General features: G+C 67.2%; 56 protein-coding genes and 1 riboswitch (2 of these 57 running past the window's edge). Of the genes, 19 read left to right on the plus strand and 37 right to left on the minus strand.

Annotation, left to right across the window (positions count from 1 at the left end; all coding sequences use genetic code 11):
• On the minus strand, window positions 1–920 hold the 5' portion of the coding sequence (gene rluC, locus PotMrB4_RS20335; RefSeq protein WP_172435128.1) for a 23S rRNA pseudouridine(955/2504/2580) synthase RluC. 34 nt of this gene lie to the left of the window's left edge; the window shows 920 of its 954 coding nt (coding positions 1–920); the start codon lies at window positions 918–920; the stop codon falls past the left edge of the window.
• A gap of 565 nt (window positions 921–1,485) precedes the next feature.
• On the opposite strand from rluC, the gene rne reads away from it, so the two are divergent.
• A complete protein-coding gene (gene rne, locus PotMrB4_RS20340; protein WP_172434326.1) occupies window positions 1,486–4,572 on the plus strand; it encodes a ribonuclease E in 3,087 nt (1,028 codons plus the stop codon).
• 127 nt (window positions 4,573–4,699) lie between these two features.
• On the opposite strand, the gene PotMrB4_RS20345 is transcribed toward rne, so the two are convergent.
• Complete coding sequence (locus PotMrB4_RS20345; RefSeq protein ID WP_172434327.1) at window positions 4,700–5,494, minus strand: lysophospholipid acyltransferase family protein; 795 nt, start codon at window positions 5,492–5,494, stop codon at window positions 4,700–4,702.
• 93 nt (window positions 5,495–5,587) lie between these two features.
• Here PotMrB4_RS20345 and PotMrB4_RS20350 point away from each other — a divergent pair, with 93 nt between their 5' ends.
• The 3 genes from PotMrB4_RS20350 to PotMrB4_RS20360 all read left to right on the plus strand — a co-directional run bounded on the left by PotMrB4_RS20350 (window position 5,588) and on the right by PotMrB4_RS20360 (window position 8,607).
• A complete protein-coding gene (locus PotMrB4_RS20350) occupies window positions 5,588–6,442 on the plus strand; it encodes a sulfurtransferase (RefSeq protein WP_172434328.1) in 855 nt (284 codons plus the stop codon).
• Window positions 6,443–6,670: 228 nt separating this feature from the next.
• A complete protein-coding gene (locus PotMrB4_RS20355; RefSeq protein WP_172434329.1) occupies window positions 6,671–7,150 on the plus strand; it encodes a hypothetical protein in 480 nt (159 codons plus the stop codon).
• A 191-nt stretch (window positions 7,151–7,341) separates the two neighbouring features.
• The gene (locus PotMrB4_RS20360) at window positions 7,342–8,607 is read left to right on the plus strand and encodes an OmpP1/FadL family transporter (protein ID WP_394354005.1); all 1,266 of its coding nucleotides are present in this window, start codon (window positions 7,342–7,344) and stop codon (window positions 8,605–8,607) included.
• A gap of 126 nt (window positions 8,608–8,733) precedes the next feature.
• Here the strand turns inward: PotMrB4_RS20360 and PotMrB4_RS20365 are convergent, their stop codons facing one another.
• The 5 genes from PotMrB4_RS20365 to PotMrB4_RS20380 form a co-directional block, all read right to left on the minus strand.
• A complete protein-coding gene (locus PotMrB4_RS20365; RefSeq protein WP_172434330.1) occupies window positions 8,734–9,786 on the minus strand; it encodes a DUF2167 domain-containing protein in 1,053 nt (350 codons plus the stop codon).
• 130 nt (window positions 9,787–9,916) lie between these two features.
• Window positions 9,917–10,465, minus strand: coding sequence for a glutathione peroxidase (locus PotMrB4_RS20370; RefSeq protein WP_074970080.1), 549 nt, complete (start codon window positions 10,463–10,465; stop codon window positions 9,917–9,919).
• Between the two features lie 71 nt (window positions 10,466–10,536).
• The gene (locus PotMrB4_RS28425; RefSeq protein ID WP_260845423.1) at window positions 10,537–10,659 is read right to left on the minus strand and encodes a hypothetical protein; all 123 of its coding nucleotides are present in this window, start codon (window positions 10,657–10,659) and stop codon (window positions 10,537–10,539) included.
• Entirely contained in the window at window positions 10,656–11,846 is a 1,191-nt protein-coding gene (locus tag PotMrB4_RS20375; RefSeq protein ID WP_139233616.1) for an MFS transporter, read from the minus strand. Before PotMrB4_RS20375 ends, PotMrB4_RS28425 begins: the two co-directional genes overlap by 4 nt.
• Before the next feature lie 52 nt (window positions 11,847–11,898).
• Complete coding sequence (locus tag PotMrB4_RS20380; protein WP_044412450.1) at window positions 11,899–12,312, minus strand: MarR family winged helix-turn-helix transcriptional regulator; 414 nt, start codon at window positions 12,310–12,312, stop codon at window positions 11,899–11,901.
• Between the two features lie 162 nt (window positions 12,313–12,474).
• Between PotMrB4_RS20380 and PotMrB4_RS20385 the strand changes: the two genes are divergently transcribed.
• Together PotMrB4_RS20385 and sph are read left to right on the plus strand one after the other, a co-directional pair.
• Window positions 12,475–14,295 carry an acyl-CoA dehydrogenase C-terminal domain-containing protein gene (locus PotMrB4_RS20385; protein WP_074970074.1) on the plus strand — a complete coding sequence of 607 codons (1,821 nt, stop codon included), beginning with the start codon at window positions 12,475–12,477 and terminating at the stop codon, window positions 14,293–14,295.
• A gap of 199 nt (window positions 14,296–14,494) precedes the next feature.
• A complete protein-coding gene (gene sph, locus PotMrB4_RS20390; protein ID WP_172434331.1) occupies window positions 14,495–16,045 on the plus strand; it encodes a sphingomyelin phosphodiesterase in 1,551 nt (516 codons plus the stop codon).
• Between the two features lie 302 nt (window positions 16,046–16,347).
• On the opposite strand, the gene PotMrB4_RS20395 is transcribed toward sph, so the two are convergent.
• The 17 genes from PotMrB4_RS20395 to ung form a co-directional block, all read right to left on the minus strand.
• Window positions 16,348–17,631: a Wzz/FepE/Etk N-terminal domain-containing protein gene (locus PotMrB4_RS20395; protein WP_172434332.1), complete on the minus strand. Its 1,284-nt coding sequence runs from the start codon at window positions 17,629–17,631 to the stop codon at window positions 16,348–16,350.
• 494 nt (window positions 17,632–18,125) lie between these two features.
• Window positions 18,126–18,860: an adenosylcobinamide-GDP ribazoletransferase gene (locus PotMrB4_RS20400; RefSeq protein ID WP_172434333.1), complete on the minus strand. Its 735-nt coding sequence runs from the start codon at window positions 18,858–18,860 to the stop codon at window positions 18,126–18,128.
• Window positions 18,857–19,402, minus strand: coding sequence for an alpha-ribazole phosphatase family protein (gene cobC / locus PotMrB4_RS20405; protein WP_172434334.1), 546 nt, complete (start codon window positions 19,400–19,402; stop codon window positions 18,857–18,859). Before cobC ends, PotMrB4_RS20400 begins: the two co-directional genes overlap by 4 nt.
• A complete protein-coding gene (cobT, locus tag PotMrB4_RS20410) occupies window positions 19,399–20,457 on the minus strand; it encodes a nicotinate-nucleotide--dimethylbenzimidazole phosphoribosyltransferase (RefSeq protein WP_172434335.1) in 1,059 nt (352 codons plus the stop codon). The genes cobC and cobT overlap by 4 nt, the downstream gene beginning before the upstream one ends.
• Entirely contained in the window at window positions 20,457–20,975 is a 519-nt protein-coding gene (gene cobU / locus PotMrB4_RS20415; RefSeq protein WP_069564179.1) for a bifunctional adenosylcobinamide kinase/adenosylcobinamide-phosphate guanylyltransferase, read from the minus strand. Before cobU ends, cobT begins: the two co-directional genes overlap by 1 nt.
• A complete protein-coding gene (locus tag PotMrB4_RS20420) occupies window positions 20,968–22,434 on the minus strand; it encodes a cobyric acid synthase (protein WP_172434336.1) in 1,467 nt (488 codons plus the stop codon). Before PotMrB4_RS20420 ends, cobU begins: the two co-directional genes overlap by 8 nt.
• The gene (gene cobD, locus PotMrB4_RS20425) at window positions 22,431–23,423 is read right to left on the minus strand and encodes a threonine-phosphate decarboxylase CobD (RefSeq protein WP_172434337.1); all 993 of its coding nucleotides are present in this window, start codon (window positions 23,421–23,423) and stop codon (window positions 22,431–22,433) included. Before cobD ends, PotMrB4_RS20420 begins: the two co-directional genes overlap by 4 nt.
• Window positions 23,416–24,324, minus strand: coding sequence for an adenosylcobinamide-phosphate synthase CbiB (gene cbiB, locus PotMrB4_RS20430; protein ID WP_172434338.1), 909 nt, complete (start codon window positions 24,322–24,324; stop codon window positions 23,416–23,418). The genes cobD and cbiB overlap by 8 nt, the downstream gene beginning before the upstream one ends.
• Window positions 24,321–24,971, minus strand: a complete 651-nt coding sequence (gene bluB / locus PotMrB4_RS20435) for a 5,6-dimethylbenzimidazole synthase (protein ID WP_172434339.1) — start codon at window positions 24,969–24,971, stop codon at window positions 24,321–24,323. The genes cbiB and bluB overlap by 4 nt, the downstream gene beginning before the upstream one ends.
• The gene (locus tag PotMrB4_RS20440) at window positions 24,968–26,257 is read right to left on the minus strand and encodes a cobyrinate a,c-diamide synthase (RefSeq protein ID WP_172434340.1); all 1,290 of its coding nucleotides are present in this window, start codon (window positions 26,255–26,257) and stop codon (window positions 24,968–24,970) included. Before PotMrB4_RS20440 ends, bluB begins: the two co-directional genes overlap by 4 nt.
• A complete protein-coding gene (gene cobO / locus PotMrB4_RS20445; RefSeq protein ID WP_069559716.1) occupies window positions 26,257–26,868 on the minus strand; it encodes a cob(I)yrinic acid a,c-diamide adenosyltransferase in 612 nt (203 codons plus the stop codon). Before cobO ends, PotMrB4_RS20440 begins: the two co-directional genes overlap by 1 nt.
• A gap of 114 nt (window positions 26,869–26,982) precedes the next feature.
• Window positions 26,983–28,815 (minus strand): TonB-dependent vitamin B12 receptor, encoded by a 1,833-nt coding sequence (gene btuB / locus PotMrB4_RS20450; protein ID WP_172435130.1) that lies wholly within the window; start codon window positions 28,813–28,815, stop codon window positions 26,983–26,985.
• Window positions 28,816–28,907: 92 nt separating this feature from the next.
• Window positions 28,908–29,121, minus strand: a riboswitch (cobalamin riboswitch).
• Between the two features lie 55 nt (window positions 29,122–29,176).
• Window positions 29,177–29,590, minus strand: a complete 414-nt coding sequence (locus PotMrB4_RS20455; protein WP_044412490.1) for a VOC family protein — start codon at window positions 29,588–29,590, stop codon at window positions 29,177–29,179.
• Between the two features lie 110 nt (window positions 29,591–29,700).
• Window positions 29,701–31,065 carry an ATP-binding protein gene (locus PotMrB4_RS20460; RefSeq protein WP_142015635.1) on the minus strand — a complete coding sequence of 455 codons (1,365 nt, stop codon included), beginning with the start codon at window positions 31,063–31,065 and terminating at the stop codon, window positions 29,701–29,703.
• Window positions 31,062–31,739, minus strand: a complete 678-nt coding sequence (locus PotMrB4_RS20465) for a response regulator (protein WP_044412495.1) — start codon at window positions 31,737–31,739, stop codon at window positions 31,062–31,064. The genes PotMrB4_RS20460 and PotMrB4_RS20465 overlap by 4 nt, the downstream gene beginning before the upstream one ends.
• Before the next feature lie 53 nt (window positions 31,740–31,792).
• Window positions 31,793–32,398 carry an outer membrane protein gene (locus PotMrB4_RS20470; protein WP_074970048.1) on the minus strand — a complete coding sequence of 202 codons (606 nt, stop codon included), beginning with the start codon at window positions 32,396–32,398 and terminating at the stop codon, window positions 31,793–31,795.
• Window positions 32,399–32,556: 158 nt separating this feature from the next.
• The gene (ung, locus tag PotMrB4_RS20475; protein ID WP_044412501.1) at window positions 32,557–33,252 is read right to left on the minus strand and encodes a uracil-DNA glycosylase; all 696 of its coding nucleotides are present in this window, start codon (window positions 33,250–33,252) and stop codon (window positions 32,557–32,559) included.
• A gap of 121 nt (window positions 33,253–33,373) precedes the next feature.
• On the opposite strand from ung, the gene PotMrB4_RS20480 reads away from it, so the two are divergent.
• On the plus strand, window positions 33,374–34,225 hold the full coding sequence (locus PotMrB4_RS20480; protein WP_172434341.1) for an HDOD domain-containing protein: 852 nt from the start codon (window positions 33,374–33,376) through the stop codon (window positions 34,223–34,225).
• 6 nt (window positions 34,226–34,231) lie between these two features.
• Here the strand turns inward: PotMrB4_RS20480 and PotMrB4_RS20485 are convergent, their stop codons facing one another.
• Complete coding sequence (locus tag PotMrB4_RS20485) at window positions 34,232–35,185, minus strand: DMT family transporter (RefSeq protein ID WP_172434342.1); 954 nt, start codon at window positions 35,183–35,185, stop codon at window positions 34,232–34,234.
• A gap of 214 nt (window positions 35,186–35,399) precedes the next feature.
• On the opposite strand from PotMrB4_RS20485, the gene PotMrB4_RS20490 reads away from it, so the two are divergent.
• Entirely contained in the window at window positions 35,400–35,606 is a 207-nt protein-coding gene (locus tag PotMrB4_RS20490; RefSeq protein ID WP_044412510.1) for a DUF6316 family protein, read from the plus strand.
• Between the two features lie 76 nt (window positions 35,607–35,682).
• On the opposite strand, the gene PotMrB4_RS20495 is transcribed toward PotMrB4_RS20490, so the two are convergent.
• From PotMrB4_RS20495 to PotMrB4_RS20505, 3 genes are all read right to left on the minus strand, one after another.
• Window positions 35,683–36,867, minus strand: a complete 1,185-nt coding sequence (locus PotMrB4_RS20495) for a thiolase family protein (protein ID WP_172434343.1) — start codon at window positions 36,865–36,867, stop codon at window positions 35,683–35,685.
• 116 nt (window positions 36,868–36,983) lie between these two features.
• Window positions 36,984–38,471 carry a polyphosphate:AMP phosphotransferase gene (pap, locus tag PotMrB4_RS20500; protein ID WP_142015626.1) on the minus strand — a complete coding sequence of 496 codons (1,488 nt, stop codon included), beginning with the start codon at window positions 38,469–38,471 and terminating at the stop codon, window positions 36,984–36,986.
• A gap of 111 nt (window positions 38,472–38,582) precedes the next feature.
• Window positions 38,583–38,963: a hypothetical protein gene (locus PotMrB4_RS20505; protein ID WP_172434344.1), complete on the minus strand. Its 381-nt coding sequence runs from the start codon at window positions 38,961–38,963 to the stop codon at window positions 38,583–38,585.
• Window positions 38,964–39,096: 133 nt separating this feature from the next.
• Between PotMrB4_RS20505 and PotMrB4_RS20510 the strand changes: the two genes are divergently transcribed.
• From PotMrB4_RS20510 to PotMrB4_RS20525, 4 genes are all read left to right on the plus strand, one after another.
• Complete coding sequence (locus PotMrB4_RS20510; protein ID WP_172434345.1) at window positions 39,097–39,663, plus strand: hypothetical protein; 567 nt, start codon at window positions 39,097–39,099, stop codon at window positions 39,661–39,663.
• 139 nt (window positions 39,664–39,802) lie between these two features.
• A complete protein-coding gene (locus tag PotMrB4_RS20515; RefSeq protein WP_044412521.1) occupies window positions 39,803–41,101 on the plus strand; it encodes an alpha/beta fold hydrolase family protein in 1,299 nt (432 codons plus the stop codon).
• The gene (locus tag PotMrB4_RS20520) at window positions 41,094–41,873 is read left to right on the plus strand and encodes an MlaA family lipoprotein (RefSeq protein WP_107328569.1); all 780 of its coding nucleotides are present in this window, start codon (window positions 41,094–41,096) and stop codon (window positions 41,871–41,873) included. Before PotMrB4_RS20515 ends, PotMrB4_RS20520 begins: the two co-directional genes overlap by 8 nt.
• Window positions 41,874–42,014: 141 nt before the next feature.
• A complete protein-coding gene (locus PotMrB4_RS20525; protein WP_172434346.1) occupies window positions 42,015–42,863 on the plus strand; it encodes a pirin family protein in 849 nt (282 codons plus the stop codon).
• On the opposite strand, the gene PotMrB4_RS20530 is transcribed toward PotMrB4_RS20525, so the two are convergent.
• Window positions 42,860–44,050 carry a patatin-like phospholipase family protein gene (locus PotMrB4_RS20530; RefSeq protein WP_142015613.1) on the minus strand — a complete coding sequence of 397 codons (1,191 nt, stop codon included), beginning with the start codon at window positions 44,048–44,050 and terminating at the stop codon, window positions 42,860–42,862. The two genes, PotMrB4_RS20525 and PotMrB4_RS20530, sit on opposite strands and share 4 nt — an antisense overlap.
• Window positions 44,051–44,089: 39 nt before the next feature.
• The gene (locus PotMrB4_RS20535; RefSeq protein ID WP_044412532.1) at window positions 44,090–45,010 is read right to left on the minus strand and encodes a lipid A biosynthesis lauroyl acyltransferase; all 921 of its coding nucleotides are present in this window, start codon (window positions 45,008–45,010) and stop codon (window positions 44,090–44,092) included.
• Window positions 45,011–45,148: 138 nt separating this feature from the next.
• Between PotMrB4_RS20535 and minC the strand changes: the two genes are divergently transcribed.
• The 7 genes from minC (at window position 45,149) to lpcA (ending at window position 50,322) form a co-directional block, all read left to right on the plus strand.
• On the plus strand, window positions 45,149–45,898 hold the full coding sequence (minC, locus tag PotMrB4_RS20540) for a septum site-determining protein MinC (RefSeq protein WP_044412535.1): 750 nt from the start codon (window positions 45,149–45,151) through the stop codon (window positions 45,896–45,898).
• A gap of 102 nt (window positions 45,899–46,000) precedes the next feature.
• Complete coding sequence (minD, locus tag PotMrB4_RS20545) at window positions 46,001–46,816, plus strand: septum site-determining protein MinD (protein ID WP_044412538.1); 816 nt, start codon at window positions 46,001–46,003, stop codon at window positions 46,814–46,816.
• The gene (gene minE, locus PotMrB4_RS20550) at window positions 46,813–47,067 is read left to right on the plus strand and encodes a cell division topological specificity factor MinE (protein ID WP_044412541.1); all 255 of its coding nucleotides are present in this window, start codon (window positions 46,813–46,815) and stop codon (window positions 47,065–47,067) included. Before minD ends, minE begins: the two co-directional genes overlap by 4 nt.
• A 57-nt stretch (window positions 47,068–47,124) precedes the next feature.
• On the plus strand, window positions 47,125–47,760 hold the full coding sequence (locus PotMrB4_RS20555) for an RluA family pseudouridine synthase (RefSeq protein WP_044412544.1): 636 nt from the start codon (window positions 47,125–47,127) through the stop codon (window positions 47,758–47,760).
• 3 nt (window positions 47,761–47,763) lie between these two features.
• A complete protein-coding gene (locus PotMrB4_RS20560) occupies window positions 47,764–48,339 on the plus strand; it encodes a class I SAM-dependent methyltransferase (RefSeq protein ID WP_172434347.1) in 576 nt (191 codons plus the stop codon).
• Window positions 48,340–48,433: 94 nt separating this feature from the next.
• Window positions 48,434–49,723, plus strand: coding sequence for a M18 family aminopeptidase (locus tag PotMrB4_RS20565; protein ID WP_069559737.1), 1,290 nt, complete (start codon window positions 48,434–48,436; stop codon window positions 49,721–49,723).
• Between the two features lie 11 nt (window positions 49,724–49,734).
• Window positions 49,735–50,322 (plus strand): D-sedoheptulose 7-phosphate isomerase, encoded by a 588-nt coding sequence (gene lpcA / locus PotMrB4_RS20570; RefSeq protein WP_172434348.1) that lies wholly within the window; start codon window positions 49,735–49,737, stop codon window positions 50,320–50,322.
• Window positions 50,323–50,366: 44 nt separating this feature from the next.
• Here lpcA and PotMrB4_RS20575 read toward each other — a convergent pair whose 3' ends face one another.
• The 7 genes from PotMrB4_RS20575 to PotMrB4_RS20605 all read right to left on the minus strand — a co-directional run.
• Entirely contained in the window at window positions 50,367–51,107 is a 741-nt protein-coding gene (locus PotMrB4_RS20575; RefSeq protein WP_172434349.1) for an SIR2 family NAD-dependent protein deacylase, read from the minus strand.
• A gap of 59 nt (window positions 51,108–51,166) precedes the next feature.
• The gene (locus PotMrB4_RS20580) at window positions 51,167–51,487 is read right to left on the minus strand and encodes a hypothetical protein (protein WP_044412554.1); all 321 of its coding nucleotides are present in this window, start codon (window positions 51,485–51,487) and stop codon (window positions 51,167–51,169) included.
• A 3-nt stretch (window positions 51,488–51,490) separates the two neighbouring features.
• The gene (locus PotMrB4_RS20585; RefSeq protein WP_172434350.1) at window positions 51,491–52,150 is read right to left on the minus strand and encodes an O-methyltransferase; all 660 of its coding nucleotides are present in this window, start codon (window positions 52,148–52,150) and stop codon (window positions 51,491–51,493) included.
• Between the two features lie 21 nt (window positions 52,151–52,171).
• Entirely contained in the window at window positions 52,172–52,702 is a 531-nt protein-coding gene (locus PotMrB4_RS20590; RefSeq protein WP_172434351.1) for a C40 family peptidase, read from the minus strand.
• Window positions 52,703–52,867: 165 nt separating this feature from the next.
• Window positions 52,868–53,461: a C40 family peptidase gene (locus PotMrB4_RS20595; RefSeq protein WP_044412563.1), complete on the minus strand. Its 594-nt coding sequence runs from the start codon at window positions 53,459–53,461 to the stop codon at window positions 52,868–52,870.
• A gap of 67 nt (window positions 53,462–53,528) precedes the next feature.
• On the minus strand, window positions 53,529–54,302 hold the full coding sequence (locus tag PotMrB4_RS20600) for an NAD-dependent deacylase (RefSeq protein ID WP_172434352.1): 774 nt from the start codon (window positions 54,300–54,302) through the stop codon (window positions 53,529–53,531).
• 30 nt (window positions 54,303–54,332) lie between these two features.
• Window positions 54,333–54,621, minus strand: the 3' end of a protein-coding gene (locus PotMrB4_RS20605) for a DNA-3-methyladenine glycosylase I (RefSeq protein ID WP_172434353.1). 383 nt of this gene lie beyond the right edge of the window; the window shows 289 of its 672 coding nt (coding positions 384–672); the start codon falls outside the window, past its right edge; it ends in the stop codon at window positions 54,333–54,335.

The following is a 54,621-nucleotide window of genomic DNA, read 5'->3' on the forward strand; positions in this document are numbered from 1 at the left end:
ATTTCATCCACTGGCGCCTCAAGACTCAGGGGCGTGCCATCCGGCAAAACCAGGGAGAGCGCATAGGCATGCAGGAACAGGCGTTTGCCGCCCAAATCGCGGATTTCCCGAGAAAAATCTTCATCGCCGTACTTGGGATCACCCGCAATGGCATGGCCGGCATGCCGGGTATGGACCCGGATCTGATGGGTACGACCGGTAATCGGGCTCGCCTCGATCAAAGTGGCGAACTCACCAAAACGCCGCAGCACGCGGAACTCGGTCAGAGCATCCTTACCCTCGTCATCCACCTCCACCATCCGCTCACCGGAGCGCAGGGTGTTCTTCAGAAGCGGTGCGCTGACTTTTTTCTTCGACGTCGGCCAACTCCCCCGAACCAGGGCGAGGTAGCGCTTATCCACGCCATCACCGCGCAGTGCTTCGTGGAGGTGACGCAACATGCTGCGCTTCTTGGCGATCATCAGCAGGCCCGAGGTATCCCGGTCCAGGCGATGGACCAGCTCTAGCTCGCGTGCATCGGGCCGCAGCTGGCGAAACGCCTCGATCACCCCATAACTGAGGCCGCTGCCGCCATGCACGGCAATGCCGGCCGGCTTGTTGAGGACAATCAGCCCCTTGTCTTCATAAACGATGGCAGCTTCGAGACGCTCCAGCAGCCCCTGGGCAACCGGTACCTGCTCATCCCGCTCCGCGAGACGCAGCGGCGGCACCCGAACTACATCGCCAGCCTGAAGCTTGTACTCAGGCTTGATGCGCCCCTTGTTCACCCGCACTTCGCCCTTGCGCAAGATGCGGTAGATCAAGGTCTTGGGGACGCCTTTCAGCTGGGTCCGGAGGAAATTATCAATACGCTGACCGGCATATTCCGGCGCAACTTCGAGCATTTGCACGCCGGAAGTTGGAGAGGAGGGAGTCGTCATGGCGGCGATCATAACAATTTTTTATGGATTTGAAGCACTTAATGATTGCTGCTATAGTCGCGAACGCCGCCAAAAGCGGCCGTGCCCCGGATGCTCGCCAAAACTGCCATCCCAGCCACGTGCAACCCATTCAGGACGTCAGGCCGTCCGTCAGAATCTTCGCTCCAGAACAGCGATCATTCGGAGAAAAAAGCCTTGAGCCATGACGCGTGACCACCCTAGGGCGGTCGCGGTAAATGCAACCCGCTACGGATTCTGCGAGCGGCACCCGATTTTCAAGGGACAAGTGTAGGGTGGAGATGCACAACCGTCGGACTGCGTAGCAGCGCTTCAACCAAGACGTTTTATTCCGTCCGCTGCCGATGGCTGATTCCTCCTCCTGATAAACGTTGCTTCTGTTACGACAACAACAGCAGCGGGAGACGTCGTCGCGACTCCGGCCAGATGGCCTGATGTCGCTGGACACGGGAGCACTAACCCGCTCCTGACACGCACCTGACACCGACCGCGAGAGTCGTGTGTGCCGGTCGCCGTTTCCGGTAGCCCCGGAAACCGACGGTACTACATGAAAAGAATGCTGATTAACGCAACTCAGCCCGAAGAGTTGCGTGTTGCCCTGGTCGACGGCCAACGCCTGTATGACCTGGACATCGAGTCGGGCGCCCGCGAACAGAAAAAGGCCAACATCTATAAAGGCCGCATCACCCGCATCGAACCCAGCCTCGAAGCCGCATTCGTCGACTTCGGTGCCGAACGTCACGGCTTCCTGCCGCTGAAAGAAATCTCCCGCGAATACTTCAAGAAGTCCCCCGAGGGCCGCGTCAACATCAAGGACGTGCTCAACGAAGGCCAGGAAGTCATCGTCCAGGTCGAGAAGGAAGAGCGCGGCAACAAGGGCGCAGCCCTCACCACCTTCATCAGCCTCGCCGGCCGCTACCTGGTGCTGATGCCGAACAACCCCCGCGCCGGCGGCATCTCCCGTCGCATTGAAGGCGAAGAGCGCAACGAACTGCGCGAAGCCCTGAATGGCCTGAACGCACCGGCCGACATGGGCCTGATCGTGCGCACCGCCGGCCTCGGCCGCTCCAGCGAGGAGCTGCAATGGGACCTCGACTACCTGCTGCAACTCTGGAGCGCCATCAAGGAAGCCTCCGGTGAGCGTGGTGCCCCCTTCCTGATCTACCAGGAAAGCAACGTCATCATCCGCGCGATCCGCGACTACCTGCGCCAGGACATCGGCGAGGTTCTGATCGACAGCGTCGAAGCCCAGGAAGAAGCCCTGAGCTTCATCCGCCAGGTGATGCCGCAGTACCAGAACAAGATCAAGCTCTACCAGGACAGCGTTCCGCTGTTCAATCGCTTCCAGATCGAGAGCCAGATCGAAACCGCCTTCCAGCGCGAAGTGAAGCTGCCCTCCGGCGGCTCCATCGTCATCGACCCGACCGAAGCCCTGGTGTCCATCGACATCAACTCGGCGCGTGCGACCAAAGGCGGTGACATCGAAGAAACCGCCCTGCAGACCAACCTGGAAGCGGCCGAGGAAATCGCCCGCCAGTTGCGCCTGCGCGACATCGGCGGCCTGATCGTCATCGACTTCATCGACATGACCCCGGCCAAGAACCAGCGCGCCGTGGAAGAAAAGGTCCGCGAAGCCCTGGAAGCCGACCGCGCCCGCGTCCAGGTCGGCCGCATCTCCCGCTTCGGCCTGCTGGAAATGTCCCGCCAGCGCCTGCGTCCGTCCCTGGGCGAGACCAGCGGCATCGTCTGCCCCCGTTGCAACGGCCAAGGCATCATCCGTGACGTCGAATCCCTGTCCCTGGCCATCCTCCGCCTGATCGAGGAAGAGGCCCTCAAGGACCGCACCGCCGAAGTCCGCGCCCAGGTCCCGATCCCGGTCGCCGCCTTCCTGCTCAACGAGAAGCGCAACAGCATCACCAAGATCGAGCTGCGCACCCGCGCACGCATCGTGATCCTGCCGAACGACCACCTGGAAACCCCGCACTTCGAAGTCCAGCGCCTGCGCGACGACAACCCGGAAGTCCTCACTGGCCTGTCCAGCTACGAGATGACCCCCACCGAAGTCGAGGAACACCACCCGGCCGCCTCCACCCGCACCCTGGTTCGCCAGGAAGCTGCCGTGAAGACCGTCGCCCCCGAGCGTCCGGCTCCCGCTCCGACCGCACCGGCCCCGATGGCACCGCCCACCGCTGCCGTTGCAGCCGCCGAACCGAGCCTGTTCAAGGGCCTGGTGAAGTCGCTGGTCAGCCTGTTCGCCGGCAAGGACGAGCCGAGCCCCGCGCCCGAGAAGGCCGCCGCCAGCGAGCGCCCCGCCCGTACCGGTGAGGAGCGTCGTAACGGCCGTCAGCAGAACCGCCGCCGCGAAGGCCGTGAAGGTCGTCGTGACGACGAGCGCAAGCCTCGCGAAGAGCGCCAGCCGCGTGAAGAACGTCAGGCTCGCGAAGACCGTCAACCGCGTGAAGAGCGCCAGCCCCGCGAAGGCCGTGAGCCGCGCGAAGAGCGCCAACCTCGTGCAGAGCGCGCCCCGCGCGAAGAACGCCAGCCCCGTGAGGAGCGCCAGCCGCGTGAAGAACGCCAGGCCCGCGAGGAACGCCAACCCCGCGAAGAGCGTCAGCCCCGTGAGGAGCGCCAGCCCCGCGAAGCCCGTGAGCCGCGTGAAGGCCAGGAGAACCGCCGCGAGCGTGGTGAGCGTCCGCCCCGTGAAGAGCGCCAACCGCGCCCCGAGCAGGCTGCCGCCGCCCCGAGCGAAGAAGAACTGCTGAACGACAGCGAAGAGCTGCTGGACGACGGCCAGGAAGGCGCGGACGGCGAACGCCCCCGTCGTCGCTCCCGCGGCCAACGCCGCCGCAGCAACCGCCGCGAGCGTCAGCGTGAAGTGAATGGCGACGAGTCGCTGGACGGTAATGAAGAAGCAGAAGGCGATGCCGAGCAGGCCAACGAGCCCTCCGAAGCCGCCGTGGTTGCAGCGGTCGCCGCCGGCTCCGTAATCGCCGTCGAAGCCGCCAGCCAAGCAGCAGAGGCAGCCGAGGTCGAGCCGCAAGCGAACGCCGTCAGCGAAACCACCGAGCAGCAGGCCAGCCTGGAGCTGATCCAGCCGCAAGACGCGCCGCAAGCGAACGAACCGGCCACTGCCGTGACCGAGCAGAGCGAAAGCGCCGAAGTGGCCAGCGAGCCTCAGGCCCAGCCGGCTGAAGTCGCCGAAGCTGCCGTCGAGCCCCAGGCCGAAGCCGCCGAGTCTCAGCCGGAACCCGTGGCAGAGGTCGTAGCCGAGCCCGCTCCGAGCGTCGAAGCTGCCCCCGCTGCCAGCGTGAGCAGCACCGGCCGCGCGCCCAACGATCCTCGCGAGGTTCGTCGTCGCCAGCAGGAGGCCGAGCGCCTGGCTCGTGAAGCCGCTGCCGCCGCTGCCGCCGCCCCGGTCGAAGCCGAGGCTGCACCTGCGGTGGTCGAGGAGCCGGTCGTGGCCGAAGCCCCTGCCGAGGCACAAGCTCAGCCGACCGAAGAGGCCGCACCGGCCGCCGAAGCTGAAGCCGTCCAGGCCGAGGCCCAGGCAGAAGAAGCCGCAACCGTCGAAGCCGAGCAACCTGCTGCAGAACAGCAGGCCAGCGAGGAAGAGAAGGACAAGCCGACCGTCTGAGGCCTGCTTGCTCCATGAAGAAGGGACGCCAATGGCGTCCCTTTTTTCATGCCTCTTTCACAGCAATGAGCCCTCTCAGACTGGACAGCTCGTTAAGCACCCTCCCCCTTCGCCGCTGCGAGCAGGTTCAGGCCGGCTCCAGCAGCACCTGTCTCACCGCTTCCGGCTGCGCCACCCCAGGCTCCAACAAGGCCTCCATGCGCTCACGGGTCAGTTCCATGAGCATCCCGAGACGTGCCACGTCGTACTGACTGGCATCGATCGGCTCACCAACATGCACGGAAACCGGCAGCCCCAGGTTGAAACGCCAGGAGCGCGCCGGCAGCACCCGATGAATGCCACGAATGGCCATCGGCACGATCACCGCATCGGTATCCAGGGCCAGGTGGAAGCAGCCCTTCTTGAATGGCTGCAACCGACCATCCGGGGAACGCGTCCCCTCCGGCGCGGCCCACAGCACAATGCCGCTTTCCATCATGGCGCGCGCCTTGGCCAGGTCCTCCAGCGCCTGTCGCCGGTTGTGCCGGTCAATGAACGGGAATTCCGCCGCCTTCATCGCCGCGCCCAGGAAAGGCACGCGGGAGAGCTCCTGCTTGGCCAGCATGCGGATGGAGCCCGGCAGCGCCACGAAAGAGGCCGGAATGTCGTAGTGGCTGGAGTGATTGCAGAGGATCAGGTAGCGCCGGCCATCATTGAAATCCGGCCACTGCCCATGGACCGACAGGCGAACCTGCACCAGGCGCAGCAGCCCGCGTGACCAGGCCCGCGTGAAACCGTCCACACGCTGGCGGTCCAGGCGCCGCAAGAACGCCAGCCACAGGACAAGGCAGCAGAAATACAGGGTCCAGAGCACCGAACCGACCACCACGCCGACGCGGCGTGCCAGGGTGGCGCTCTGGGCGAATGAATGCAGGTTTGGCATCGTGGCCCTCCCATCTCGTGTTCATCCGCGCGACGCAACGCGCGATCGTTCCTTATGATGCGCATCGTCATCAATTCGACACAGGAGACCGTCATGCCCCTCGCGCAACTGATCCGCCCTGATGAACTGGCGTCTCGACTGGGAGAGTCCGGCCTGGTGATCCTCGATTGCCGCTTCGCCCTGGACGATCCGTCCTACGGCCAGCGCAGCCATGCCGAGGGGCATATCCCGGGCGCCCATTTCGCCGACCTCGAGCGTGACCTCTCCGCCCCCGTGCAACCGGGCATCACCGGACGCCACCCGCTGCCGGAGGCGGATCGACTGGTCGCCGCCCTGCGCCGCTGGGGCGTGGATAACGCCAGCACGATCGTGCTGTATGACGATGGCCCCGGTGCCTTCGCCGCCCGCGCCTGGTGGCTGCTCGCCTGGCTGGGCAAGCGCGATGGCGTCTACCTGCTCGACGGCGGCCTGAAGGCCTGGCGCGAAGCCGGCCTGCCCCTGGATACGGAGCAGCCCACCGAGCGCACCGGCAGTTTCACCGGCACCCCCGACTCCAGCCTGGTGCTGGATGCCCGTCAGCTCCAGGCTCGCCTCGACTCCCACGCACTCACCCTGCTGGACGCCCGTGCCCTGCCGCGCTTCAAGGGCGAGGTGGAGCCCATCGACCCCGTCGCCGGGCACATCCCCGGAGCCCAGTGCGCCGCCTTCAACGACAACCTCGGTGCCGACGGCCGCTTCCTGCCTGCCCAGGCCCTGCGCCAGCGCTTCCAGGCCTTCCTCGCCGACAACCCAGCAGACAGCCTCGTGGCCTACTGCGGCTCCGGCGTCACCGCCTGCCACAACCTGTTCGCCCTGAGCCTTGCCGGCTACCCGCTCGCACCGCTCTACGCAGGCTCCTGGAGCGAATGGATAACCGACCCCACCCGCCCCGTGGCCACCGGCCCGTGATCCCGGCCGCCCGCCATACCGGGCGGCCTACTCCGCAGCCTGTTAATGACTGCCTGGCATATGGCGCCTGGCGCAAGACGCCAAACAGTTTAAAAACAGGCCTTTACAGCACCTTTATCCCACTACACTTCAAATCGAGCGGCTAACCCCGCTCCCGGCGGGGTCCTTTCCCAGAACGAGAAGCTGCCACACGCCTCCGACCCCGCCGGCACCTTCCGCGAGGGCATCATGGGCATAGCCGCACACGATCTCTGCCAACACGTCATCCGCCCCACCCTGGCCTACCTGCAACGCCCCTCCCCCACGGCCGAAGTGCTCTTGCTCGGCGCCGCCGCGTGCCAGTCCGACCTTGGCACGGCCCTGGGGGATCGCGCCGGCTACGGCCTCTACCACATCAGCGAAGCCCACCACAGCCAGCTCTGGGACCAGCACCTGGCCCGCGATCCGGACCTGGCCAGCCTGGTGCGAGGCCTGGCCAGCCAGCATGCCTTCCTGGGCGCTCCCCACCTGGAGCTCGCGGTGAACCTGCGCTACGCCACCGCCATCGCCTGGCTGCTGGTGGAAAGCGAAGTCCTCGTGATGCCCTCGGCGGATGACTGGCCGGGCATGGCGGATGTCTGGCGGCGCGTATTCAACCCGCAGGGAAATCCCAGCGATTACCTCGCTGCCTGGAATCGCTGCGTAGGACTTCCTCAACAGGCTGCCTAGGACAAATCGATCACTGACCAATCAGTCAGGAACGAGCGTCCAAGGCTTTTTGCACGAAGCGTGAAATTAGCGGCAATTTGCCACACGAAAGCCTCTAGAACGCCGATTTAGCGGGAACTCAACGTGGCTGGAAAGGGTCTGGAAATCCTGCTAGTTTCCGCCCCCTGCCTTACCAGACCCAGGAGTCAACCGTGATCACAAGAATCATAAAGACCAGCCTCGCTCTCGCTGTTGCCGGCGCATCCACCTACAGCCTCGCCGGCGGTTTCGCCATCAACGAACAGAGCGTGAGCGGTATGGGTACTGCCTTCGCCGGCCGCTCCTCCTCGGCCGACGATGCCTCCACCGTCTTCGGCAACCCCGCCGGCATGTCGCGCCTCAAGCGCGAACAGGTCAGCGGCGGTGTCGCCCTGCTGGACGCCAAGACCGACATCGACCATGGCCGCGGCTCCGTATCGGGCAGCAATGACGGCGACATGGTCCCGTTCATCGGCGTGCCCATGGGCTACTACGTCAAACCCATCGACGACAAATGGACCTTCGGCCTCGGCATGTACGTGCCCTTCGGCCTGGTGACCGACTATGAGAAGGGCTTCCAGGGCCGCTACTACGGCACCCGCAGCGAAGTCCGCGTGGTCACCCTGCAGCCCACCGTCAGCTACAAGATCAACGACCAGCTCTCCGTCGGCTTCGGCCCCACCATCAACCGCATCGACGGCGAGCTGACCTCCGCCACGCTCAATCCATCTAGCCCAGGTAGCAACGATGGCAAGGTCAAGATCAAGGGTGATGACACTGCCTTGGGCTACAACGTAGGCGTGCTGTTCGAAGCCACCCCCAGCACCCGCCTCGGCCTGACCTACCACTCGATGGTCGACTACAAGCTGGAAGGTGATACCCAGATTTCCGGAACCGGCTTTGGCCCCTTTGCCGGCAGCAAGTACGACGCCTCGCTGAAACTGAAAACCCCCGAGTCGGTCGACTTCTCCGTCACCCACAACCTGAATGCCGACTGGACCCTCTATGCCGGCACCACCTGGACCCGGTGGAGCCGCCTGAAAGACATCACGGTCAACAACAAGGGGGTTCAGGCGCCGCTGGCAGGTCGTATCGGCACCATCACCGAAGAACAGAACTGGCGCGACACCTGGTCCTACGCCGTCGGCGCAGCCTACAAGCTGAACCGCGAGTGGACCCTGCGTGCCGGCCTGGCCTACGACCAGAGCCCGACCCGCAACGAGTACCGCTCCCCGCGCATCCCCACCGATGACCGCAAGATCCTCAGCCTCGGTGCCGCCTGGAGCCCCAACGACGACTGGACCGTGGACCTCGCCTACTCCTACCTGAAGGAAGACGACGCCACCATCAACCAGAGCAGCAGCACCAAAGGCAGCTACTCCTCCACCTACAAGAACAGCGCCCACGGCCTGGGCGCCCAGGTCACCTACCGCTTCTGACCTGAACCCCGGCGGCCGTCGCTGCCGGGGTACACCCCAAAACGAAAACGCTGCGATCCCCTCTCGGGTATCGCGGCGTTTTCATGTGCGCCCGGGGTGACGCATCACTCCGGGCAGCAGCCACCGTCAGGACTTCGGCGGCTCTTCGCGGTTCAGATCCATCACCGTCGCAGCAGGTTCGACCGGCTTGCTCGGCTGCACCACCGGTGCCACCTCCGGCTGGACCGGCTCGGCCGCCTGCGGCGCTTCCTTCTTCTTGCCGCGGACACGGGCAATGACCCAGCCACCGATGGCGATCGGCACCCAGAAGAACTTCTTCAGCAGCACCAGCAGGATGGCCAGCAGGCCGGTCTTGGCGGCGACCTTGCCCGCGATCAGCGCGCCCAGGCCGTAGGCCGCGACCTTGTCCAGGTCCGGGTTGAAGTCGGCGTAGCGGTTGCCCGGGTTGAACTCGGTCATCGCCAGCACCGCCGGCAGGTTCTGCTCGATGGTCGGCAGTTGGTCCATGTTGGCGATGAAGTTCAGCACCAGCACGCCCTTACGGCCCAGCACGCGAATGTTGTAGTTCAGGGTGTGGGTTTCGGAATCGCCGAACTTCAGCTCCTTGGCCCAGTGCAGCTTGCGGCCATTGGCGTCATAGCGCGGCTGGGAGGCCCAGCCGATCAGCTGCACCGGCTCGTAGCCGTTCTCGGCGCGCCACTTGTTGTCTTCCTTGGTGTCGTCCTTCATGCCTTGCAGCATCTCGTTGTAGTCGATGTCGCTGGCATCCTCGTCGGAGACATAGCCGCTCTCCTCGTACTCGATGGTCACGGCCCAGGATTCATCGGCCAGCGGAGAAATGCCCTTGGGCAGGATCATGCCCAGCGGCTCCTCGGCATCCGGCGGGTTGCCCCAGGCCTCCACCAGCACGCGCTCGGCGTCCTTGCCGTCCAGGTAGACGAATTGCTCGGGTACATCCAGGGTGGCCAGGTTGTCACCGATCACCACCTTGCCCTGCTTGAAGTTCAGGCTGTTGAGGAACTCTTCCTCGCTGATGCCCTGCTCTTCATCGGCACCCTCGTCCGTAGCCTGTTCGGCCTGGGCGGCGTTCTCTTCAACGGGGGCAGCCGGCTTGGCGGCAAAAGCGGTGGGAATGGCGGCGGCCAGCAGTCCGGCCAGGATCAGGTCCTTGATCGACATGGGTGTCTCCAGGAGAGGGGGTGAAAAACAGGCCGCGAACCCTATCACAGGAACGCCACGCAAACCGGAACCAGCCGAAAGATTCTGAAACACACTCCCGGCTGATCAGCCTTTTCGCCCCCTCGCCGGGTCAGGGCTTGCTGTCCAGCGCCTGGCGGATCGCCTTCTGCAGGTCCTCGTCATCCGGGCTGGTGAGGCTGGAGAAATGCGCCACCACCTTGCCCTGGCGGTCCACCACGTACTTGTAGAAGTTCCAGCGTGGCGCCTGCCCGGACTGCTCGATCAGCTCGCGGTAGAGCGGCGTCGCCTCGTCACCGGTCACGTGCTGCGGCTCGGTCATGGTGAAGGTCACGCCGTAGTTCACGTAGCAGACCTTCGCGGTCTCCTCCGTATTCGCCGCCTCCTGCTTGAAGTCATCCGAAGGCACGCCCAGCACCTCGAAGCCCTCGGCCTTGTAGCGCTGGTACAGCGCTTCCAGCCCCTTGAACTGCGGGGTGAAACCGCAGTGGCTGGCGGTGTTGACGATCAGCAGCGGCTTGCCGGCGAAGCGCTCGCACAGGTCCACCGTCGCCTTGGCCCGCAACTGCGGCAGGCTGTGCTGCAACAGCGGTGGGCACTCCGCCGCCACGGCGGGCAAGGTGAACAGGGCGAGCAGGGGCACGGCGAACAGGCGTTTCATGGCAGGCATCCTCGGGCACGCGGCGGGTCAAGCGGTGCAGCAAGGCTAGCGCCGGGCCCGCCGGCCGGCAATCAGCACAGGCTCATGTTCAGCTGCAGCAGCGCCAGGCCGCCGCGCTGCCAACCCCACCAGGCCAGCGCGGTCAGGCCCAGCACCAGGGCCGCCACGGCGACCAGCGCCAGGCGCGCCCTCACACCGCCACCTGCAGGCGCGCCACCGGCTGCTCGCGGATCGGCCAGTTCAGCGCGGCCGCCATCAGGCTGAGCAGGATGGAGATCTGCCACACCACCTCGTAGCTGCCGGTGTGGTCGTACAGGTAGCCGCCCAGCCAGCCACCGAGGAAGGCCCCGAGCTGGTGGAAGAGGAACACGATGCCGCCCAGCATCGACAGGTTGCGCACCCCGAACAGGGTCGCCACCGTGCCGTTGGTCAGCGGCACCGTCGACAGCCACAAGAGCCCCATCGCCATGCCGAAGGCGTAGGCGCTCCACACCGACAGCGGCATATAGAGGAAGGCCAGGATCACCACTGCCCGCAGCAGGTACAGCACGGTCAGCAGCCGAGGCTTGGCCAGGCGCCCGCCCAGCCAGCCGGCGATGTAGGTGCCGAACACATTGAACAGCCCCACCAGTGCCAGCACCGTAGTGCCCACGGTCGCCGGCAGGTGCTGGTCCACCAGGTAGGCCGGCAGGTGAACGCCGATGAACACCACCTGGAACCCGCAGACGAAGAAGCCCAGCGACAACAGCCAGAACCCCCGGTGCGCCGCCGCCTCGCGCAGCGCCTCGGCCAGGCTCTGCTCCGGCCCCTTGCTGGGCAACGGACGGTCCTTGAGCATCCCCGCCAGCGGCACGATCAACGCCACCAGCAGCCCCAGCGCCAGCAGCGCCGACGACCAGCCCAGCCAACTGATCAACCCCTGGGAGCCCGGCAGCATGGCGAACTGGCCGAACGAACCGGCTGCCGCCGCAATGCCCATGGCCATGCTGCGCTGCTCCATCGGCACCGCACGCCCGACCACCCCGAGGATCACCGAGAACGATGTCCCCGACAGCCCGATGCCAATCAGCAGCCCCGCACTGGCCGAGAGCTGCAGCGGCGTATGGGACAGGCTCATCAGCACCAGCCCAAGCGCATAGAGCACACCGCCCACCACCACAGCCCGCGTCGCACCGAAGCGGTCGGCCAGGGCCCCGGTGAAGGGCTGCGACAGCCCCCAGATCAGGTTCTGCAGCGCAATGGCAAAGGCGAACACCTCCCGCCCCCAGCCGAACTCCCCGCTCATCGGGGCCAGGAACAGGCCGAAGCCGTGGCGGATGCCCAGCGACAGCGCCAGGATCAGCGACGCCCCCAGCAACACCCAGCCACTCGTGCGCCACATCGAATTCATTGCATGTCCTCTACGGGCAGGCACCCGCGTTATCGCGAAACAGTCAGTCCAGGGATTCCACGTCACCCAGCAGGGCCATCAGCGCATCGCGCTGCCCCTCGCCCAGGCGCTCAACCATCCGTCGCTGCACCGACTCCCAGGCAGGCAGCGCCAAGGCGACACAGGCCTGGCCTTCAGCGGTCAGGAACGCCACGCGGTTGCGCTGGTCCTCGCCCTCGCCCAGCCCGACCAGGCCCTTGCCCTCCAGCACCCTCAGGTTGCGGCCCAGGGTGCTGCGGTCCAGCGCAAGCGCCTCCGCCAGGTCGGTGATGCTCGGCCGATCCAGCCGCTGCAGGTTCCTCAGCAGCGAATACTGGGCGACGTTGATCCCGGCGAATTCGAGCGCCTCGTCGTAGATACGGGTCAGGTTGCGGCTGGCGCGGCGCAGCCGCGTGCACAGGCAGGGGGAAGTCGACATGAATGCGTGTATATACCCGCATCAAGGAAAGCGTCAACGAAAACCGCAACCGCCGGCCGGTATTGTCCGAACTGCCAGACGCCCCCGTTCCCGCTGCCAAGGCCGACATGGCCGGTGCGCCGTATAACTCGGCGCGACTGCCACCTGCCTGCCGAGGTCCCGATGCCCAGCTACAAGGCGCCCCTGCGCGACACCCGTTTCCTGCTCAACGAAGTCTTCGACTTCCCCGCCCACTACCGCAGCCTCGCCAACGGCCAGGACGCCACCCCCGACATGGTCGACGCCATCCTCGGCGAGTGCGCGAAGCTCTGCGAGGAAGTCATCGCCCCGCTCTACCACTCAGGCGACGAGGAAGGCTGCCACCTGGAGAACGGCGAAGTGCGCACGCCCAAGGGCTACAAGGAGGCCTACGACGCCTACGTCGCCGGCGGCTGGCAGGGCCTTTCGCACCCGGTGGAATACGGCGGCCAGGGCCTGCCCATGAGCCTCGGCGCTCTCAAGCAGGAGATGCTCGGCACCGCCAACTGGCCCTTCTCCATGTACCCCGGCCTCTCCCTCGGCGCCATGAACACCCTCATGCAGCACGGCACCGAGGAACAGAAACGCACCTACCTCACCCCGCTCACCGAAGGCCGCTGGGCAGGCACCATGTGCCTCACCGAGCCCCAGTGCGGCACCGACCTGGGCCAGGTGAAGACCCGCGCCGACGCCAACGCCGACGGCAGCTACGCCCTCACCGGCACCAAGATCTTCATCTCCTCCGGGGACCACGACCTCACCGAGAACATCATCCACATCGTCCTCGCCCGCCTGCCCGACGCGCCCAAGGGCACCCGCGGCATCTCCCTGTTCATCGTGCCCAAGTTCCTCCCCGGCGCCGACGGCGGCCTCGGCCCGCGCAACGGCGTCAGCTGCGGCGCGCTGGAGAAGAAGATGGGGATCAAGGCCTCGGCCACCTGCGTGATGAACTTCGACGGCGCCACTGGCTACCTCATCGGCCCGCCGAACAAGGGCCTGGAATGCATGTTCACCTTCATGAACAGCGCCCGCATCGGCACCGCCATCCAGGGCGTCGCCACCGCCGAACTGGCCTACCAGGGCGCCCTCGCCTACGCCCGCGAACGCCGCTCCATGCGCGCCCTCTCCGGCACCAAGGAGCCGGGCGAGGTGGCCGACGTGCTGATGCACCACGGTGACGTGCGGCGCATGCTGCTGACCCAGAAGGCCATCGCCGAAGGCGGCCGCGCGCTGGTCTACCTCGCCACCCAGTACGCCGACCGCATGATCGAAGGCATCCTGCAGAACGACACCGGCAAGTACGAACACTGGGACGACAAGCTCGGCTTCCTCACCCCCATCCTCAAGGGCTGCCTCACCGAACTGGGCCTGGAGAGCGCCAACCTCGGCATGCAGGTGTTCGGCGGCCACGGCTACATCCGCGAGCACGGCATGGAGCAGATCGTCCGCGACGCCCGCATCGCCACCCTCTACGAAGGCACCACCGGCATCCAGGCCCTCGACCTGCTCGGCCGCAAGGTGCTGCTGATGACCCAGGGCAAGGCCGTGCGCGACTTCACCGGGCAGATGGCCCGCTTCGCCGTGGACCTGATCAAGCAGGAGCCCGCCATGCGCGGCCGCGCCCTCACCCTGCTCAAGCTCGCCGGGCAGTGGAACGTCCTGACCCTGCGCATCGCCCTGCGCGCCCGCAAGGACCGCGACCTGGTGGGCACCGCCAGCCACGACTTCCTCATGTACGCCGGCTACGCCGCCCTTGCCTACGCCTGGGCCCTGCAGGAAGCCGCCGCCCGCCGCCACCTGCGTGAAGGCGGCAGCGAGTCCGAGGACTTCTACCGCGCCAAGCTGGCCACCAGCGACTTCTACTTCGACCGCCTGCTGCCCCGCGCCAAGGGCCACGCCGCCGCCATGACCAAGCCCACCGGCTCGGTGATGGGCCTGCCGGGGGAGCATTTCGTCTTCGAATGAGGCACCGGGTGGGGCATCGCCCCAGGCGCTCCCGGCGGGAGGCCTGGGGCAGACGACGCCAGGCCTTCAGCTATCCCCATGAAATCTCGCCGTCATACAGCTGATGTTTCTTACAGCGGACGAAACGGACGAAGCCTTAGCCGGTCCGCCAACGGGTGGTAGCGTCGCGCCGCCCTGAGCCCCCATCAAGGACATGCCGATGACCCCATCTGCCCGCATCACCGGAGCGCTGCTCGCCTTCCTCGCCGCCACCCAGGCCCAGGCCGCCCCCGATCCCCGGCCCGACGCCTACAACCTGCTCACCCACAACGCCTTCTTCCTCACCCCGCTGCCGTTCACGTTCAGCTGGAGCAACCAGGATCGCGCCCGGCTGATGACCCGCGCCGACTACCTGGAAGAGCGCGACCTGGTGATCTTCAACGAACTGTTCGACAACGCCGCCTCCGACATCCTGCTGAGCGGCCTGAAGGACCGCTACCCGCACCAGACGCCCGTGCTCGGCCGCTCCACCGCCGGCTGGGACGCCACCACCGGCAACCCCACTGCCAACCTCGAGGACGGCGGCGTCGCCATCGTCAGCCGCTGGCCCATCGCACGCCGGGTGCAACACCTCTACCGCGATGCCTGTGGCGCCGACCGGCTGGCCAACAAGGGCTTCGTCTACGTCAAGGTGCTGCGCGGCGAGCGCCCCTTCCACGTCATCGCCACCCACACCCAGGCCGCCGACAGCGCCTGCCCGGATGGAGGCCGTGCCGTGCGGGAAAGCCAGTTCAGGGAAATGCGCGCCTTCATCGACCGCGAAAACATCCCCGCCAACGAAGTGCTGTTCATCGGCGGCGACCTCAACGTCATCCGCGGCAGCGACGAATACCCGCACATGCTGGCCCAGCTGGACCTGCGCGAGCCCGACAGCTACGCCGGTGCCTCCGCCACCTTCGACACCCGGCGCAACGGCGTCACCGGCTACCAGTACCCCTACAAGGACAACGGCCCCGGCAAGGCGCCGAGCAACCCGCCGGAGTACCTCGACTACATCCTGGTCTCCAACCGCCACGGCCAGGTGTCCTACTGGCACAACCAGGCGCTGGACATCCCCTCCCCGCGCTGGAGCGCCAGCGACGGCGTCAACACCTGGTACTACCAGGACTACTCCGACCACTACCCGGTGGCCGCCTTCACCTACGCCGACCCGCTGCGCACTCCGCAGCAGGCCTACAAGCCCACCGACAACCGCTACGCCCGCGTGGTGCTGCGCAGCCTGGACAACGGCAACGCCTTGCGCACCGGGGCAAAGGCCACCAACTGGGTCACCGTCACCGGCAACGGCCGCGACGACGCCAGCACCTTCAGCCTCAATGCCTGGGACCACTTCGCCAGCTTCTGCGTACGCAACGGCGACTACGTCACCCTGGAATCCCGCGCCTACCCCGGCTACTTCCTCACCTGGTACGAACACGGTGCCGGCAAATGGGGCTACTACCCCGCCGCCGGCAAGCCCTCGCGGCACCTGCGCGTGCAGATCGACAACGACCAGGGGCAGTGCCTGAAGGACGGCGACCAGGTGGCCTTCATCGACTACAGCGGGCAACGCCCCCTGCCCGGCCACGACTACTACCTGAAGATCTGGCCCGACGGCGCCTGGAAGGACCACCTGTTCCTCTGGGGCAACGCCCAGGACGGCAGCCGCTTCCGTGTGGAAGTAGCCCCCACCGCCGTCCATGAGGACTGGCGCAGCAAGCTGCGTTTCTGAACCAACGTGCATTGCAGCGTAGGTGGGGAACAGATCGCAGCGATAGTGAAGTACGGAACTTGCGACCTATGTAAAGACTGGGAACAGCGCATGCCCGCACATCCGTCACTAGGACAATTCCACAAACTAGAACGTAAGAAATGACACGAAAGAAAAGCTTAGCAGCCGCTACACCGTACAGAGAAAATTCAAACCAACAATAAAAGCACCAGAACACAATCGGAACTTCTAAAGCCTTCCCTAAACGAAGAAAAACCACTTATCACTAACTGGCTTTTCTTCTACTAAAAACCTAAGAATTCTTACGACATGCTCAAACTGCGCCCTTGGCGTAACACCATGACTCTAAAAATAGCGACAATACCACCAAACATCAAACCAAATAAAAACGCCATAGAGATGATTAGGATTTTTCTTGGCTTTTCAGGCTGCTGAGGTTCCGTTGCAGGTTGATCTACTCGTACTATCTGTAACTTAGAAAGATCGACTTTAAGCCCTTCGAGCCGCGCTTGTTCGCCACGCAGCTTTACGAGATTCTCAAAAAATAGCTCCTCATTATTTCGCTGTTTTAGGATATCAATCTGGCGATTATTCTGCAGAAGGCTAAGCTCCTTTTGGATCTCAGCAATACGCGGCTCAATGAAATCATCCGAGCGACGAGCTTGAAGAACCGAGCGTTCTGATTTCAGCGCCTCGCTGCCCATAAAGTACAAGGGAAACTGCTGATTATTCACCTCGGTACGGATTACACTACCCCGCACTTCACGGGAATTTTCGCCCAAAGCAGAGGGTGTTGTCGGCTTGGAAATACCAAGCTTTTCAGCAATCTGAATAGCCTCATCCAGCTGTTTAATACGATTCTGACGGCGTAGCTTCAATTCCTGCCGCAAGACCCTCAACTCATCTTTCAACTGACTTCGCCGCAATTGATCAGCTTCAGTTAGAGAAGCAATACGTGATTCTTTATCTGCTTCGTAACGTGCTCTCTCAGTTGAAATTTTACGTTGCAACTGCGACAAACGATTATTAAGAACAACCTCAAAATCATCTTGAACACGCTGGCGCTCTTGCTCAATAGCGGCAAGTACTAGACCATTAACGATAGCAACTCCGTTTAAACCCTCTGGATAAACCAAACTGACGCCCTTAAACGGACTCGCATCGCTCCCCTTTTTTGGATCGGCGCTAAACATTGACAGACCTTCGCGGCTAAAGCGTTCCATAGAGCGCTCCAGCGGCTCATCGTCTTGCCTAAGGGATTTGAACAGATCGGGATTGGCCTGAAAATATTTCATACGAAGACTATAAGACTCAAGCGCATCACCAACATTGCGCAACGCCTCTTCCGGTGTCAACGTATACAATTTCGAATTATTCAATTCATCTAAATCTTTCAAAGATGCCAATCGAACCACACTTTCAGCCTTATAGTAAGGCGTCACAACAAATACATAAATAGAAGCTATAATAGTTATTATAACAGCCACAGCAAAAGCAATTAACTTCTGCCTCCATAAATCCTGAAACAAAACAAGCAAATCCACCTCACCATTGGTTTTCTCGGATCTAAATATCGGATGATTCATTCTTAATTTCCACGAAGCGCAACTAGAAAGAGCGGAGTTCCGGCTCAGGGGCCCTTACAAAATTTGACCCTCATTACCTAAACCATGCCATTAAAAAGCAAAGCACCCAAGGAACAAGACCACCGCTGGAAATTATTTCTGCTTAGCACCTGAGCGCAAAGCAAAACCCTGCCCTGTAAAGGCAGTGAGAGGATGGAAACGGTGTGAACATCTTGACTCCGAAAGACCATAGCCAAGCCTTACTCAGGGCACTGGGCGCTAGCACTTTAACACAGACTAAATCGATAGATTTGAAGTTTATTTTCGCAATAATCTTTGGTGTGTGTTTGTACTCCTCTGACTAGAAAAAGCAGTACTACCCTACTCAAACACCGTCAGTCGACACATGCTATAAGGCACCCAAAAGGGCAAGGTCGGGATGGTACAAAATTGCATCTAAGATCCTCAACAAATGGAGCTACCTTAGAGGGGAGGTACATGATTGATTAGCAGTATCAGTGGGCTTTGAAAACCACTACGACCAGCACCCCCACCTCCACCAGCTCCACCAGCGCCCCGGCGGTGTCGCCAGTGGTGCCGCCCAGCCGGCGCATCAGGCCGCGCCGCCACCCGGCGAACACGGCCAGGGCCGCCGCCAGCGACACCAGCGCCACCCAGCCGAACACCAGGCCCAGCAGCGCGTGGGCGCCCAGCACCCAGGGCAGAGTCTGGCGCGGCAGGTGCTCGGCCAGGGCCTGGCCCAGGCCGCCCGGGCGCACGTAGGGGGTGGTCATGAACAGCAGCGGCAGCAGGCCGCGCGCCAGCCAGGGCGCCAGCAGCAGCGCAGCGATGGGGCCCTGCTCCAGCAACGCCACCAGCGCGGCGAACTTCAGCAGCAACACCAACACCAGCACCACCACCGCGATGGGGCCGCTGCGCGGGTCCTTCATGATCGCCAGAGTGCGCTCGCGGTCGCCGTAGCCGCCGACCCAGGCGTCCGCCGTATCGGCCAGGCCATCCAGGTGCAGGCCACCGCTCAAGGCCACCCAGGCGGCCAGCAGCAGCGCCGCCTTGAGCAGCAGCGCGGTATCCCCCAGCAGCCACTCCAGGCCGAGCAGCAACAGGCCGAGCAGCACGCCCACCAGCGGGTAGAACAGCAGCGAGCGACCGATCTGCTGCGGCTCGGGCATGCCCGGCAGGCGCACCGGCAGGCGGGTGAGGAACTGCAGGGCAATCAGCAACGGCGTCATGGAAGCACGATCCGTTGCAGCGAGGCGTGGGGCACTTCGACGCTCATCAGTTGCTGCCGAGGCAAGCCCAGGGCCTGCGCCAGCAACAGGCGGATCACCCCGCCATGGCTGACCACCAGCACCGGCCCATCGCCGCCCTCCAGCAGCCGCTGGCGGGCCGCCAGCACCCGTGCCTCGAAGGCCTCCAGCGGCTCGCCGTTGGGCGGGGTGAAGGCATAGGGATCGTTCCAGAAGGCACCGAGCCCGTCGGCGTCGGTTTCCATCAGCTCGGCCGCGCTGCGCCCCTCCCAGTCACCGAAGTGCAGCTCGCGCAGGTCCTCGTCGAAGGCCAGGGGCAGCGCCAGCCGCTCCGCCAGCTCACGGGCGAAGGTGGCGCAGCGCTGCAGCGGCGAGCTGACGATCCGCGTCCAGGGCCCGGCGCCTTCCACGGCCGCCCGCATCTGCGTCCAGCCGGTGGCGGTCAGGGCATCGTCGAGGCTGCCGCGAAAGCCACCCCCGCGCTCCGTCTCGCCATGGCGCAGCAGGTCGATGACCCGGCTCATGCCGGGCGGTCCGAGACGGCCGCCTCGGCGAAGGTGGCCATGCCGCCGTGCAGCTCGCAGGCCAGGCGCAGCAGCGGCAAGGCCACCGCCGCACCACTGCCCTCGCCCAGGCGCAGGCCCAGGTCCAGCAGCGGCTCGGCACCCAACGCCTCCAGCACCGCCAGGTGGCCCGGCTCGGCCGAACGATGGGCGAACAGCAACCAGGGGCGGCACGTGGGGTTGAGGCGCACGGCACACAGCGCGGCAACGCTGCAGATGAAGCCGTCCACCAGCACCGGGATGCCGCGCTGGGCACAGGCCAGGTAGGCGCCCGCCAGGGCCGCCAGCTCGAAGCCGCCCAGGCGCCGCAGGGCCTCCAGCGGGGCCTCGCAGTGAGCCCGGTGCAGGGCCAGGGCCTGGTCGATCACCTGGGCCTTGCGCTGCACGCCCGCCGCGTCCAGGCCGGTGCCGGGGCCCGCCAGGGTGGTGGCGGAGGTGCCAGTCAGGGCGGCGGCCAGGGCGCTGGCAGTGGTGGTGTTGCCGATGCCCATCTCACCGCCCAGGTACAGGTCGGCGCCTTCGGCACGGGCACGTTCGGCGCTGTCACGGCCGGCCGCCAGGGCGGCGTGGCACTGGGCCTCGCTCATCGCCGGGCCCTGGGCGAAGTTCGCCGTGCCCGGCCCGAGATTCAGGTGCAGCACACCGGGCAGTGGCTCGATGGGCACGGCGGTGCCCAGGTCCACCAGTTCCAGCGGTGCGCCCTGGGTGCGGGCCAGCACGCTGATGGCGGCGCCGCCGCGCACGAAGTTGCGCAGCATCTCGCCGGTCACCGCCTGGGGATAGGCCGACACGCCCTCGGCCACCACGCCGTGGTCACCGGCGAACACGGTGAACCAGGGCCGCTCGATGCGCGGGCGCTCTCGGCCCTGCAGGGCGGCCAGGGTCACGGCCACGTCCTCCAGGCGGCCCAGGGCGCCACGGGGCTTGGTCAACTGGTCCTGCCGGGTGAGGGCCAGGTCGCGGGCGGAGGCGTCTTCGGGTTGGCAGGCGGCCAGCCACCAGGCGTCGGTGTTCATCAGGAAGCTCCCTTCAACAGCATGGGCAGGCCGGCGACGGTGAAGGTCACGCGGGTGCAACGCTCGGCCAGGGCCTGGTGCAGCCAGCCCGCCTCGTCCACGTAGCGCCGGGTCAGTTCACCCAGGGGCACCACCCCCAGGCCGGTTTCATTGCTCACCAGCAGCACGCGGCCGGGCAGCTCGGCGATGCAGGCCAGCAGCGCATCGCGCTCGGCGGCCAGGCGTGCCTCGTCCTCCAGCATCAGCAGGTTGGTGAGCCAGAGGGTCAGGCAGTCCACCAGCAGGCAAGTGCCGGCACTGGCGTGCTCGCGCAGCACGCGGGCCAGTTCCACGGGCTCCTCCACCAGGCCCCAGTGGTCGGGCCGGCGGGCGCGGTGATGGGCGACGCGGGCGCTCATCTCGCCATCCAGCGGCTGGCTGGTGGCGATGTACACCACCGCCAGGCCGGAGTCGGCCGCCTGTCGTTCGGCCAGGCGGCTCTTGCCCGAACGGGCGCCGCCGAGGATCAGTTCAGCCATGGGCAGGCTCCAGGCCGCAGAGGCGGCGCAGCAGGTCGGTGTCCAGGTGGCGCTCGACCTGATCGGCCAGGCGCTCGATGTCGCGCTCGCGCAGGGCCGGGTAGTCCACGTCCTGCACCTGCTCCAGGCCGGCCCAGCGCAGCAGCGCCTCGCGGGCCTCGGCGCCCTCGAACAGGCCGTGCAGGTAGGTGCCGAGCACCTGGCCGTCCGGGCTCAGGGCGCCGTCGCAGCGGCCATCCTCCAGCTGGGCGACGGGTCGCTCCAGGGCCGGGCCCTGGCTGACGCCGGCGTGGATCTCGTAGCCGCTCACCGGCACGTCGCCCAGGCTCAGGCGGCCGCGCACGTTGCGCAGTTGCTTCTCCGGCTCCAGCACGGTGTCCAGTTCCAGCAGGCCGAGGCCCTCGCTCTCCCCCGCCGGGCCTTCCAGGGCATGGGGATCGGCGATGCGCCGGCCGAGCATCTGGTAGCCGCCGCAGATGCCCAGCACCTTGCCGCCGTAGCGCAGGTGACGGGCCAGGGCGCGGTCCCAGCCGTGCTCGCGCAGCCGCGCCAGGTCGGCGCGCACGCTCTTGGAGCCGGGGAGGATGACCAGGTCCGCCGGTGGCAGCGGCTGCCCCGGAGCAACGAAGGTGAGCTGCACCTGCGGGTGCAGGCGCAGGGGGTCGAAATCGGTGTGGTTGCTGATGCGCGGCAGCACCGGCACCGCCACCCGCAGCACCTCGCCGGTCTTGTCGGCCTGGCGGCGGTCGATGGCGTCCTCGGCCTCCAAGTGGAAGTCGGTGAGGTACGGCAGCACGCCGAGCACCGGCTTGCCGGTGCGCTGCTCCAGCCAGTCGAGGCCGGGTTGCAGCAGGGCGATGTCGCCCCGGAAACGGTTGATGACGAAGCCCTTCACCCGCGCCTGCTCGCTGTCCGAGAGCAGCTCCAGGGTGCCCACCAGGTGGGCGAAGACGCCGCCCCGGTCGATGTCGGCGATGAGGATCACCGGGCAGTCCACTGCCTCGGCGAAGCCCATGTTGGCGATGTCGTTGGCGCGCAGGTTGATCTCCGCCGGGGAGCCGGCGCCCTCCACCATCACCACCTGGTAGCCCGCCTGCAGACGCTGGTGGGAGGCCAGCACCGCCTGCAGGGCGACCTTCTTGTAGTCGTGGTAGGCCACGGCGTTCATCGAGGTGACGGCGCGCCCGTGGATGATCACCTGGGCACCGGTGTCGCTGTTGGGCTTGAGCAGCACCGGGTTCATGTCGGTGTGCGGCGCCAGCCCGCAGGCCTGGGCCTGTACCGCCTGGGCGCGGCCGATCTCGCCGCCGTCGGCGGTCACCGCGCTGTTCAGCGCCATGTTCTGCGGCTTGAACGGCACCACCGCCACGCCCTGGCGCTTGAGCCAGCGGCACAGCGCGGTCACCAGGGTGCTCTTGCCGGCGTCGGAGGTGGTGCCCTGCACCATGAGGGTGGTCATGCGAACTCCTGGTTGAAGCCGGCCAGCGTCTCGTCGAGGCGGCGCCAGCCGGCCTCGTCCGGCGGCAGGCCGAAGCGCAGGCTGGGCGGTGCGATGAACAGCCGGGTGAGGATGCCCCGCGCCGCCAGGTATTCGTGCAGCACCTTGGCGTGGGGCATGGCCACCCACTGGAACAGCGCGCAGCCGCCGGTGGGCACCAGGCCGTGGCCGGCCAGCAGGGCTTCCAGGCGCTGCCCGTCGGCCAGCAGGCGTTCGCGCTGCCGGGCCTGGCCGGCGCGGTCTTCCAGCAGGCCCCGGGCCAGCGCGCGGGCCGGGCCGCTGACGGTCCAGGGACCGAGCAGTTCGTCCAGCTCGCCCAGCAGCCGCCCCTCGGCCAGCACGAAGCCCAGGCGCAGGCCGGCCAGGCCGAAGAACTTGCCGAAGGAACGCAGCACGATCAGCCCCGGCAGGTGGCTGGCAGTGGCCAGGCTCTGCTCCGGGGTGACGTCCATGAACGCCTCGTCCACCACCAGCCAGCCACCGCGCTCGGCCAGGCGGCCGTGCCAGTCCAGCAGCAGGTCCGGGGTGAAGCGTTGCCCGGTGGGGTTGTTGGGGTTGACCACCAGCAGCACGTCGAGGCGGTCCACGGCGCGGCGGGCGCCGGCTTCGCTGATCTCTTCGAGGCGGTGGCCTTCACGGCGCCAGGCGGCGGCATGTTCGGCGTAGCACGGCGAGATGATGCCTACCTGGCTACGCTTGCGCAGGCGCGGCAGGGCCTGGATCGCCGCCTGGGAGCCGGCCACCGGCAGCAGCCCGCAGGCGCCGTAGTAGTCGCGGGCGGCGTCTTCCAGGCCGTCGTCCCGCTCGGGCAGGCGGGCCCAGGCCTGGGCGGGGATCGGCGGCAGGGTCAGGCCGTAGGGGGCGATGCCGGTGGAGAGGTCCAGCCAGTCGCCTTCGGGAATGCGATAGCGCTGCGCGGCGAGGCGCAGCCGTCCGCCATGTTCAAGCAAGGAGCCACCCTCCGACGATCAGTACGGCGACCCAGAGCATCACGCCCTGGCGCACCAGGTCCATGCCGCGCTGGATGTCGGCGGCGCGGGCGGGCTCGCCCTCCCCCAGGTGCGGCCGCTCGTGCAGCTCGCCGTGGTAGATCGCCGGCCCGCCCAGTTGCACACCCAGCGCGCCGGCACCGGCGGCCATCACCGGGCCGGCGTTGGGGCTGTCCCACAGCGGCGCCTGCTGGCGCCAGCACTGCACGGCCAGCGCCGTCTTGCCGAGCACGGCGTAGGTCAGCGCCACCAGGCGCGCGGGGATGTAGTTGAGGAGGTCGTCGATGCGCGCCGCCGCCCAGCCGAAGCGTTCGAAGCGCGCATTGCGGTAGCCCCACATGGCGTCGAGGGTGTTGGCCAGGCGGTAGAGCACCACGCCCGGCGCACCGGCCACGGCGAACCAGAACAGTGCGGCGAACACCGCGTCGCTGCCGTTCTCCAGCACCGACTCGGTGGCGGCGCGGGCCACGGCGCTGGCGTCCAGCTCGCGGGTGTCGCGGCTGACCATGTAGCCGACCCGCTCCCGCGCGCGGGCCAGGTCGCCCTGCTCCAGCGCCTGGGCCACCGGCTCGGCGTGTTCGTTGAGGCTGCGCAGGCCGACGGCGGCATACAGCGCCAGCACGCTGACCACCCAACCCAGCCCGGGGAGGTCGGCCAGCAGCCAGACCACCGCCGTCGGCGGCAGCACCGCCAGCAGCCAGGCGCTGACGCCGTGGCTGCGCCAGCCGCGTCCGCCCGGATTGAAACGACGCTCCAGGCGCTCGGCCCAGCGGCCGAACAGCACCAGCGGGTGGCCGCGACGGGGCTCGCCGAACAGGGCGTCCAGCAGCAGTGCGACCAGTGTGGTCAGGCCCAGGCTCATTGCGTGTGTCCCCAATGGTTCTCGAACAGCAGATCACTCAGCGGGCGCGGCTGCGCCCAGCCTTCCAGCGCCAGCATCGGCGCCGGGTAGAAGGCTTCCACCGGGCCCAGGCAGAGCACCGCCAGGGGCTTGCTGCCGGGCGGCATGCCCAGCAGGTCGGCCAGGGCCTGGGGCTCGAACAGCGAGACCCAGCCCATGCCCAGCCCTTCGGCGCGGGCGGCGAGCCAGAGATTCTGAATGGCGCAGGCCAGCGAAGCCATATCCATTTCCGGCAGGGTGCGTCGCCCGAAGACATGGGCTTCGCGCCCGTCCATCAGGCCGGCCACCAGCAGCTCGGCGCAGTCGAGGATGCCCTCCACCTTCAGCCGCATGAATGCGTCGGAACGCTCGCCCAGGGCCTCGGCGGTGCGCACCCGCTCCGCTTCCACCAGGCCATGGATGGCCTCGCGCAGCGCCCGGTCGCGGATGCGGATGAAACGCCAGGGCTGCATCAGGCCGACGCTGGGCGCCTGGTGGGCGGCCTCCAGCAGCCGCGCCAGCAGCTCGGGCGCCACCTCGCCGCCGGCGAAGTGGCGCATGTCGCGGCGCTCGGCGATGACCCGGTAGATCGCCTCGCGGTCCTCGGGGCGGTAGGCGTGGTCGCTCATGGACGCAGCAGCTCCGCAGCCGCCCGGGGGTTGGACGGCAGGTAGAAGTGGATGTACGAGGCGGTCAGCCGGCCGATGCGGTACACCGCCTCGGCCACCGGCTTGTCGTTGGGGCACAGGCCGCGCACCAGCGGCGCCTCGGGGGACTCCAGCAGCGAGTGGTGGAAGGTGTGCCCGCGCAGGGTGCCTTCCGGCAGCGCGGCTTCCTGCAGGGCCAGGGCGGCCAGGCGCTTCTGCATCACCGCGCGGCCGGGCAGCAGGCCCAGCAGCTCGGCGGACTGGCCGGCGGCATCGGTGAGCGCCTCCAGCAGGTAGAGCATGCCGCCGCACTCGGCGAGGATCGGCTTGCCGGCCTGGTGGTGGGCGCGGATGGCGGCGGCCATGGCCGGGTTGCCGGCCAGCTGCGGCAGGTGCAGCTCCGGGTAGCCACCGGGCAGGTAGAGGCTGTCCACCGCCGGCAGCTCGGCGTCCACCAGGGGCGAGAAGAATACCAGCTCGGCGCCCAGGCGCTGCAGCAGGTCGAGGTTGCCCTGGTAGAGGAAGGCGAAGGAGGTGTCACGGGCGACGCCGATGCGCACGCCCTCGAGCCAGGGCTCCAGGGGTTCGGCTGCCGGCGCGGCGAAGGCCACGGCGGGCGGCAACGCCACTTCGGCGCTGGCGGCCAGGGCGTCGGCGGCGGCGTCCAGGCGGGCGTCCAGGTCGGCCAGCTCCTCGGCCTGCACCAGCCCCAGATGGCGGCTGGGCAGCTCCACCTCGGCACTGCGCGGCAGGGCGCCGTACCAGCGGATCCAGTCCGGCAGGCTGTCGCGGATCAGGTCGCTGTGGCGCTGGCTGCCGACGCGGTTGCCGAGCACGCCGGCGAACGGCAGGTCCGGCTGGTAGGTGGCCAGGCCCACGGCCAGGGCGCCGAAGGTCTGGGCCATGGCGGCGCCGTTGATCACCCCCAGCACCGGCACGCCGAAGTGCCGCGCCAGGTCGGCGGCGGACGGCGAGCCGTCGAACAGCCCCATGACGCCCTCGATGAGGATCAGGTCCGCTTCCCCTGCTGCTTCCCACAGCAGGCACCGGCTCTCGGCCTCGCCGATCATCCACAGGTCCAGCTGGTAGACAGGGTGGCCGGAGGCGCGGGCGAGGATCATCGGGTCGAGGAAGTCCGGCCCGCACTTGAACACTCGCACGCGCCGGCCCTGGCGGGCGTGCAGGCGTGCCAGGGCGGCGGTGACGGTGGTCTTGCCCTGGCCGGAGGCGGGGGCGGCGATGAGCAGCGCGGGGCAGGTGCGGGTCATCAGAACTCCACGCCTTTCTGGGCCTTCACCCCGGCCTTGAAGGCGTGCTTGACCAGGCTCATCTCGGTGACGGTATCCGCCGCCTCGATCAGCGCCTCGGGCGCGCCCCGGCCGGTGGCGACCACGTGCTGGTGCTCGGGACGGGACTCGATGTCGCGCAGCACCTCGTCCAGCGCCAGGTAGCCATGCTTGAGGGCGATGTTCAGCTCGTCGAGCACCACCAGGCCCACCTCGGGGTCGTCCAGCAGCTCACGGGCCACGGCCCAGGCGGCGCGGGCCTTGTCGATGTCGCGCTGGCGGTCCTGGGTGTCCCAGGTGTAGCCCTCGCCCATGACGTGGAAGCTCACCTCTTCGGGGAAGCGGCGGAAGAAGGCCTCCTCGCCGGTGGACATGCCGCCCTTGATGAACTGCACCACGCCCACCTTGAAGCCGTGGCCAAGGGCGCGGGCGACCATGCCGAAGGCGGAGCTGCTCTTGCCCTTGCCGTTGCCGGTGTGCACCAGCAGCAGGCCGTACTCGTCCTGGGCCTGGGCGATTTTCTCGTCGATCAGGGCTTTCTTGCGCTGCATGCGCGCCTTGTGGCGCTGGTCGCGTTCGGGGGATTCGCTCATGGGAGTCCTCGGTTCGGGGCCGACGCGGGCGCCGGCGGAAGGATGCGCAGTTTACGCCGGGTGCGGCGGCGGCCCGAAGGCTTTTCCGCCGCACCCGGCAAGGATGTTCAGGGGTTACAGGGCCTGGTAGCGGACGCTGAAGTAGACGGCCTGGCCGGGCTGGTTGAAGTCCTTGGCGGTCTCGTAGTCAGCCGCGAAGAGGTTGCTGACCTTGGCTTGCAGGCGCCATTCCTCGTTCAGCCAGTACTCGCCACGCAGGTCGAGGGTGGCGAAGCCGGCCAGGCGGTCGTCGTTGGCCACGTCGTCGAAACGCCGCCCTTCGGCGTGCAGGGTGGCGCCCAGGCCGACGGCACCGATGCGCCGGTCCAGGTCCAGGTTGAACACCTGCTGGGCACGACGTGGCAGCTGCTTGCCGTGGTTGCCGTCGTGGGCGCGGTTGACGCTGTCGAGCAGGGTCAGGTTGGCGTTCCAGTCCCAGCCGAGCCAGCGGCTGCCGAGGCTCAGCTCGGCGCCGTCGATGCGCGCCTTGCCGATGTTGTTGGGGCCGCCGAAGGGGCCGGTGCCGGCCTGGGCATCGTGGACGATGAGGTCGTCGACGTGGGTGCGGAACAGGTTGGCCGACCAGTGCCCCCAGTCGTGTTCGCCGCTCAGCGCCGCTTCGAGGCTTTCGGAGGTCTCGGCCTTGAGCCTGGGGTTGCCGTAGTCGGGGTAGTACAGCTCGTTGAAGGTGGGCGCCTTGAAGGCAGTGCCGTAGCTGAGGCTGAAGCGCAGCGCCTTGCTGAGGGCGTAGCCCCAGGCGGCGCTGCCGGTGTCGTGGCGGCCGAACTGCTGGTTGTCGTCGCGGCGCAGGGCGAGCTGCCAGTCATGCCGGCCGGCTTCCCCCAGGTACTGGGCGAAGGTGCCCCGATTGAGGCGCGAGTCGCGGTCGAAGCGGGTGGAGCTGTCCACCTCGTCCTGCTGCCAGTCATGGCCGATGCTGAAGGTGTGGCCCTCGGCCAGGGTGAATTCGTTGAGCCAGGAGGCGGTGTCGCGGCGGGTGTCGAAGCGCGAGTCGAACTGCCCGCCGGCCTCGGTGCGCGACAGGTCTTCGCTGCGCCCGGCCTGGAGGGTGATGCCCCAGGGCTCCACCGGGCTGAAACGGGCGCGCCCGCCGATGACGCGCTGCTCGTTGTCGGCGTTGGCATTGCGGCCGCCGCCGGGGCTGGACCGCGACACCAGGTCCAGGTCGGTGTGGGCCTTGGCCCGCAGCAGGGTGCCATCCAGTTCCAGGCCGTTGTCGAAGCGGTAGCCGGCGCGCAGGTTGCCGGAGAGGTTGCGGTAGCCGTCGGCGTCGCCCTCGTGGTAGCTGCTGCGCGCGCGGGTGGCGTCGATGCCGTCGCTGTCCTGGCTGCTCATGCCCAGGCTGTACCAGCCCTGCTCGCCGCCGCCGCTGACGCCGGCACTGCCCTGGTAGCTGTCGTGGGTGCCGTAGCCGGCGGAGAACCAGGGCTTGGCGGTGCCGTCGCCGCTGCCCTGGCGGGTGAAGATCTGGATCACTCCGCCGATGGCTTCGGAGCCGTAGAGGCTGGAGCGCGGGCCACGGACCACCTCGATGCGCTCGATCAACTCCACCGGCAGGTCCTGGAAGGCAGCCAGGCCGTTGCTGGCCGCGCCGATCTTCACCCCGTCCACCAGCACCAGCACGTGGTCGGACTCGGCGCCGCGCATGAACAGCGTGGTGTTCTTGCCGGGGCCGCCGTTGTTGCTGAGGGTGACGCCGGGCACCTGGCGCAGCAGCTCGGGCACCGAGTGGGCCTGGCTGCGCTCGATGGCGTCGCGGTCGATGACGGTGGTGGCGGCCAGGCTGGCGCGCACTGGCTGCGAGGTGCGCGTGGCGGTGACGCTCTGGGGCGCCAGTTCGAGGGGCTCGCCATGGGCCGGCAGAACGGCACCGAGGCCGAGCAGCATCCATGTGGCGGATGCCCGGGATACGGGGGACTGCATGTGGGGTCTCCGTCGCGCCACCCGCGCGACTCCAGGGATGGATGCATGGCCGTGGCCATGCTCGCTCGCACCGGGCCGGTCTCCGGGCTTGCGAGCGGAACCTGGGGTTCCCCGACCGCGCCTTCCCATGCGTGGGCACAGTGGCTGGATGCGGTGGTTGACTCGCCTACCGTTGCGGGGGCAGCGCCGGATTCTTGATGGAATGGACCGGCTTCCCTGTTTCACCCCACCGGCCAAAAGCCGTGGGGCACCTGGTGCAGGCGCGCAGCTTAGTGGCGCGGCGGGACAGGGTCAATCGAGCCCGCGCCGCGCCGGACGGGAGGGTTCAGGCGCCGTCCTTCTCGCAGTTGACCATCCAGGGCACGCCGAAACGGTCTTCGAACATGCCGAAGCGAACGGCCCAGAAGGTGGGCTCCAGGGGCATCTGCACGGTGCCGCCGGCACTGAGCCCGCTGAACACCCGCTCGGCCTCGGCAATGCTGTCGACGTTGAGCGACACCGAGCAGCCGCGAATGCCGGCGTGGGGCTGCTCGGGCAGGCTGTCGGAGGCCATCAGCGACTGGCCGTCGCGGGTCAGGCAGGCGTGGATGATGTGCCCGTGGCAATCAGTGGGTACGTGGGCAGCGGCCGGGGTTTCGCCGAAGGTCATCATCCGGAGTTCGCCACCGAGTACATCGGCGTAGAAGGTGAAGGCCTCCCGGCAGGTGCCGGGGAAGATCAGGTAGGCATTGATGCGCATGAGGGGGTTCCTCCCTGTGGGGTTCCGCCACGCTCCGTGGCGGCCCCCTCATGCTCCGCCGATCCGCCGGATTGTCGATGACCGTCCGGCGAACGGCGTCGGTGCGCCGCTCAGTTCCGGGGCAGGCGGATGCGGAACTCGGCGCCGCCCAGGGGCGAGTCGCCCAGGGCCAGTTCGCCCTCGAAGCTCTCGACGATGTCCAGCACCACGGCAGTGCCGATGCCCTGCCCCGGGTGCTGGGCGTCGGCCCGCTCGCCGCGCTGGAGGATGCGCGCGCGCTGGTCCGGGGGTACGCCGGGGCCGTCGTCCTCCACCACCAGCTCGCAACTGGCCTCGTGCTCTCGGGCGCTGACCCGCACGGTGCCGAGGCACAGCCGGTAGGCGTTCTCCAGCAGGTTGCCGAGCATCTCCAGCAAGGCGCCCTGCTCCACGGGCACCTGCAGGTTCGGGTCGAAGTCCCGCAGGACCCTGACCCGCTTGTCGCGATAGACCTTGTCGAGGGCGTCGCAGAGGGTGTCCAGCAGCGGGGCGAGCTGCACCCGGTGGCGCACCAGGCCGCTCTTGCGCAGGGTGGCCCGTTGCAGCTGGTAGCCGATCTGCTGGCTCATGCGTTCGATCTGGTTGCGCAACACCCGCGCCGGTTCGGTGTCGCCAGGGCGGGTGGCGATGGTCTCGCTGACGCCCTGCAGCACCGAGAGCGGCGTCTTGAGGCTGTGGGCCAGGTCGTCGAGGGAATGGCGGTAGCGCTCGCGCTGGCGGCGTTCGCTGTCCAGCAGGCGGTTGAGGGACTTGGTCAGGCGCAGCAGCTCGCGGGGGTGGGCGTCGCTCAGGGCATCGCGGGTGCCGGACTCCACCTGGTCCAGCTCCTCACTGAGGCGGCGCAGGCTGCGAAAGCCCCAGGTGAGGCCGAACCAGAGCATCACCAGCAGCACCAGCAGGGCCGTGCCGAGCCAGAAGTAGAGCTGCTGGAGGAAGCCGTCGTGCATCACCTGGTAGTCGCTCATCGGTTGCATGGTGACGATGCTGAAGGCAGCGGCCTGGTCGCGCAGCAGGTCGATCTCGACGTCGTAGACGAAGAAGCGCCGGCCGCGATCGTCGTGGATCTGGGTGAACTCGTGGCCACGTCCGTCGTAGCGCGGCATGTAGTGGACGCTCTCGTCCTGAGAGGAGCGCGACTGCCAGATCAGGCGGCCGTCGCTGTCGTAGATGAAGCCGAGCTGGTGGGCGTCGAGGTTGTCGAATTCCTCGTCGGGGAGCTTGTCGGGCATGTCGAGCTTGCCGTCGACGATGCGGGCGGCAGCGATCAGCGCGCTGGCATCGGCCGCGAGGCGCTTCTCGATGGCCTGCTCCATGGCGGTGTCGAAGGCTTTGCTGAGCACCGGCAGCAGCGCCAGCATGAACAGCACCGCCAGGCCGGCGGCGCCGAGCATCAACCGCAGGCGCAGGGAGAACCCCGCCAGGGGGTGTCGCCTCATCGGCAGCGCTCGGTGAACAGGTAGCCCTGGCCGCGCACCGTGTCGATGGGGCGGAAGCCGTTGTCGCCTTCGAGCTTGCGCCGCAGCCGGCCGACCAGCACTTCGATGACGTTGGGGTCGCGCTCGTCGTCGTCCGGGTAGAGCTGCTCCATCAGCCGCTCCTTGGCGACCACCTGCTGGTGGTGGCGCATGAGGTATTCGAGGATGCGGTATTCGAAGGCGGTGAGCCCAAGGGACTCGCCGTTCATCATCGCCTGCTTGCGGTTCAGGTCGAGCACCAGGGGCCCGGCCTCGATGGTGGACTGGACGAAGCCGGACGAACGCCGCAGCAGGGCATTGAGGCGGGCCTCCAGCTCTTCGAACTGGAACGGCTTGACCACGTAGTCGTCGGCGCCGGCGGCCAGGCCTTCCACCTTGTCCTGCCAGTTGCCACGGGCGGTGAGGATGAGGATGGGGAAGGTCTTGTCGCGGCTGCGCAGCTGGCGGATCAGGTCGAGCCCGCTCATGCCGGGCAGGCCCAGGTCCACCACGGCCAGGTCGTGGTGATACTCCTCGGCGCGGTACAGCGCCTCCTCGGCATCGGCGACAGCGTCCACCACGTGGCCCTGCTCGCCCAGGCGGGTGTAGAGGTGGTGGCGCAGCAGCGCCTCATCTTCCACGACCAGCAGTTTCATCAGCGTCTCCATGAAGAGGGCCGGGCAGGTGCCCGGCCCGTGGGTGCAGCGGGTCAGAACTTGTAGGTGGCACCAACGTAGGCCTGGGAGCTGCTGTGCAGGTCCAGGGAGCCCAGCTTGGGACCGCCGTGGGGCGCGACTTCGGTGCTGGCGTTGGTACGCAGGTAACGATAGCCGGCCTCGATGGAGGTGTTCTTGTTCAGCTCCTGGAGGATACCGGCCTGCAGGCCGGCGGCGTAGCCGATGTCGCTGTCGCGACGCAGGCCGGAGCCGTCCTGCTCGAGCTTGACCAGGCCCAGGGTGGCACCGCCGAACAGCTTGGTGTTGTTGTCACCCAGGGGGAGGAACAGGTCGTAGCTGCCGAGCAGGTTCTGCTGGCGCAGCTTGTTGCCGCTGTGGGTGTCGGAGAAGTTCTCGTAGGTCGCGTAGTAGCGGCCCTTGTCATCGGCCTGGCCGGCGCGGATGCCCCAGGTGCCGGTCTTGTGGATGACCTTGTCCAGGCTCGGGTGGTCCATGTTGGCGTTCAGCGCCGAGGAGTTCTGGATGTTGTTGTTGGTCTGGCCCCAGGTCAGGCCCACGAACGGCTCGGCGGCCTGGGCGGACAGTGCGGTGAAGCCCAGGGTGGTGGCCAGCGCGAGGGGGGTGAGGATCTTCTTCATGAGGGGGTTCTCCCTGTTGACGTGTGTAGGTGTCGAACTCGGGAGCCATGATGCAGGCGGGTCACTGAACCGCCCCTGAACCCTCTCTGAACCTCGGCTGAACAGCCGGTCGATCAGGAAATCAGGCCCGGGGCGGGGGTTGCGGCCCTTGCGGCGACTCAGTCCAGCGGCGGGACGCGCCAATCGATGGGGGCCAGCCCGTGCTGTTCGAGGAACTTGTTGCAGCGGCTGAAGTGCCCGTTGCCGAGGAAGCCCCGGTGGGCCGACAGCGGCGAGGGGTGCGGCGAGCGCAGGGCGAGGTGCTTCTGGGTGTCGATCAGCCGCTGCTTGCTCTGGGCATGGGCGCCCCAGAGCAGGAACACCAGGTGCGGCTGGTGCTGGCTGACCACTTCGATCACCCGGTCGGTGAACGGCTGCCAGCCCTGGTTGGCGTGGGAACCGGCCTGGCCGCGCTCGACGGTGAGGGAGGTGTTGAGCAGCAGCACGCCCTGCTCGGCCCAGCTCTGCAGGTAGCCGTGGCTGGGCATGTCGAGGTTCAGGTCGCGCTTGAGCTCCTTGTAGATGTTCAGCAGCGACGGCGGGATGGCCACCCCCGGCTGCACCGAGAAGCACAGGCCGTGGGCCTGGCCCGGGCCGTGGTACGGGTCCTGGCCGATGATCACCACCTTCACCTGGTCCAGCGGTGTGGAGTTGAGGGCGTTGAAGATCATCGGTCCCGGCGGGTAGATCTCTTTTCCGGCAGCCTTCTCAGTGCGTAGGAAATTTCCCAGCGCTTTCATGTAAGGTTTGTCGAATTCGTCGCGCAGGGCTTCTTTCCAGCCTGCCTCGAGCTTGATCCGATCACTTTCAGTCATGGTGCATCCCGTCTGCGGCGCCCGTGGCGCATGAGCACGGCCGGCCGGCCGTCCAGTGGTCGGGCACCCTAAGAAATGCCCTCTACTCTTGTCAATCGAGGAGGGAGGAAGGACACACCCCATGGATAACCGCTACGACCGCCTCAAGTTCTCGCTGCTCAGCCACTTCATGAAGGGCGAGGCCAAGGTCCCGCAGATGCCGGAGACCTCGATGCAGCTGCGCAAGCTGCTCTCGTCCGAGCACGCCTCCCTGGAGCAGGTGACGCGCCTGCTGCACAGCAACCCGCCGCTGGCGGCCTACCTGATGCAGTTCGCCGCCACCCCGCTGCTGCGCAACCTGCGGCCGGGGGTGAACCTGCAGGAGGTGATCGCCCGCCTGGGCATGCAACGCCTGAACAACCTGGTGCTCAGCTTCACCCTGCAGAACCTGCTGACCACCCAGAACCCGGTGCTGCAGAAGGTCTTCCGCCATCGCTGGAACACCGCCCTGCTCTGTGCCGCCTACTGCGCCTGCCTGGCCCAGGACTACACCCGCCTCTCCCTGGAGGACGCCATGCTCGCCGGCCTGGTGCAGGACATCGGCAGCCTGCCGCTGCTGGACGAGGCCGACCAGTGGCCCGAGATCCCCCGCGAAGAAGCCGTGCTGGAGCAGCTGTGCGAACAGCTCTCGGCAGACATCGGCGTGGTGGTGCTGACGGCCTGGAAGCTGCCCCCGGTGCTGGTGGACTGCGCGCGCCATCGCACCCACTGGGATCGCCAGCACGGCGAGCGGGCCGACCTGGCCGACCTGGTGCAGGTGGCCAGCCGCCTCTGCGCCAGCGAGCCGGACGACGAAAGCCTGCCCCAGCTACCCGCCTGGCGGCGGGTGCTCAGGGAGCGGGCGGACCAGTTGGACGCTGCCACCCTGCGCACCGAACTGGCCAGCGGTGTGGCGTTCTGGTTCAAGCTGATGGGCGGCAAGGGCCACGCCTGAGCGGCATCACCCGGCCCGCTGGCGGCGGGCCTTCCAGCTGCGCACCAGTGAGGGAGCCAGGGCGGTCAGCGCCGAACCCAGCACCACCAGCACGGCCCCGCCGTAGGCCAGGCCGTTGATCTGCTCGGGGTGGACGTGGTCCGGCCACAGGCTGGCAGCGACCGCCACCGAGGCGAAGGTCACCAGCGGGGTGATGGCCAGCGTCGCGCTGACCCGGGAGGCCTCCCAATGGGCCAGGGCCTCGGCGAAGGCGCCGTAGGCCACCAGGGTGTTCAGGCAGCAGGCCAGCAGCAGCCAGCCCTGCAGCGGGCTCAATTGCAGCGCCTCCAGCGGCGAGACCCAGGGGGTCAGCAGCAGGGCGCAGCCGAGGTAGATCACCATCATCACCTGCATGGAATTCCACACCGTCAGCAGCTGCTTCTGCGCCAGCCCGTAGAAGGTCCAGACGAAGGCCGCGCCGAGGACGATCAGCACACCGGTGGTGTAGCTGCCCAGGGAGGTGAACAACTCCTCCAGGCGCTGGTTGAAGAACAGCCCGAACCCGCTCACCAGCACCAGCAGGCCCAGGGCCTGGCCGAGGCTGAAGCGCTCCTTGAAGACGAACAGGCTGCCCAGCAACAGCAGGATCGGCGCCACCTGGATCACCAGCTGCGTGGTACCCGGCGTCAGCATGCGCAGGCCCATCAGGTAGAGCACGTAGTTCCCCAGCAGGCCGCCGATGGCCAGCGCCACCAGCCAGCCGCCCTTGCGCCCCAGCGGTCGAAACGTCGGCAGGCGCCGCGTGGCCGCCAGGTAGAGGAACAGCAGGGAGCCGGAAACCACCAGGCGGTACCAGGTCACGGTGACCGGGTCCATCACCTTCAGCACTTCCTTCAGCTTGATGGGCAGGATGCCCCAGAGCACCGCAGTGACGAGGGCGAGAACCAGGCCGAGAAACCAGCGGCCGGATGAAACATGCATGGGAAACCTCAGGGCAGGGCCCGCAGGACGGCGGGTGCGCCATTCTAGGGCGGGCCCGGCCGGCAGGACAGCTACACCCGCCCGCCAGGCTGCCGGCCAACTGTACCGGTCGACCACCCGCACCTGTGATCACAACCGTCCATCGCCGGCCCGTGCAGCGCAGCGGCGACGCATTAGACTCCAGGCATCTGTACGCCGCTTTCGGAGAGCCCGCATGTACGGCCAACGCACTGAAGACGCCGGTCCCGGCACCCACTACCGCAGCGACCGGATCAGCTCGGTGAACGGCCAGTACTTCTTCGCCACCCGCGAAGGCACCCTGGAAGGCCCCTACTTCACCCGGGCCGATGCCGAGCGGGAAATCACCTCCTACATCCGCCGCATGGTCCAGGCCAAGGAGATGATCGCCAGCCGCGCCTGACGAACCTGCCGCCCTGAAACGACGAAACCCGCTGGAGTCCCCTCCAGCGGGTTTCGCGCATATGGGCCGCCGGAACTCAGCGGACCGCTTCGAACAGCCCGGTGGCGCCCATGCCGCCGCCCACGCACATGGTGACGATGCCGTAGCGCTTGCCGCGACGCTGCAGCTCGCGCACCAGGTGGCCGACCTGGCGCGAGCCGGTCATGCCGAAGGGGTGGCCGATGGAGATGGAGCCGCCGTTGACGTTGTACTTCTCGTTATCGATGCCCAGGCGATCACGGGCATAGACGCACTGGGAGGCGAAGGCCTCGTTCAGTTCCCACAGGTCGATATCGTCGACGCTCAGGCCACGGGCCTTGAGCAGCTTGGGCACCGAGAACACCGGGCCGATGCCCATTTCGTCCGGCTCGCAGCCGGCCACGGTGAAGCCACGGAAGAAGGCACGAGGCTTGAGGCCCAGCTCGATGGCCTTGTCCAGGCTCATCAGCAGGGTCATGGAGGCGCCGTCGGAGAGCTGGGAGGAGTTGCCGGCGGTGACGCTGCCGTCTTCGGAGAACACCGGCTTGAGACTGTTCAGGCCCTCCAGGGTGGTGTCGGCGCGGTTGCAGTCGTCGCGGTCGACCACGCCATCGAGAACCTGCTTCTCGCCGGTGGCCTTGTCCTCCACCACGTACTTGACGTTCATCGGCACGATCTCGTCGGCGAACAGGCCGTCGGCCTGGGCGCGGGCGGTGCGCTGCTGGCTCTGCAGGGCGTAGAGGTCCTGGACCTCGCGGCTGACGTTGTAGCGGCGCGCGACGATTTCGGCGGTCTGGCCCATGGGGTAGTAGATGCCGGGGTGTTCCAGCTTCAGGCGCGGGTTGACGAAGTTGTCCTGGTTGATGCTCTTCAGCGTCAGGGTGATGGACTCCACGCCGCCAGCCACCATCACGTCGCTGCAGCCGGAGGCGATCTGGTTGGCGGCGATGGCGATGGCCTGCAGGCCGGAGGAGCAGTAGCGGTTCAGGGTCATGCCGGCGACGCCGATGCCCAGGCCGGACAGCACGGCCACGTTACGGCCGATGTTGTGGCCCTGGGCGCCTTCGTTGGAGCCGGCCCCGACCACGCAGTCGTCCACCAGCGCCGGGTCCAGGTCGTTGCGTGCCAGCAGCGCGTTCACGCAGTGGGCGGCCATGTCGTCGGGCCGGGTCATGTTGAACTTGCCGCGGAAGGACTTGGCCAGGCCGGTCCGGACGCTGTCGACTATCACCACTTCACGCATGAGGCACCTCTTTCTTGTCGGTTGGAGGACGGGTGTCCATTGACGATGGGGCGAGGATAGATGCCGACTATCCTCGCCCGCGACGATCATTCACCCGGCGTATGCGCGCCCATGGTTCAGGACTTGCGGAAAGCGGCCTCCAGGGCGTCATTGATGGTGCGCAGCACCTTCACCCGGGCATAGCGCTTGTCGTTGGCCTCCACCAGGGTCCAGGGCGCGATCTCGGTGCTGGTGCGGTCCACCATGTCGCCCACCGCGCTGACGTACTGGTCCCACTTGTCGCGGTTGCGCCAGTCTTCCTCGGTGATCTTGTAGCGCTTGAACGAGGTCTGCTCGCGCTCCTTGAAGCGCTTCATCTGCTCGTCCTTGTCGATGGACAGCCAGAACTTCACCACCACGATGCCGTGGTCGTGCAATTGCTCCTCGAAGTCGTTGATCTCGCTGTAGGCCCGCAGCCAGTCGGCCTGGCTGCAGAACCCCTCGACCCGCTCCACCAGCACCCGGCCGTACCAGGAGCGGTCGAAGATGGTGAACTGCCGGCGCGGCGGCACGTGCCGCCAGAAACGCCACAGGTAGGGCTGCGCGCGCTCCTCCTCGGTGGGGGCGGCAATGGGCACGGTGCGGTACTGGCGCGGGTCGAGGGCGCCGGTGACGCGGCGGATCGCCCCGCCCTTGCCGGCAGCGTCGTTGCCCTCGAAAACCGCCATCAGCGCATGGCTGCGGAAGCGCTTGTCCCACATCAGCTTGGCCAGGCGCGCCTGCTCGGCGGCCAGTTGTTCGCGGTATTCGTCCTTGTCCAGGGACAGGCCGAGGTCGAGGGCATCCAGCAGGCTGCGGTTGTCCAGGCTGGAGGTCAGCGGTGCGGCATGGGGTTGCGGTTGCTGCCGATCCTTGCGCTTGAGCGCCGCCTGCAGGCCCTCCAGCAGGATGCGGCCGACGCTGAGGCTACGGTAGTGCTCGTCGATGCCCTCGATCACGTACCAGGGCGCATAGTCGCGACTGGTGCGGCGCAGCATGCGCTCGCCAAAGCGCACGAAGCGGTCGTAGGTCTCGCTCTGCTTCCAGTCCAGCGGGTTGAGCTGCCAGCTGCGCTGGGGGTCGCTTTCCAGGGTCTTGAGGCGCTGCTTGAGCTGCTTCTTGGACAGGTGGAACCAGAACTTGAAGATCAGCGCGCCCTCGTCGCAGAGCATCCGCTCGAAGCGCTCGGCACCGTCGATGGCCTGGTCGAAGCGGGCGTCCTTGATGTCGCCCTCCACCCGGGCGTGGAGCATCTGGCTGTACCAGTTGCCGAAGAAGATGCCGATCTGCCCCTTGGGCGGCAGCTTGCGCCAGAAGCGCCACTGCGGCGGCCGCGCCAGCTCCTCGTCGGTGGGGGTGAGGAAGCTCTCGACATGGATCAGGCGCGGGTCCATCCACTCGTTGAGCAGCTTGACCGTCTCGCCCTTGCCGGCCCCCTCGATGCCGTTGATCAGGATTACCACCGGGAAGCGTGCCTGCTGCTTCAGCTCGAACTGCGCCTCCAGCAGCGCCTCGCGAAGCTCCAGCACACCTTTCTCGTAGGTGTCCTTGTCGATGGAATGGCCGATTTCCGCAGATTCGAACATGCGTCTCTCCCTGGTTGATCGGGAAAAAATAGCGGAGCCGGCGTGAGTGCGTACAGAACGGCGTCAATAAAAAAGGGATGCCTCGGCATCCCTTTCCAGTGACATGGGCCGTCAGGCCGTGGCGGGCGTTGCCCCCGGGCGACGTACCAGCCGCAGGGCTGCGATCACCACGGCGAACACGCCGATGCTGGCGCTGTACAGCACCATGGCCGGCAGGGCCACCAGCATGCACAGCACACCCAGGCGCCAGCCGGCGCGGCCGGGCAGGAAGAAGGCCACCAGCGCCAGGCCCAGGGCACCCAGGGCGATCACCCGGTGGTGGATCAGCAGGCCCAGGCCGGCACGCAGCTGGCATTCCCAGCGCTGGGCGTCTTCCACGCAGAGCCCGACCCACTGGGCATCCTCCATCAGCGCATAGCGCAACCCGTAGCTGCCGGCCAACCAGAGGGCGAACAGCACCAGCAGGGCAATGAGGGGGAAACGGCGGGACATGGTTCTCTCCGGTGGATGAAAAGCGGCGCCAAGGATAAACCGCCGCAAGCCTTATGCAAGGTGCTTCGCACAATTGTGACGAGGGGCCAGGCGCCGGGTTCCGCCTTGCCCTGCAGCCACTACACTGCGCCCCATGAACCTGTCCCGCTTCGTCTACCTCTGCGCGGCGCTGGCCCTGGCCTGGATGCTCTACACCATGGCCCGCCCCACCCCGCACACACCGCCGGCCAGCATCGCCTCCGGGGAGCTGCGCGTGGGCAAGGACCGCATCACCCCGCTGCAGCCCTTCCAGCTGGAGGCGCGCATCCTCGGCCGCGAGGACTACCGCTTCGACGCCGGCGCCCGCCTCTCCCCCACCGACCTGGCCCTGGGCTGGGGGCCGATGGCCGATCCGGCGGTGCTGGCGCAGATCCGCATCACCCAGGGCAACCGCTGGTACCACTGGTCCACCGAGCGCTTCCCCATTCCCCGGCGGGAGATCGAGACCCACAGCGCCAACATGCACATGATCCCGGCCACGGCGCAGGTGGCTCGCGACCTGGCGGACGTGGCGCCCGGCCAGCGCATCCGCATCAGCGGGCAGCTGGTCAGGGTGGACGGCGACGACGGCTTCACCTGGGTCAGCTCGCTGACCCGCGAGGACACCGGCAACGGTGCCTGCGAACTGGTCTGGCTGGAGCGCATCGAGCGCCTGGACTGAGCCGCCCACGGCTTTGTTCTTGCCAGCCTGGCCGGGGGCAGGCAGATTGCCATTCACTGCGGCACTTTGCTGCGGTTGCGCTTGTCATAGCCTGCGTACTTCACTCGGCCCTCACGCTCCAGCCACGAGAACGACCCACATGGCCCTGACCCGCCGTATCGCCGCCCTGCTTGGCGGCCTGCTTTTCTGTGCCCCGCTGTGGGCGGCCGACATCGACGCGGCCAGCTACGGCTACCCGCTGACCAACCCGTTCGAGGCGACCATCGCCACCACGCCGCCCGAGCTGCGCCCCGAGCTGCCGGACGACGAGGACATCGACCAGGCCGACTACTCGCTGAAGCTGCGCCCCGAGCGGGAGTTCCAGCTGCCGGACAACTTCTGGCCGGTGCGCACCCTGGGCTACCGCCTGGCCAAGCAGGACCATGCGGCGCCGCTGGTGTTCATCATCGCCGGCACCGGTGCGCACTACTCCAGCACCCTCGCCGAGTACCTGAAGAAGCTGTTCTACGGCGCCGGCTTCCACGTGGTGCAGCTGTCCTCGCCGAGCAGCTACGACTTCATGGCCGCCGCCTCGCGCTTCGCCACCCCCGGCCTGTCCACCGAGGACGCCGACGACCTGTACCGGGTGATGCAGGCCGTGCGCGCACAGCACCCGCGCCTGCCGGTCACCGACTTCTACCTCACCGGCTACAGCCTGGGCGCCCTGGAGGCGGCCTTCGTCAGCCACCTGGACGAGACCCGGCGCAGCTTCAACTTCAAGCGCGTGCTGCTGCTCAACCCGCCGGTGAACCTCTACACCTCCATCAGCAACCTCGACCGCCTGGTGCAGACACGGGTGAAGGGCATCGACACCAACACCAACTTCTATGAAGTGGTGCTGGGCAAGCTCACCCGCTACTTCCAGCAGCGCGGCTACGTCGACATCAACGACGCGATGCTCTACGACTTCCAGCAGTCCAAGCAGAAGCTCTCCAACGAACAGATGGCGATGCTGATCGGCACCTCGTTCCGTTTTTCCGCCTCGGATATCGCCTTCACCTCGGACCTGATCAACCGTCGCGGGCTGATCACCCCGGTGAAGATGCCCATCACCGAAGGCACGAGCCTGACGCCCTACTTCAAGGGCGCACTGCTGTGTGACTTCGACTGCTACATCACCGAGCAACTGATCCCCTTCTGGCGCGCGCGCTTCGACGGCGGCAGCCTGACCCAGCTGATCGACCAGGTGAGCCTCTACGCCCTGGAGGACTACCTCAAAAGCAGCAGCAAGATCGCGGTGATGCACAACGCCGACGACGTGATCCTCGGCACCGGTGACCTGGGCTTCCTGCGCCGTACCTTCGGCGACCGCCTGACCGTCTACCCCCATGGCGGGCACTGCGGCAACCTCAACTACCGCGTCAACAGCGACGCCATGCTGGAGTTCTTCCGTGGCTAAGTACGCACTCCTGCCCGCCCTGCTGATGGCCAGCCTGCCGGCATTCGCCGACACCCCGGCCAAACCCGTTGCCGACCCGGACGGCTTCACCCAGCCGCTGCGCCAGCTGACGTTCAACCCCGGCCTGGACCAGCGCGAATTCGAGCGCTCGACCTTCGATGCCCTGGAGGTCTACGACCCGCTGGAGTCCTGGAACCGCCGCGTCTACCACTTCAACTACCGCTTCGATCAGTGGGTGTTCCTGCCCGTGGTGCGTGGCTACACCTACGTCACGCCGCGCTTCGTGCGCAGCGGCGTGAGCAACTTCTTCAGCAACCTCGGCGACGTGCCCAACCTGGTCAACAGCCTGCTGCAGTTCAAGGGCCAGCGCTCCATGGAGGTCACCGGGCGCCTGCTGCTCAACACCACCATCGGCGTGGTCGGCCTGTGGGACCCGGCCACCCTGATGGGCCTGCCCAAGCAGAGCGAGGACTTCGGCCAGACCCTGGGCTTCTACGGCGTCGGCGCCGGCCCCTACCTGATGCTGCCGCTGCTGGGGCCGTCGAACCTGCGCGACACCACCGGCCTGGTGGTGGATTTCGCCGCGGAGAACCAGATCAACTTCCTCAACGTGGCGGAGGTGAGCAGCGACCACCCGGAAATCACCGCGCTGCGCATCGTCGACAAGCGCTACACCACCAGCTTCCGCTACGGCCAGCTCAACTCGCCGTTCGAGTACGAGAAGATCCGCTACGTCTACACCGAGTCGCGCAAGCTGCAGATCGCCGAGTGATGCGCCCTCCCCGCCCGGGAGCCGGGTGGGGACCTCATCGGCTACTTATCCATCACTTCGATTGAAACCACGCAAAATCACGCACCACTCATTCAATTCCCTGGATTAGGATCGCCCGGTCCGTCATCCAGGGAGGCTCCCATGAGCACCTATCGCCAGCTTCTTGAGCAACGCCCCGGCCAGCCCGCTTCCGACGGCGCCGGGGTCAACCTGATCCGCGTCTTCGCCGAGCAGGGCATCCCACGCTTCGACCCCTTCCTGATGCTCGACGAGTTCGGCTCGGCCAACCCGGACGACTACGTCGCCGGCTTCCCCGCACACCCGCACCGGGGCTTCGAGACCATCACCTACATGCTCGAAGGGCGCATGCGCCACGAGGACCACCTGGGCAACGTCGGCCTGCTGGAGAACGGCGGCGTGCAGTGGATGACGGCCGCCCGCGGCATCATCCACAGCGAGATGCCGGAGCAGCAGGAGGGCGTCATGCGCGGCTTCCAGATCTGGCTCAACCTGCCGGCCAGGGACAAGCTCGGCGACCCCGGCTACCGCGACTTCGCCCCCAGCGAGATTCCGCACCTGCGCACGGCCGGTGGGGTCGAGGCACGGGTGATCGCCGGTCGCTTCGACGATGGCCAGGTGCAACAGGACGGTGCGGTGCAGCGCCCGCACACCGAACCCCACCTCTTCGACCTCCACCTGCCCGCCGGCAGCCGGGTGGCGCCGCACCTGGCCGACGGCCTGCGGGTGCTGCTGTACGTGTACGAAGGCGCGCTGCATGTGAACGGCAACCCGGTCGGCAAGGGACGCCTGGCGCGTCTTTCGGAACAGGGTGCGGTCGAGCTGGCGAGCAGCGAGGGCACGAAGGTGCTGCTGCTGGCGGGCCGCCCGCTGGGCGAGCCCATCGTGCAGTACGGGCCCTTCGTGATGAACAGCCGGGAGGAGATCGAACAGGCGCTGCGCGACTACCGCGACGGCCGCTTGGCCGGCTAAGCCGGTTCGGGCAGCGTGGCGTCCTCGACCAGGCCGAGGAACGCCTGCAGCTCCAGCTTCTGCGCCATCGCGTCCTGGTAGCCCAGCTCGATCAGCTCGTTGCAGTAGCCAGCCTCGAACAGCAGGTAGCTGATCACCCCAGCACCACTGGCCTTGGTGGCCCCCGGTCCGCGCAGGAAGGTGCGGATGGCACGGGGCAGCTCGCGCCGATGGCGCGCGGCGATTTCATCCAGCGGCCGGCTGGGCGACACCACCAGCACCTCCACCGGCTTCATCCCCAGGCTGCGCCGGTGGGCCTCGTCGGGGATCAGCCGGCTGAGCTGGTTGATCCGCTCCAGCAGCTCGATGTCGCTTTCCAGGTTGTCGATGAAGGTGCTGTTGAGCATGTGCCCGCCGATCTGCGCAAGGCTCGGCGGGTTGCCGGTGCCGAGGCGGGCCATGCCGTTGTCACGGGCGTCCTCCCTGGGGTTGCCGCTCACCCCCACCACCAGCACCCGGCTGGCGCCCAGGTGCAGCGCCGGGCTGATGGGCGCCGACTGGCGCACCGCGCCGTCGCCGTAGTACTCGCGGTGCAGCCTGACCGGCGGAAAGATCAGCGGGATCGCGGCGCTGGCCATCAGGTGCTCGACGCTCAGCCGGGTCGGCACGCCGCCACGGCGGTGGCGGAACCAGGGGTCGATGGTGGCGCGGCCTTGATAGAAGGTCACCGCCTGGCCGGTCTCGTAGCCGAAGGCGGTCACCGCCACGGCACGCAGCTGGCGCATGCGGATGGCGGCGGCAATGCCGGAGAAATCCAGCTCGCGCTCCAGCAGGGTGCGCAGCGGCGCGTTGTCCAGCAGCGCCACCGGCGAATGGCGGTTCATGCCCAGCAGGCTGTGGCCGAGGAAGCGCAGGCTCTGGCGCATCACCCCGGGCCAGTCGCTGCGGTACACCTGGTGCGTCTCGAAGCCCTGCCAGACGGCGGTCAGGCGACGGATCGCCTCGCTGAAGTGCAGGGCGCCGCAGGCCAGGCCCACGGCATTGATGGCACCGGCGGAGGTGCCGACGATCACCGGGAAGGGGTTGCACGCCGAATCCGGCAGCAGGTCGGCGATGGCGGCCAGCACCCCCACCTGGTAGGCCGCCCGGGCGCCACCCCCGGAAAGGATCAGGCCTGTGACGGGTGTGGCGGCGGGGGTCGAAGTCATGGCGGCGTCCGCTGTTTTTCTCGCAAGTGTAGGCCAGCGCTAATAGAGCTTGGGCTCGCCCTCGGGCCGGCTCTTGAAGCGCCGGTGCGCCCACAGGTACTGCTCGGGCAGGCGGCTGACCTCCTGCTCGATCCACTGGTTGATGCGGATGCAGTCCGCCTCTTCGCTCTCGCCGGGGAAGTCCGCCAGCGGCGGGTGCACCACCAGGCGGTAGCCCGAGCCATCGGCCAGCCGCTCCTGGGTGAAGGGCAGCACCTTGGCACGGCCCAGGCGGGCGAACTTGGTGGTGGCGGTGACGGTGGCGGCGGTGATGCCGAACAGCGGCACGAACAGGCTCTGCTTGGCACCGTAGTCCTGGTCCGGCGCGTACCAGATGGCGCGGCCGGCACGCAGCACCTTGAGCATGGCGCGCACGTCCTCGCGCTCGATGGCGGTGGCGTCCAGGTTGTGGCGCTCGCGGCCCCGGCGCTGGATGTAGTCAAACAGCGGGTTCTTGTGCTCGCGGTACATGCCGTCGATGGTGTGCACCTGGCCGAGCAGTGCCGCGCCGATCTCCAGGGTGGTGAAGTGCAGGGCCATGAGGATCACGCCCTGCCCTTCGGCCTGGGCCTGCTGCAGGTGCTCCAGGCCTTCGATGTGGGCCAGGCGACGCAGGCGCGCGGCCGGCCACCACCAGCTCATGGCCATCTCGAAGAAGGCGATGCCGGTGGAGGCGAAGTTCTCCCGCAGCAAGCGCTCACGGGCCTCCGCCGTCATGGCCGGGAAGCACAGCTCGAGGTTGCGCCGGACGATGCGCCGACGCGAGCCGGCCAGCCGCCCCATCCAGCCCCCGAGCACGCGCCCTAGGCGCACCAGCACCGGGTAAGGCAGTTGGGTGAGCAGCCAGAGCAGCCCCAGGCCCAGCCACAGCGGCCAGAAACGCGGGTGCAGGAAGGCGGCACGGAAACGGGGACGTTCCATCAGGATTCCGAAGCAGATCGACAAGGGCCGGCATTCTACAGAATTGCCCGCCGCTCGGCCTCCCCGGCACGGAATCCGGGTTGCGACGGCGGGTCGATATCGCTATAAGTCCTGCCCACCGAACCCCGCAGAACGACCATGAGCCAAGCTGACCTCCTCGACCAAGATCCCGTGTTCCAACTCAAGGGCAGCATGCTCGCCATCACCGTGATGGAGCTGGCGCACAACGACCTCGAACGGCTGGATCGCCAGCTCGCGGACAAGGTCGCCCAGGCCCCCAACTTCTTCCAGAACACGCCCCTGGTCATGGCCCTGGACAAGCTGCCCGAGGGCGAAGGCGAGCTGGACCTGCCGGCGCTGATGGAAATCTGCCGTCGCCACGGCCTGCGCACCCTGGCCATCCGTGCCAGCCGCGAGCAGGACGTCGCGGCCGCCAATGCCCTGGACCTGCCGGTGCTGCCGCCTTCCGGCGCCCGCGAGCGCCCCATCGACCCGGTTGAGCCCGGCGCCGTGAAGAAGGAAGAGAAAGCCCCCGAGAAGCCGCCGGAGCCGGTGGTCCGCCCCACCAAGCTGGTGACCACGCCGGTGCGCGGCGGCCAGCAGGTCTACGCCCCCGGTGGCGACCTGGTGGTGCTCGCCCCGGTGAGCCCGGGTGCGGAACTTCTGGCCGATGGCAACATCCATGTGTACGGCCCGATGCGAGGCCGCGCCCTGGCCGGCATCAAGGGCAATACCCAGGCGCGGATCTTCTGCCAGCAACTGGCCGCCGAACTGGTTTCGGTGGCCGGCCAGTACAAGGTCGCGGAGGACCTGCGCCGCGATCCGTCATGGGGCCATTCCGTGCAGGTCAGCCTGTCGGGGGATGTGTTGAACATCACCCGCCTTTAACGGATACTGCCGCGATTTTAAGGGACCTGAACGGGCGCCAGGACGGCCGATCCCGGGCCTGCAGGCTACCCGCCATTTCTATCTTCTTTGGGGTGAATCACCTTGGCCAAGATCCTCGTTGTCACGTCCGGCAAGGGTGGCGTCGGCAAAACCACCACCAGCGCCGCCATCGGCACCGGCCTCGCACTGCGCGGCCACAAAACCGTCATCGTCGACTTCGACGTCGGCCTGCGTAACCTGGACCTGATCATGGGTTGCGAGCGCCGCGTGGTGTACGACTTCGTCAACGTCATCAACGGCGAAGCCTCCCTCACCCAGGCCCTGATCAAGGACAAGCGCCTCGACAACCTCTACGTCCTGGCCGCCAGCCAGACCCGTGACAAGGACGCCCTGACCATCGAAGGCGTCGGCAAGGTCATCGAAGAGCTGGCACAGAGCTTCGAATACGTGGTCTGCGACTCCCCCGCCGGCATCGAGAAGGGCGCCCACCTGGCCATGTACTACGCCGACGAGGCCATCGTGGTGACCAACCCCGAAGTCTCCTCGGTGCGCGACTCCGATCGCATGCTCGGCCTGCTGGCCAGCAAGTCCCGCCGCGCCGAGAAGGGCGAAGAGCCGATCAAGGAGCGCCTGCTGCTCACCCGTTACGACCCTGAACGCGTCACCAAGGGCGAAATGCTGGGCGTGGAGGACGTCGAGGAAATCCTCGCCATCCGCCTGCTGGGCGTCATCCCGGAATCCCAGGCGGTGCTCAAGGCATCCAACCAGGGCATTCCGGTCATCCTCGACGATCAGAGCGACGCCGGTCAGGCGTACAGCGATGCCGTCGACCGCCTGCTCGGAAAGGAACTGCCTCACCGCTTCCTCGATGTGCAGAAGAAAGGATTCCTGCAACGCCTTTTTGGAGGCCGTGAATGAACATTCTTGACTTCTTTCGCGAGCGGAAGAAGCAGAGCAGCGCTTCGATCGCTAAAGAACGACTTCAGATCATCGTGGCCCACGAGCGTGGCCAACGCAGCCAGCCGGACTACCTGCCGGCCCTGCAGAAGGAGCTCGTGGAGGTGATCCGCAAATACGTCAACATCGACCAGGACCAGGTCCAGGTCATGCTGGAGGACCAGGGCAACTGCTCCATCCTCGAGCTGAACATCACCCTCCCCGATCGTTGATCGGCGAGTGAACAAGGACGGCGGCCTCGGCCGCCGTCGTCATTTCCGGTACCCCAGATGCCACTCTCGCAGATCCAGATACTCCACCAGGACCCAGCCTTCCTGGTCATCAACAAACCGACGCTGCTGCTATCCGTCCCCGGCCGTGCCGAGGACAACAAGGACTGCCTGATCACCCGCCTGCAGCAGAACGGCTACCCGGAGGCGCTGATCGTGCACCGGCTGGACTGGGAGACCTCGGGCATCATCCTGCTGGCCCGTGATCCGGACAGCCACCGAGAGCTGTCCCGCCAGTTCCATGACCGCGAGACCGAGAAGGCCTACACCGCCCTGTGCTGGGGCCAGCCGGAGCAGGACAGCGGGCGCATCGAACTGCCCCTGCGCTACGACCCGCCGACCAAGCCACGCCACGTGGTGGACCATGAGCAGGGCCGCCACGCCCTGACCTTCTGGCGCGTGCTGGAACGCTGCGGCAACCACTGCCGCGTCGAGCTGACCCCGGTGACCGGCCGCTCCCACCAGTTGCGCGTGCACATGCTCGCCATCGGCCACCCGCTGCTGGGGGACCGCCTGTACGCCCACGACGAAGCCCTGGCCGCCCACGAACGCCTGTGCCTGCACGCCAGCATGCTCGCCTTCACCCACCCGGTGAGCGGCGAGCGCCTGCGCTTCGAGTGCCCCGCGCCGTTCTGAGCAATGGCCGACCGCCTCTACTACGACCGCACCCAGGGGGCACCGCCCTGGCCCGAACTGCTCAAGGCCCTGGAACTCCTCGGCCGCACCGATGGCCTGGCCATCGACCTGGGCTGCGGCGCCGGGCGCGACAGCCTGGAGCTGCTGCGCCGGGGCTGGCAGGTGCTGGCGGTGGACAAGGCAGCCGAAGCCCTGGAGCGCCTCCAGGCCCAGCTCGACCCCGCCTGGGCGCCTCGCCTGCAAACCCGCTGCGAACCCTTCGAACACACCGAGCTGCCCGCCGCCGACCTGGTGAACAGCGCCTTCGCCCTGCCCTTCTGCGCCCCGGCGCAGTTCCCCGGCCTGTGGCACCGCATCGAGCGGGCACTGGCCGGTGGCGGGCTGTTCTGCGGCAACCTGCTGGGCGAGCGCGACGACTGGGCCAGCCCCGAGGTCTGCACCTTCACCCACACGCAGCTGGACGCCCTGCTGGCCGGCTGGGAGGTGCTGCACCTAGAGGAAATCGACCGCGACGGCACCACTGCCCGAGGCCGCACCAAGCACTGGCACCTGTACGGCCTGATCGCACGGCGCCCGTGACTATCGCCCCGCTGGCCAAAATTCATCGCCCTTCGCCTGCTAAACCCCGAGCCTGATGGGATAAACTCCGGCCCACTGCCGCCTGGAGTGTTTTATGCGCGAAGAGTTGAACCAGGGCCTGATCGATTTCCTCAAGGCCTCGCCTACCCCTTTCCATGCCACCCGCAGCCTGGCCAAGCGCCTGGAAGCCGCCGGCTACGTGCATCTGGATGAGCGCGAAGCCTGGCGTGCCGAAGCCGGTGGTCGCTACTACGTGACCCGCAACGACTCCTCGCTGATCGCCGTACGCCTCGGCAAGCGCGCACCCCTCGAAGGCGGCCTGCGCCTGGTCGGCGCCCATACCGACAGCCCGTGCCTGCGCATCAAGCCCAACCCCGAACTGCACCGCCAGGGCTTCTGGCAACTGGGCGTGGAAGTCTACGGCGGCGCCCTGCTGGCGCCCTGGTTCGACCGCGACCTGTCCATCGCCGGCCGCGTCACCTACCGCTCCGCCGGGCGCGTGGAAAGCCAGCTGGTGGACTTCCAGGCCCCCATCGCCGTCATCCCCAACCTGGCCATCCACCTCAACCGCGAGGCCAACCAGGGCTGGGCGATCAACCCACAGACCGAGCTGCCGCCGATCCTGGCCCAGCTGGCCACCGGCGAGACCCGCGAATTCCGTGACCTGCTGGCCGAACAGCTGACCCTGGAACACGGCGTCACCGCCGATGCCGTGCTCGACTACGAGCTGAGCTTCTACGACACCCAGGACGCCGCCGTGATCGGCCTGGGCGGTGACTTCATCGCCGGCGCCCGCCTGGACAACCTGCTCTCCTGCTACGCCGGCCTGCAGGCCCTGCTGGCCGCCGAGGGCGACGAAAGCTGCGTGCTGGTCTGCACCGACCACGAGGAAGTGGGCTCCTGCTCCGCCTGCGGCGCCGACGGCCCCTTCCTGGAGCAGGTGCTGCGCCGCCTGCTGCCCGAAGGCGACACCTTCGCCCGGGTGATCCAGCGCTCACTGCTGGTCTCCGCCGACAACGCCCACGGCGTGCACCCCAACTACGCCGACAAGCACGACGGCAACCACGGGCCCAAGCTCAACGCCGGCCCGGTGATCAAGATCAACAGCAACCAGCGCTACGCCACCAACAGCGAGACCGCCGGGTTCTTCCGCCACCTGTGCCTGGAGAACGAAGTGCCGGTGCAGAGCTTCGTCACCCGCAGCGACATGGGTTGCGGCTCCACCATCGGCCCGATCACCGCCAGCCAGCTGGGCGTGCGCACCGTGGACATCGGCCTGCCCACCTTCGCCATGCACTCCATCCGCGAACTGGCCGGCAGCCATGACCTGGCGCACCTGGTGAAGGTGCTGTCCGCGTTCTACTCCAGCCACGATCTGCCCTGAAGGGAGTCACCATGCTGAGCCACATCCGCAACAGCCTGGAGGAAGCCAGGCGCGCCCTGGACGCCTTCATCGACAACGAGGCGACCCTGCGCAACATCGAACGGGCCGCCGACCTGCTGGTCGCCAGCTTCGAGAACAAGGGCAAGGCGTTCTCCTGCGGCAACGGTGGCTCGATGTGCGACGCCATGCACTTCGCCGAGGAGCTGACCGGGCGCTACCGCAAGAACCGCCCGGGGATCGCCGCCATCTCCATCAGCGACGCCAGCCACATCAGCTGCGTCGCCAATGACTTCGGCTACGACCACATCTTCTCCCGCTACATCGAGTCCCACGGCCGCGAAGGCGACGTGCTGCTGGCCTTCAGCACCAGCGGCCGCAGCCCGAACGTGATCAAGGCCGCCGAAGCCGCCAAGGTGCTGGGCGTGAAGGTCATCGCCCTGACCGGCAAGCCCGGCTCGCAACTGGAAGCCCTGGCGGACGTGTGCGTCTGCGCGCCGGGCGGCGACTTCGCCGACCGCGTGCAGGAGCTGCACATCAAGGTGGTGCACATCCTCATCGAGCTGGTCGAACGCAAGCTGGCTCCGCAGAACTACGCCTGACCCTCTCGCGCCGCTGTGGCATGGCCGCAGCGGCGCATCCTTCCCTACTCCAGCTGATCGAGGCTCGCCAGCAGGGCCGGCAGCACCTCGCCCGCCGGACCGTGCAGGCACAGGTCGGCGTGAGCGCTGAGGGGTGTCGGCTGCGGGTTGATCTCCACCAGGTAGGCACCCTGATGACGGGCCAGGTAAGGCAGCTCCGCCGCCGGGTAGACCAGGCTGGAGGTGCCGATGCTGAGGAACAGGTCGGCCGCCTCGCTGGCCTGCACCGCCTTGGCCAGCACGGGCGCCGGCAGGTTCTCGCCGAACCACACCACCGAGGGGCGCAACAGCCCGCCGCACGCGCAACGCGGCACCGGCCCTGCCTCATCCGGCCATTCGCCGCCCTTGGCTCCGCAGCGGAAGCAGTGCAGCTGGTGGATGTTGCCGTGCAACTCCAGCAACCCCGTGCTGCCTGCCCGTGCATGCAGGCCATCGACGTTCTGGGTGATCAGCTCGGTTCCCGGCAGGCGCTGCTGCAGGGCGGCGATGGCCCGGTGCGCGGGGTTGGGCTGCGCCTCCAGGCAGCGCTGTCGGCGCCAGGCGTACCAGTCCCAGACCAGTTGCGGGTCCGCCCGGAACCCGTCGGGGCTGGCCAGTTGCTCGGGGTTGTAGCGTGCCCAGAGGCCGGTCTGAGCCTCACGGAAGGTGGGGATCCCGCTTTCCGCAGACACCCCGGCCCCGGTGAAGATCACCAGGCGCTGGCTACGGGCAAGGCGTTGGGTCAGTTCGGCGGGGATCGGCGGCATTCCGGGCACCTCGGTCAAAAACGCCATTGTGCCCGCTTCGGTCAGGCCGAAAAACGGCGTCAGTGACGCGGCGAGAACCCCGGTGGCTTGGTGGCCAGCCAATCGACGAAGGTACGCAGGTCCGCGTGGGCCATCAGCGCCTCGCGGGTGTTGTAGGTGAGCGCCAGCTCCTTCTCGGTGAACAGCCGGTGGATCTGGTTGTGGCAGGGCCGGCAGACCCAGAGGGTCGCGGTGATGCGCTCGCTGCGGTCGAAGCGCTTGCGCACGTAGGGCTTGTCGTGGAGCGCCTTGGGGATGAGGTGGTGCCGGGTCAGCAGCGTGGCGCGCCCGCAGAGCTCACAGGCCTCGGGCTGGGGTGGCAGGCGGATGACGTCGGCCATGGCTCAGCGCTTGCGGCACAGGGTCAGGCCATCGCCCAGGGGCAGCAGGCTGACCTCCACCCGCGGATCCGCCTTCAAGGCACGGTTGAGCGCCTGGATGCCACGGGTGTCGTCGCTGTCGGGCTCGGCCTGCAGCACACGGCCGCTCCACAGCACGTTGTCGAACAGCACCAGCCCGCCGCGACGCACCAGGCGCAAGGCATGCTCCAGGTAGCGCGGGTAGTTGGCCTTGTCGGCATCGATGAAGGCCAGGTCGAACGCCTCGCCCCCTTCCCGCTCAAGCGCCTCCAGGCAGGCCAGGGCTTCGCCTGTGCGCAGCTGGATGCGCGCCTCGACACCGGCTTCGTGCCAGTAGCGCCGAGCAATGGCGTGGTAATCCCCCGCCCGATCCAGACAGACCACCCGGCCGTCCTCGGGCAGCGCCTCAGCCATCACCAGGGCGCTGTAGCCGGTGTAGGTGCCGACCTCGAGAACTCGCCGCGCGCCCATGAGGCGCACCAGCAATGCCATGAACTGCCCCTGCTCCGGGGCGATCTGCCAGTTGGCCGTCGGCAGGGCAGCCGTTTCGGCACGCAGGCGCTCCAGCAGGGGCGACTCGCGCAGGCTGACATCGAGGAGGTAACGGTGGAGGGCGTCGTCGAGGGCCAGGGTTCGGTTGGTCATGGCGGGACCGCAGGTAAGCCGTCAGGGAGTGCGGGCCAGCCTCGGCTCCGCCAGCACGCGCTTGGCATTCAGGTAGCTCTTCCGCCAGTAGCGATTGGACAGGCTGTCCAGGCGCACCGTTCCGCCGCTCGACGGCGCATGGACGAAGCGCCCCTCGCCGACGTAGATGCCGGCATGGCTGACCTGGCCGCCGCCATTGGTGGCGAAGAACACCAAGTCACCGCTCTGCAATGCATCCTGCCCCACGTCGGGCGCCCGCATGGCGATCAGCTCGCGGGTCGAGCGCGGCAGCTGGATGCCAGCGGCGTCGCGGTACACGTAGCCGATCAGGCCGCTGCAATCGAACCCGCTGTCGGGGGTGTTGCCGCCGTAGCGGTAGGGCGTGCCCACCAGGCCCAGCGCACGGAACAGCACGTCCTCGGCCTCGGGCGAACTCTGGGCATTGCTGAAGACGGGCGGAGTGTAGACGGGCTCGGGAGTCGGGGCGTGGCCGGAACAGGCAGCGAGGGTGGCAGCCAGGGCGATGAGGGAAAAACGGAGGAAGGCGCGCATGGCAAGTCAGTCCCGACTTGAGGTTTGCACGCTAATGTGCTGATCCAGTTCGAATAATGCAAGCAAAAAGCCATCGTTCAGGAAGGCAGTCGCGACGACCGGCATACGAACGCCCCAAACGAAACGGCCCGGACAATGTCCGGGCCGTCAGGTGAAGCCGATCGATCAGCGGTGCAGCGGGTGGGTCGGCTGCGGGGAAGCCTGGGCGAGTACGCGCTTGGCTTCCATGTAGCTGGCGCTCCAGTAGCGGTCATCCAGGCTGTCTACCCGCACACCGCCGCTGCGGTGGCTGGAGGAATGGATGAACTGGTCGTCGCCGATGTAGATGCCGGCATGGCTGACGCGACCACGGCCACGGTTGTTGAAGAAGACGATGTCGCCGGGCTTCAGCTCATTGCGGGAAACCAGCGGGGCGTCGAGGTTGATCATTTCGCGCGTGGAGCGCGGCAGCTGGATGCCCGCCTCTTCCTTGAACAGGAAGCCGACGAAACCGCTGCAATCGAAACCGGTCTTCTCGGAACGGCCACCAAAGCGGTAGGGCGTGCCGATCAGTTCGAAGCCACGTTCCAGAAGGCCATCAGCCAGCGACGGCAGCTCGTAGGGCTTGTCGTCGGTGAAATCAGCCAGTTCCTGGTCGGTAGGTTCTTCGACCTGGGGTTCCTGGATGGCGACCGATTGCGGCTTGGGCGAAACACCGGCGCAGGCGGTCAACAAAATAGCGAATGCGAGAGGCACGAGGGGTGCGAAGCGCTTGAGCATGGGCACGACCGTGTCGAATTTTTAAATGAAGGCGCGACTATGCCCTCTATCGATCTGATTTGCAAATTTAATCGATCGAAATGTGACTCAGGAGTTCTTCCAGAACATCTAAGGCGCGACCCTTGAGATGAACATCGACGACGGGGGAGAGATCGGTGACGGCGGGATTGATCTCCGCCGTGAAGCCGCCCTGCTGGCGAGTGCGCAGGACGGGCTCGGAAATGTACGGGAAGCCAGCCGTGGTGCCCACTGCAAGCACCGCATCGAAGCCCTGGCGCAGTTGCGCGTAGAGGGTGTCGATGGCGTGTTCCGGCAACATTTCGCCGAACAGCACGACAGGGGGGCGGAGGATACCACCGCACCCGTCGCAACGGGGAGGCAATTCCCGTTCCAGGTACTGCGACACGTGGTCGCTCTCCCGGCCGCAGGACTGGCAGAACAGCGGCGCCATCTCCCCGTGGATCTCGATCAGCCGCTCCGCCGGCGAGCCCGCCTGGCGGTGATAGCCGTCGATGTTCTGGGTCAGCACCCAGCACTGGGGCTTGAGTGCCTGCAAGCGGGCGATGGCCCGGTGCCCTCCGTTGGGGCGGGCCGCCAGGCAGGCGCGCCCCAGCAGGGCGAGGTACTTCCAGCACAGCGCCGGGTCGCGCTGCAGCATCGGCCCGGAGATGGCCTCATCGATCGGGATGCCCTCCTCCGTCACGCCGTTGTAGAGCCCGCCCAGCCCGCGGTAGGTCGGCAGGCCGGAGTCCGCCGAAAGGCCAGCCCCCGTGATCACCAGGATGCGCTCAGCCCGCGACAGGGCCTCGGCGACGCGGCGGATTCGGCTGCTCAGGTCCATCGGCTGCACTCCCTGGCCTTGCGGCCTCGATCAATGGTTGACGGTATGCGCCAGCATCACCGAGAGCTGGCACAGCGGTCGGCCGCTTTCCTCGTGCCAGCGGTTGAACGCTGCCTGCACCAGGACCAGGTCTTTCTGGCTGGTGGGCGCCTTGTCGATCACGCCCTGGGCCTTCAGCGCCGCCACCATGTCGTCGGTGGGGATGAAGGTGTCCTTGCCGGCCATCCGCAGGAAGCGCGGCGCCGACAGCCCGCCCAACTGGTTGCCGTGCTTGGCCAGGTACTTCCACAGGCCGACCACATCGGTCACCGGCCAGTCG

This window comes from Metapseudomonas otitidis (assembly GCF_011397855.1).
Lineage (GTDB): Bacteria > Pseudomonadota > Gammaproteobacteria > Pseudomonadales > Pseudomonadaceae > Metapseudomonas > Metapseudomonas otitidis.

Excerpts from the sequence above, each read along its gene's own strand:
- PotMrB4_RS20365 (WP_172434330.1), bottom strand. The coding sequence starts at position 9,786 with ATGTCGATCAAGGACCTGATCCTGGCCGGACTGCTGGCCGCCGCCATT.
- PotMrB4_RS20380 (WP_044412450.1), bottom strand. The coding sequence starts at position 12,312 with ATGTCGACTTCCCCCTGCCTGTGCACGCGGCTGCGCCGCGCCAGCCGC.
- PotMrB4_RS20440 (WP_172434340.1), bottom strand. The coding sequence starts at position 26,257 with ATGACCCGCACCTGCCCCGCGCTGCTCATCGCCGCCCCCGCCTCCGGC.
- PotMrB4_RS20495 (WP_172434343.1), bottom strand. The coding sequence starts at position 36,867 with ATGCGTGAAGTGGTGATAGTCGACAGCGTCCGGACCGGCCTGGCCAAG.
- PotMrB4_RS20460 (WP_142015635.1), bottom strand. The coding sequence starts at position 31,065 with ATGAGGCGACACCCCCTGGCGGGGTTCTCCCTGCGCCTGCGGTTGATG.
- cobC (WP_172434334.1), bottom strand. The coding sequence starts at position 19,402 with ATGAGCCGGGTCATCGACCTGCTGCGCCATGGCGAGACGGAGCGCGGG.
- minE (WP_044412541.1), top strand. The coding sequence starts at position 46,813 with ATGAACATTCTTGACTTCTTTCGCGAGCGGAAGAAGCAGAGCAGCGCT.
- ung (WP_044412501.1), bottom strand. The coding sequence starts at position 33,252 with ATGACTGAAAGTGATCGGATCAAGCTCGAGGCAGGCTGGAAAGAAGCC.
- PotMrB4_RS20565 (WP_069559737.1), top strand. The coding sequence starts at position 48,434 with ATGCGCGAAGAGTTGAACCAGGGCCTGATCGATTTCCTCAAGGCCTCG.
- cobT (WP_172434335.1), bottom strand. The coding sequence starts at position 20,457 with ATGAACACCGACGCCTGGTGGCTGGCCGCCTGCCAACCCGAAGACGCC.
- PotMrB4_RS20385 (WP_074970074.1), top strand. The coding sequence starts at position 12,475 with ATGCCCAGCTACAAGGCGCCCCTGCGCGACACCCGTTTCCTGCTCAAC.
- PotMrB4_RS20585 (WP_172434350.1), bottom strand. The coding sequence starts at position 52,150 with ATGACCAACCGAACCCTGGCCCTCGACGACGCCCTCCACCGTTACCTC.
- PotMrB4_RS20580 (WP_044412554.1), bottom strand. The coding sequence starts at position 51,487 with ATGGCCGACGTCATCCGCCTGCCACCCCAGCCCGAGGCCTGTGAGCTC.
- PotMrB4_RS20575 (WP_172434349.1), bottom strand. The coding sequence starts at position 51,107 with ATGCCGCCGATCCCCGCCGAACTGACCCAACGCCTTGCCCGTAGCCAG.
- PotMrB4_RS20525 (WP_172434346.1), top strand. The coding sequence starts at position 42,015 with ATGAGCACCTATCGCCAGCTTCTTGAGCAACGCCCCGGCCAGCCCGCT.
- lpcA (WP_172434348.1), top strand. The coding sequence starts at position 49,735 with ATGCTGAGCCACATCCGCAACAGCCTGGAGGAAGCCAGGCGCGCCCTG.
- rne (WP_172434326.1), top strand. The coding sequence starts at position 1,486 with ATGAAAAGAATGCTGATTAACGCAACTCAGCCCGAAGAGTTGCGTGTT.
- PotMrB4_RS20530 (WP_142015613.1), bottom strand. The coding sequence starts at position 44,050 with ATGACTTCGACCCCCGCCGCCACACCCGTCACAGGCCTGATCCTTTCC.
- PotMrB4_RS20560 (WP_172434347.1), top strand. The coding sequence starts at position 47,764 with ATGGCCGACCGCCTCTACTACGACCGCACCCAGGGGGCACCGCCCTGG.
- PotMrB4_RS20555 (WP_044412544.1), top strand. The coding sequence starts at position 47,125 with ATGCCACTCTCGCAGATCCAGATACTCCACCAGGACCCAGCCTTCCTG.
- cobO (WP_069559716.1), bottom strand. The coding sequence starts at position 26,868 with ATGAGCGAATCCCCCGAACGCGACCAGCGCCACAAGGCGCGCATGCAG.
- btuB (WP_172435130.1), bottom strand. The coding sequence starts at position 28,815 with ATGCTGCTCGGCCTCGGTGCCGTTCTGCCGGCCCATGGCGAGCCCCTC.
- PotMrB4_RS20505 (WP_172434344.1), bottom strand. The coding sequence starts at position 38,963 with ATGTCCCGCCGTTTCCCCCTCATTGCCCTGCTGGTGCTGTTCGCCCTC.
- PotMrB4_RS20345 (WP_172434327.1), bottom strand. The coding sequence starts at position 5,494 with ATGCCAAACCTGCATTCATTCGCCCAGAGCGCCACCCTGGCACGCCGC.
- PotMrB4_RS20355 (WP_172434329.1), top strand. The coding sequence starts at position 6,671 with ATGGGCATAGCCGCACACGATCTCTGCCAACACGTCATCCGCCCCACC.
- PotMrB4_RS20515 (WP_044412521.1), top strand. The coding sequence starts at position 39,803 with ATGGCCCTGACCCGCCGTATCGCCGCCCTGCTTGGCGGCCTGCTTTTC.
- PotMrB4_RS20480 (WP_172434341.1), top strand. The coding sequence starts at position 33,374 with ATGGATAACCGCTACGACCGCCTCAAGTTCTCGCTGCTCAGCCACTTC.
- PotMrB4_RS20395 (WP_172434332.1), bottom strand. The coding sequence starts at position 17,631 with ATGAATCATCCGATATTTAGATCCGAGAAAACCAATGGTGAGGTGGAT.
- cbiB (WP_172434338.1), bottom strand. The coding sequence starts at position 24,324 with ATGAGCCTGGGCCTGACCACACTGGTCGCACTGCTGCTGGACGCCCTG.
- PotMrB4_RS20465 (WP_044412495.1), bottom strand. The coding sequence starts at position 31,739 with ATGAAACTGCTGGTCGTGGAAGATGAGGCGCTGCTGCGCCACCACCTC.
- PotMrB4_RS20510 (WP_172434345.1), top strand. The coding sequence starts at position 39,097 with ATGAACCTGTCCCGCTTCGTCTACCTCTGCGCGGCGCTGGCCCTGGCC.
- sph (WP_172434331.1), top strand. The coding sequence starts at position 14,495 with ATGACCCCATCTGCCCGCATCACCGGAGCGCTGCTCGCCTTCCTCGCC.
- cobU (WP_069564179.1), bottom strand. The coding sequence starts at position 20,975 with ATGGCTGAACTGATCCTCGGCGGCGCCCGTTCGGGCAAGAGCCGCCTG.
- PotMrB4_RS20400 (WP_172434333.1), bottom strand. The coding sequence starts at position 18,860 with ATGACGCCGTTGCTGATTGCCCTGCAGTTCCTCACCCGCCTGCCGGTG.
- PotMrB4_RS20470 (WP_074970048.1), bottom strand. The coding sequence starts at position 32,398 with ATGAAGAAGATCCTCACCCCCCTCGCGCTGGCCACCACCCTGGGCTTC.
- PotMrB4_RS20600 (WP_172434352.1), bottom strand. The coding sequence starts at position 54,302 with ATGGACCTGAGCAGCCGAATCCGCCGCGTCGCCGAGGCCCTGTCGCGG.
- pap (WP_142015626.1), bottom strand. The coding sequence starts at position 38,471 with ATGTTCGAATCTGCGGAAATCGGCCATTCCATCGACAAGGACACCTAC.
- PotMrB4_RS20350 (WP_172434328.1), top strand. The coding sequence starts at position 5,588 with ATGCCCCTCGCGCAACTGATCCGCCCTGATGAACTGGCGTCTCGACTG.
- PotMrB4_RS20370 (WP_074970080.1), bottom strand. The coding sequence starts at position 10,465 with ATGAAACGCCTGTTCGCCGTGCCCCTGCTCGCCCTGTTCACCTTGCCC.
- bluB (WP_172434339.1), bottom strand. The coding sequence starts at position 24,971 with ATGAGCGACCACGCCTACCGCCCCGAGGACCGCGAGGCGATCTACCGG.
- minC (WP_044412535.1), top strand. The coding sequence starts at position 45,149 with ATGAGCCAAGCTGACCTCCTCGACCAAGATCCCGTGTTCCAACTCAAG.
- PotMrB4_RS20590 (WP_172434351.1), bottom strand. The coding sequence starts at position 52,702 with ATGCGCGCCTTCCTCCGTTTTTCCCTCATCGCCCTGGCTGCCACCCTC.
- PotMrB4_RS20595 (WP_044412563.1), bottom strand. The coding sequence starts at position 53,461 with ATGCTCAAGCGCTTCGCACCCCTCGTGCCTCTCGCATTCGCTATTTTG.
- PotMrB4_RS20455 (WP_044412490.1), bottom strand. The coding sequence starts at position 29,590 with ATGCGCATCAATGCCTACCTGATCTTCCCCGGCACCTGCCGGGAGGCC.
- PotMrB4_RS20535 (WP_044412532.1), bottom strand. The coding sequence starts at position 45,010 with ATGGAACGTCCCCGTTTCCGTGCCGCCTTCCTGCACCCGCGTTTCTGG.
- PotMrB4_RS20485 (WP_172434342.1), bottom strand. The coding sequence starts at position 35,185 with ATGCATGTTTCATCCGGCCGCTGGTTTCTCGGCCTGGTTCTCGCCCTC.
- PotMrB4_RS20490 (WP_044412510.1), top strand. The coding sequence starts at position 35,400 with ATGTACGGCCAACGCACTGAAGACGCCGGTCCCGGCACCCACTACCGC.
- PotMrB4_RS20420 (WP_172434336.1), bottom strand. The coding sequence starts at position 22,434 with ATGACCACCCTCATGGTGCAGGGCACCACCTCCGACGCCGGCAAGAGC.
- PotMrB4_RS20375 (WP_139233616.1), bottom strand. The coding sequence starts at position 11,846 with ATGTGGCGCACGAGTGGCTGGGTGTTGCTGGGGGCGTCGCTGATCCTG.